This window comes from Staphylococcus sp. TE8 (assembly GCF_000692055.1).
GTDB classification, from domain to species: Bacteria; Bacillota; Bacilli; order Staphylococcales; family Staphylococcaceae; genus Staphylococcus; species Staphylococcus capitis.
The window spans coordinates 679,468-737,138 of sequence record NZ_JMGB01000001.1; the positions used below are offsets into that span (position 1 = coordinate 679,468).

Genomic DNA, 57,671 nt, shown 5'->3' on the forward strand with positions numbered 1-57,671 from the left:
CACTGGTATCATTAAAAATAATATTCCTTCACGTATAGCTTTTGCAGTAAGTTCACAAACTGATTCTAGAACTATTATAGGTTCAGGTGGTGCCGATAAGTTATTAGGTAAAGGCGATATGTTATATATTGGTAATGGTGAATCGACTCAAACACGTATCCAAGGTGCCTTCTTGAGCGATAAGGAGGTTCAAGATGTAGTGGACTACGTTGTAGAACAACAAAAAGCAAATTATGTAAAAGAAATGGAACCTGACGCACCAGTTGATAAATCAGAGATGAAAAGTGAAGATTCCTTATATGATGAAGCCTACTTGTTTGTAATAGAACAACAAAAAGCGAGCACATCTTTATTACAAAGACAATTTAGAATTGGTTATAATCGTGCTTCACGTTTAATGGACGATTTAGAACGTAATCAAGTCATCGGTCCTCAAAAAGGAAGTAAACCAAGACAAATTCTAGTTGATTTAGATAATGATGAGGTGTAAAAATGTCGGAAATGAATGCGATTTATAGAGTTAAACAATACATTTTAAAGTTAATAAAAAATGGAGAATTGGATAATACTGGTAAGCTACCAAGTAATTTATCAATTGCACGTGCACTCAACGTGAAAACGGACGATGTTTATGATGGAATTGGTGAATTAATTACCGAACAAATTGTAACTGATAATTTTGAAGAGGGGACTAGTGTTAAAAAACAGCCTCCCTTCTTTTATCCATTAGATAAGTTAGTAAGTATTAGTAATATGATTGAAGAAGCTGGGTATAAAGCAGGTATAGAATATTTAAATTTTGATGAACAACCAGCAACTATTCTTGATGCTGAATTATTAGAAATAAGTGATAAAGAACCTGTGACTATCATTGAAAGATTAAGAACGGCTGATCAAATACCAGTAGTTTACTGTTTAGATAAAATCGCTAAACAAAATCTAACTTGTACAGACTATCAAAAAAGTAGTGGCTCTATGTTAAGAGCTATTAAAGAATCAACAGGACATGAGGTTAAACATGCAGAAATGGACTTAGAAGCAATTAGTTATGAACCTCATATTTCAGAAGTGTTAAACGCTTCTCCACATGAAGGTTTAATGCTATTAAAGGTAGTTCATTATGATGAGCAAGACCAACCTATTTTATATTCATTAAACTATATTAAAAGTAGTTTGGTTAAATTTAAAATAAATAAAAGCTAAGTAAAAATTTAATGTTTTTACAGGAATGAGAGGTATGCCGTTTGGAAAATAATACATTAGACAACTCCAATATACATATTAACGTTTTACCAACTAAAAAATTTAAAACAACCATGGTGACCTTTAAATTTATGGCGCCATTAGATTATAAAACAATAACGGCGCGTTCAATTTTAAGCAAAGTCTTAGTACGTGCTACACAACAATGGCCTAACGATAAAGCGTTAAATAGACATTTATCATCATTATATGGTGCATATATCAATAGTTTTGTATCTAAATTTAAGGATAAACATGTGATTACAATTTCTTTAGAAATTGCTAATGAGCGTTATTTAAAGGACTCAACTCCATTATTTGAGAAGGGTCTTAAGACGCTTAAAGAACTTATTTGGAATCCTTTAATTATTGACGAACAGTTTAATGAGAACTATGTAGCACAGGAAAAATCTTTGCTCACTAAAAAGCTTGAAGCAATGATTGATAATAAAGCTCAATATTCATTTTTAAAATTAATGAACCATATGTTTGAAAATGAACCCTATAAATATTTAGCTACAGGTCAAGTAGAACAAATACCTCATGTTACTGCTAAAAACTTGTATGATACATATAAATCAATGTTACATAACGATGATTGTGCAATTTACGTAGTTGGAAATGTAGATAAACAAAATGTGATAGATACAATACAAGAAAACTTTAATATTAAACCATTCAAATTTGAAAGTAATAATCGACCTGAGCATATAGATCCAAATAAATCATCTAAATTTATCATTGAGAATGATGAAGTGGACCAAGCTAAACTCAATCTTGGTTATCGTTTCCCAACTTATTTTGGGAAAGAGAACTATTATGCATTCGTAGTTTTAAACATGATGTTTGGTGGCGACCCTTCTTCAGTGTTATTCAATGAAGTTCGAGAAAAGCAAAGTTTGGCCTATTCTATACATTCACAAATCGATGGAAAGAATGGATTTTTATTTGTTCTTAGTGGAGTTTCGGCTTCTAAATATGAGATTGCCAAAGATACTATTTTAGATGAATTTGAAAAATTAAAGAATGGTAATTTTGATGATGATAAATTAGAGTTGGCAAAGAAAATTATTATCTCTCATAGACATGAATCTACTGACAGACCTAAAAGTATTATCGAACTATTACATAATCAGGTGTTATTAGACAAACCTCAATCTGAAGAAGAATTCATCACTGCAATTAATGCTGTCACAAGAGAAGATGTTATAAAATTAGCTAATGAAGCCATGCTAGATACAATCTATGTTTTAACGAAAGGAGGTCAAAGTGAATAATGAAGCTACATAATTATGAATTGATAGATGAGAAAGTCTATGAACATGAACTTGATAATGGGCTTAAGCTGTTTATAATACCTAAACCAGGATTCCAAAAAACATTTGTGACTTATACGACACAATTTGGTTCTTTGGATAATCATTTCAAACCTATTGGAAGCCAACAATTTGTAAAAGTGCCAGATGGTGTAGCACATTTTTTAGAACATAAACTTTTTGAAAAAGAAGAAGAAGATTTATTTACAGCTTTTGCCGAGGAAAATGCACAAGCAAACGCATTTACAAGTTTTGACCGTACAAGTTATTTATTTAGTGCTACAAGCAATATTGAAAGTAATATTAAGCGTTTATTAGATATGGTTGAAACGCCTTATTTTACTGAGGAAACGGTTAATAAGGAAAAGGGTATCATTGCTGAAGAAATTAAAATGTATCAAGAACAACCTGGTTACAAATTAATGTTCAATACTTTGAGAGCGATGTATTCAAACCATCCTATTCGCGTCGATATTGCTGGTAGTGTGGAGAGTATTTACGATATCACTAAGGATGATTTATACCTTTGTTATGAAACTTTTTATCATCCATCAAATATGGTTTTATTTATTGTTGGTGACGTAAACCCTCAAAATATGATTGATTTAGTAGAACAACATGAGGCAAAGCGAAATAAGACCAACCAACCTAAGATTGAGCGTGCAGAAATTGATGAACCCATTGAAGTGAATCAACACAACGTTACAGAGCAGATGAAATTGCAATCTCCAAGGTTAATGTTAGGTTTTAAAAATCAACCACTTAAAGAAAGCTCGGAAAAATATGTACAAAGAGATTTAGAAATGACATTTTTCTATGAGTTGATTTTTGGAGAAGAAACGGATTTTTATCAAAACTTATTAAATAAAGATTTAATTGATGAAACTTTTGGATATCAATTTGTGCTTGAACCTAGCTATAGCTTTTCTATTATTACCAGTGCAACACAGCAACCGGATGAATTAAAAGAATTATTACTTAATGAATTGAAGAAGTACAGAGGACAATTAGTTGATCAAGAAGCTTTCGACTTATTAAAAAAACAATTTATCGGAGAGTTTATTTCAAGTTTAAATTCACCTGAGTACATTGCTAATCAATATGCGAAATTATATTTTGAAGGTGTAAGTGTTTTTGACATGTTAGAAATTGTTGAAAATATAACACTCGAAAGTGTTAATGAAACATCTGAACTATTTCTAAATTTTGAACAACTTGTCGATAGTCGTTTGGAGATGAAACCATAATGAAAGCACTCGTACTTGGTGGTTCAGGTACTATAGGTTCAGCGATTGTCAAGCAACTCTTAAACGAAGGGTATCACGTAATTGTTCACTATCATTCTTCTAAATTAGAAGCCTTGAAACAAAAATTTAATCATAACCAAAATGTAGAATTCATCCAATGTGATCTATCTCAAAATCTAAATTTAGAAGATTATTTTGGACATATTATTGATTTGGATTGTCTTATTTATACTAGCGGCACTGCATTATATGGCATGTTACAAGATATGAGCGATGATGATATCGATAAGAGTTACGTTCTTCACTTAAGACAATTTATACGTTTATCCAGATTTTTTGTAGATATTTTAAGAAGAAGTGAAAACGGCCGAATTGTAGTTATTTCTTCTATTTGGGGAGAAACAGGTGCAAGCATGGAAACTATTTACTCAGCTATGAAAAGTGCTCAAATAGGTTTCGTTAAAGCGCTTAGTCAAGAACTTGCGCTTACGTCAGTAACCGTAAATGCTATAACTCCAGGATTTGTTTCAGGTAATATGAGCAAGGTGTGGTCAGAAGAGGAAAGAGATTCAATACTTCAAGAATTACCTCAGAATAGAATGATTGAACCTGAAGAGGTGGCCCATGTCTGTGCGTATTTGTGTCACCCCATGTCTAGAAGTATTACAGGTACTGTTCAAAAGGTAAATGGAGCATGGTATTTATAAAAATTTAAAGTATTTTGTAAGTAATTTAGGTTTTGATTTTATATGAAAATAAATACAATTCCTAAGGGCGCGTTTCCTAATCGATGTTATAATGTTTTTAAATCATACTTTGAAAAAAGCTTTCAAGTGCGTGATTGAAAACAAGGGGTGGTTAAATCATGGCAGTAGCAGAAAGAAAAGAATGGTATCTTGAATATGAGATTACAATTAATCGTGCAGGATTACTTGGGGACATATCAAGTTTATTAGGTATGTTAGGAATTAGTATTGTTACAATTAATGGTGTTGATCAAGGCAAAAGGGGTTTACTTATCAAAACTGATAAACTAGAAAAAGTTGAACGTTTTGAACAAATAGTTAAAGAAATTAATGAAATTGACATTACCAAATTAAGAATACCAGAACTTAGAGATCGTCTTGCAGTTAGACATGGCAGATACATAGAACAAGATGCGGATGATAAAAAAACGTTTAAATTTGAGAGAGAAGATTTAGGTTTACTTGTAGACTTTTTGGCTGAACTTTTTAAAGAAGAAGGACATAAGTTAATAGGAATACGAGGTATGCCACGTGTAGGTAAGACAGAATCAATCGTGGCCGGAAGCGTATGTGCGCATAAAAGATGGCTGTTTATTAGTTCTACTTTAATTAAGCAGACAGTAAGAAGTTCTTTAATCAAAGGCGAATATGATTCAAATCATGTTTATATTATTGATGGCGCGGTGACGGCTCGTGAATCTAATCCTAAGCACCAAGATTTAGTTAGAGAAGTTATGACACTCCCTTCGATTAAAGTAGTTGAGCATCCAGATTTATTTGTAGAAGCGTGTAATTATAGTATGGAAGACTTTGACTATATCATTGAATTAAGAGAAAATGAAAATCAAGAAATACATTATGATGAAATGAAAAAACAGACGATTCAAAGTAAAAATAATTTAGATTTCGGTGATCCATTTGGTGGAGGATTTGGTTTCTTTGAATAGGTTTGAGGAGGGCTATGTGTGAAAACTGTTGGTGAAGCATTAAAAGGTAGACGTGAAAGATTAGGTATGACTTTAAATGAACTTGAGCAACGAACACAACTTAAGCGTCAAACTCTGATACATATAGAGAATAATGATTTTGATTTATTAGCCAAAAAGGATTACACAGAGGGATTTATTCGTAAATATGCTAATGTAGTCAACATTGAACCTAATCAACTTATTGAGGCTCATCGTGACGAAATACCAAATAATCAGAATCAAATTGATGAATTAATTGCTGCTTTCTCGAACGGTGAAGCTCCCTCGTATCGAAGTAAGTCAAAAGAAACGATGCAATTGATAATGCTAATTGGTTTTATAGTAATAGTTTCTTTAATACTTTGGATTCTTGCAGTGTTAATTATATAAATAAAGTTTAAGAAATGAGGATTTATTATGAATATACCGAATCAGATTACGGTATTTAGAGTTATATTGATACCCGTTTTCATACTATTTGCGTTAGTAGATTTCGGATTTGGAAAGGTATCTTTTTTAGGCGGGTATCACATTAGAATTGAAATTTTAATAAGTGCAATTATTTTTATTCTTGCATCGTTAAGTGACTTTGCAGATGGATATTTAGCACGTAAATGGCAACTTGTTACAAATATGGGTAAATTTTTAGATCCATTAGCTGATAAACTTTTAGTAGCGAGTGCTCTTATTGTAATGGTGCAATTAGGTTTTACGAATTCAGTTGTAGCTATAATAATTATTGCACGTGAATTTGCGGTTACAGGCTTACGTTTATTACAAATTGAACAAGGATTTGTAAGTGCGGCGGGTCAACTAGGTAAAATTAAAACAGCAGTCACAATGGTTGCGATTATTTGGATACTACTAGGTGATCCACTCGTTCATTATATTCATTTTCCACTCGGTGTGACATTACTTTATATAGGAGTGTTCTTCACTATCCTTTCTGGAATTGAGTATTTCTACAAAGGTAGAGATGTATTTAAACAATCTAAATAACATACGAATTTACAAGACTAGGCTTTATAAAAGTAAGATTATAAAGTTTAGTCTTTTTTTGAACGCTTTTTTTAGATTTATTAAATCAGAAAATATATAATGAATTTATTGCGAAAAAAGATGGTCAAAGGGGTGAAAGTTGATGAAAATATCTATAATTGCCGTAGGTTCTGAATTACTTTTAGGTCAAATAGCAAACACGAATGGTCAGTATTTATCCAAACTATTTAATAGTATTGGTAAAAACGTGGTTGAGCATACTGTAATTGGAGATAATCCGGAAAGATTGGAATACATTATCAGACAAGGATTTGAACGTTTTGATACTCTTGTGTTAACAGGTGGGTTAGGACCTACTAAAGACGATTTAACTAAACATACTGTAGCTAAAGTTTTAGGTAAAGAATTAGTTACTGACGAGGCTTCTTTAGAATATATTGAGAGTTATTTCAAAGAGCAAGGACAAGAAATGACACCTAATAATAAACAACAAGCATTGGTTATTGATGGTTGCAAAGTATTACCAAATAAAACTGGTATGGCGCCAGGAATGTTAATTGAAAAGAATGATAAAAAGGTTGTGCTTTTACCAGGGCCTCCTAGTGAAATGAAGCCCATGGCAAAGAATGAGCTATTACCTTACTTACTAGATGACGATAGCGTCATTTTTTCAGAGTTATTAAGATTTGCCGGAATAGGTGAATCTAAAGTTGAGACGATACTCATGGATCTTATAGAAAATCAAACTAATCCAACTATAGCTCCTTTAGCTGGAACACATGAAGTTTATATTAGAATTACTGCCAATTCTGATTCAAAGAATGATTGCAAAAATCTTATTGCCCCCGTCAAGAGAGAAATACTCGACCGTATAGGTGATTATTACTATGGATCTGATGACATTACTCTTGAAGAGGCTGTGATCTCTAAAATAAATGAAACGTTTGCTATATATGATGGAGTAACAAATGGTGCTTTATATACAAGACTTAAAAATGTAGATCAAAATAATGTACTTAATGGATTGTTACCACACAATGGTTTATTTATAGACACTACAGATAGTATCCACGACCAATTATTTAATGCAGCGCAATATGTAAAAGATTTATACCAAACTGATTTGGGTATTGTTTTATTACATGAAAATGAAGATGTCTACTTAGCTATGTACGATGGAGAAGTATTAAACGTTGATACTTTTAAAATGACTCAAAGTAGAAATTTATTAAGAAGCAGAAGTCAAAATTATGCGATGATTAAATTATTAAAATGGTTTGAAAATCGATGATTATTCTTTTACTGTTTTTAAAATAAGTACGTTTGTTCGATTTTATATCACTTATAATTATAATTATACGAACAAATATTCGTAAAATGCTTGTGTTTTGAATGGATAGCTTGTATAGTAAAGATAAGATATTAAAAAAGATTACTTTCGTAATTAGGAGGTCTCGCTTTGGATAACGAACGTCAAAAAGCTTTAGATACAGTTATAAAAAATATGGAGAAATCATTTGGTAAAGGTGCGGTTATGAAATTAGGCGACAATAAAGGTCGTAAAGTATCAAGCACATCAAGTGGTTCTGTAACAGTGGATAATGCCCTAGGTGTAGGTGGTTATCCTAAAGGAAGAATTATAGAAATTTATGGACCTGAGAGTTCAGGTAAAACAACAGTTGCTTTACATGCAATTGCAGAGGTTCAAAAAAACGGTGGAGTAGCTGCATTCATTGATGCTGAACACGCACTTGATCCTGTGTACGCTCAAGCTTTAGGCGTAGATATTGACAACCTATACTTATCTCAACCTGATCATGGGGAACAGGGACTTGAAATTGCTGAAGCATTTGTTCGAAGTGGTGCAGTTGACATCGTCGTGGTTGACTCAGTGGCAGCATTAACTCCTAAAGCTGAAATTGAAGGTGAAATGGGAGATACACATGTCGGTTTACAAGCAAGATTAATGTCTCAAGCTTTAAGAAAATTATCCGGTGCAATTTCTAAATCAAACACAACTGCAATCTTTATTAACCAAATTCGTGAAAAAGTTGGTGTGATGTTTGGTAACCCAGAAACTACACCAGGTGGACGTGCATTAAAATTCTATAGTTCTGTAAGATTAGAAGTAAGAAGAGCTGAACAATTAAAACAAGGACAAGATATCGTAGGTAACAGAACTAAAATTAAAGTTGTTAAAAATAAAGTAGCACCTCCATTCAGAGTAGCTGAAGTAGATATTATGTACGGTCAAGGTATTTCTAAAGAAGGCGAATTAATTGACTTAGGTGTTGAAAATGACATCGTTGATAAATCTGGTGCTTGGTACTCTTATAATGGTGATCGAATGGGTCAAGGTAAAGAAAACGTTAAAACTTATTTAAAAGAAAACCCTCAAATTAAAGAAGAAATTGATCGTAAATTACGAGAAAAATTAGGTATATTCGATGGAGACGTTGAAGAAACAGACGCTGAAGAAGAAGCACCTAAGACTTTATTTGATGAAGAATAATTTTTATTCAAAAGTATATATGTAAGTTTAAAATGGATGGCTTTTTGCTATCCATTTTTTTAGAGTAAACTTTCACAATAACTAAGGATTTTAAACGTAGGATAAGGAATTTCATACCTTGACACTTCTCTGTCGAAAAACGTACAATTAGTGTGTATGATTCTTATATAATTTCATATAATCATATTGATTTTGATATACAGAGCAAACCCTAGATAAAGGAGGTGTTTATGTGAATTTATTAAGCCTCCTACTCATTTTGCTGGGGATAATTCTAGGCGTTGTTGTAGGGTATGTCGTTGCCCGAAATTTATTACACCAAAAACAAGTTCAAGCAAGACAAACTGCCGAAGATATTGTCACTTATGCTAATAAAGAAGCTGACAATATTAAAAAAGAAAAGTTACTTGAGGCAAAAGAAGAGAACCAAATTTTAAGAGAACAAACAGAAAGTGAACTGCGTGAAAGACGTGGGGAACTTCAAAGACAAGAAACCCGACTTCTTCAAAAAGAAGAGAACTTGGATCGAAAATCTGATCTTTTAGATAAAAAAGATGAGATTTTAGAACAAAAAGAATCAAAAATTGAAGAAAGACAACAACAAGTAGATGCAAAAGAGAGTAGTGTTCAAACATTAATAATGAAGCATGAACAAGAATTAGAACGCATCTCCGGTCTCACTCAAGAAGAAGCTGTAAATGAACAACTTCAACGAGTTGAAGAAGAACTGTCACAAGATATTGCAATACTTGTTAAAGAAAAAGAAAAAGAAGCGAAAGAAAAAGTAGATAAAACAGCAAAAGAATTACTTGCTACTACAGTACAGAGATTAGCAGCCGATCATACAACTGAATCAACTGTATCAGTTGTTAATTTACCTAATGATGAAATGAAAGGTCGTATCATAGGTAGAGAAGGTCGAAATATTCGTACATTAGAAACGCTTACTGGTATAGACTTGATTATTGATGATACTCCAGAAGCGGTTATTTTATCAGGCTTTGACCCAATTCGACGAGAAATAGCTAGAACAGCATTAGTTAACTTAGTTTCAGATGGTCGTATTCATCCTGGTCGTATTGAAGATATGGTTGAGAAAGCTAGAAAAGAAGTTGACGATATTATTAGAGATGCAGGTGAACAAGCTACATTTGAAATTAATGTTCATAACATGCATCCTGATCTAGTTAAAATACTTGGTCGATTAAACTATCGTACTAGTTATGGCCAAAATGTGCTTAAACATTCTATTGAAGTGGCGCACCTTTCAGGTATGTTAGCTGCAGAGTTAGGCGAAGACGTTACTCTTGCTAAGCGTGCAGGTTTACTTCATGATGTTGGTAAAGCTATTGACCATGAGGTTGAGGGAAGTCACGTAGAAATAGGTGTTGAATTAGCTAAGAAATATGGTGAGAATGAAACAGTAACTAATGCTATTCACTCACATCATGGTGATGTAGAGCCAACTTCTATTATTTCTATTTTAGTTGCGGCTGCAGATGCTTTATCAGCAGCAAGACCGGGTGCTCGTAAAGAGACACTTGAAAACTATATTAGAAGATTAGAAAGATTAGAAGCTTTATCTGAGAGCTATGATGGAGTTGAAAAAGCATTTGCAATTCAAGCAGGTAGAGAAATTCGTGTAGTTGTCTCACCTGAAGAAATTGATGATTTAAAATCATACAGATTGGCTAGAGATATCAAAGATCAAATCGAAGAAGAATTACAATATCCTGGTCACATCAAAGTGACAGTTGTTCGAGAGACTAGAGCAGTAGAATATGCAAAATAATTTTAGAGCCACTTACCGAGAAATCGGTTAGTGGCTCTTATGCTTGAACGAAGATTCAAGTATGACAAAAAACTTACCGAGAAATCGGTTAGTGGCTCTTATGCTTGAATCAAAGATTCAAGTATGACAAAAAACTTACCGGTAAATCGGTTAGTGGCTCTTATGCTTGAATCAAAGATTCAAGTATGACAATGAAACTTACCGAGAAATCGGTTAGTGGCTCTTATGCTTGAAACGAAGATTCAAGTATGACGAAAGAGTTTGGCATAAAATAAAAATCAACATAATCAATTGATTATGTTGATTCCTAAAAACTTATTTTTTAATAATTAGTTTTTAAATTATTTTAATTGTAGGTCTGCATCATTGATTTCTTTAATGATTTCAGCTGTATCGTAACAATTAGTAGCAATGTTTGAATATTTTTCAGCTAAACGGTAAGCATTAATATAGAGTGTTAAGCTTTCTTTAGCAATATCTTCTGGTTCATCAGATTTTGCTGGATTCGCGTTTACTACTAATTCTGCAAATTTTTCAGGATCAATATTAATAGACATGTATGATTTACAACTCCTAGAATTTTGTTAACTTCATATTAACATATTAAATAAATACAAAAAAGAAAAGTCTTTTAATATTCAGAATAATTAATTTGTACTGGATACTTTAATTATATGACGGTATCTATTAAACTGTTTATGAGAGGATGAACGATTTATGAGAATATTGTTTATTGGAGATATCGTTGGAAAAATCGGTAGAAAAGCAATTTCTACATATTTACCAAAAATAAAACAAAGTTATCGCCCTACAGTTTCCATTGTAAATGCTGAAAATGCAGCACATGGCAAAGGGTTAACAGAGAAGATTTATAAACAATTATTAAGAGAAGGCGTAGATTTCATGACTATGGGTAACCATACTTATGGTCAAAGAGAAATTTATGACTTTATCGATGATGCACATCGCATGGTTCGTCCGGCTAATTTTCCAGAAGAAGCGCCAGGAGTTGGAATGCGTTATATTCAAATTAATGAAATAAAATTAGCTATTATTAACCTACAAGGACGTTCATTTATGCAAGATATTGATGACCCCTTTAAAAAGGCGGATCAATTGATAGAAGAAGCAAGAAAAGTCACTCCTTACATCTTCGTCGACTTTCATGCAGAAACAACTTCTGAGAAAAATGCTATGGGTTGGTATTTAGATGGTAGAGTGAGTGCAGTAGTTGGAACACATACTCACATTCAGACTTCTGATAATCGCGTCTTACCAAACGGGACTGGCTATATAACTGATGTGGGTATGACAGGATATTATGATGGAATTTTAGGTATCAATCGCGAAGAAGTGATTAATAGATTTATTACAAGTTTACCTCAAAGACACGTCGTACCAGATGAAGGGCGCAGTGTTTTATCTGGCGTCATTATTGATTTAGATAAAGAAGGTAAAACAACACAAATTGAAAGAATATTAATAAATGACGACAATCCTTTTCAGGGATAAACCCCTGTCTTAATAGTGTTTAAAGGTTATCGTCCATTAGTATGAATTTAATTTTGTACCACTGTTTACATAGTAAAACGGTGGTTTCTTTTGTTATTATTAAATATGAATTATATCCACAGGAGGCATGTGATATGAAATCACAACTATCATGGAAAGTGGGCGGACAACAAGGTGAAGGTATCGAATCTACTGGAGAAATCTTCGCTACTGCAATGAATAGGAAGGGATACTTTTTATATGGTTACAGACACTTTTCAAGTCGAATTAAAGGTGGTCATACTAACAATAAAATAAGAGTATCAACTACGCCTGTTCATGCCATTAGTGATGATTTAGATATCTTAATTGCATTTGATCAAGAAACGATTGAGTTAAATCATCATGAAATGAGAGAGGATAGTATTATAATTGCGGATTCTAAGGCTAAACCGACAAAACCAGAAGGCTGTAAAGCGCAACTTATAGATTTACCGTTTACAAGCACTGCTAAAGAACTTGGGACAGCACTGATGAAAAACATGGTGGCTATTGGAGCTACTTCAGCGCTTATGAATTTAGACACAACTACTTTTGAAGAATTAATTACGAACATGTTCTCTAAAAAGGGAGAAAAAGTAGTTGATATGAATATCGAAGCGCTTAACGAAGGTTATCGTTTAATGAAAGAACACCTAAGTTCTATTCAGGGAGACTTTGAATTAGAAGCAATTAATGAAGATCCATACTTGTATATGATAGGTAATGATGCAATTGGATTAGGAGCAATATCAGCAGGTTCTAAATTTATGGCTGCTTATCCTATTACTCCAGCATCTGAAATTATGGAGTATATGATTGCGAATCTTCCTAAAGTCGGTGGCACTGTTGTTCAAACGGAAGATGAAATTGCTGCAGCTACAATGGCTATAGGGTCTAACTATGCTGGTGTAAGAGGGTTTACAGCAAGTGCAGGTCCTGGTTTATCATTGATGATGGAATCAATTGGTTTATCAGGAATGACTGAAACACCATTCGTAGTCATCAACACTCAACGTGGCGGACCTTCAACAGGTTTACCTACTAAACAAGAACAATCAGATTTAATGCAAATGATATATGGTACACACGGTGATATTCCAAAAATTGTAGTTGCTCCAACTGATGCTGAAGATGCATTCTATCTTACAGTAGAGGCATTCAATTTAGCAGAGGAATATCAATGTCCTGTCATTATTTTAAGTGATCTACAACTTTCTTTAGGTAAACAAACAGTTAAGTCATTAGATTATAATAAGATTCAAATTAAACGTGGCGAATTACTTCAATCTGATATAGAACGTGAAGAAGATGATAAAGGCTACTTTAGAAGATATGCCTTAACAGGTAATGGAATTTCACCTCGTCCCATTCCGGGTGTAAAAGGTGGCATTCATCACATCACTGGTGTTGAACATAATGAAGAAGGTAAACCTAGTGAAGCGGCTTCTAATAGACAAGCACAAATGGAAAAACGTATGCGTAAAACAGAAAATCTAGTTATAGAAAAACCTATTGAATCTAATGAAAAATATGATGAGGCAGATTTATTATATATAGGTTTTATTTCTACCAAAGGTGCTATTAACGAAGGCGCAGAACGTTTGGAATCTCAAGGTATTAAAGTTAATACTATACAAATTCGTCAGTTACATCCATTCCCTAAAGATACGATTCAACATGCAATCGATAAAGCATCTAAAGTGATTGTAGCTGAACATAATTATCAAGGTCAGTTATCTAATATTTTAAAAATGAACACAAAAGTAGAAGAAAAATTAGTGAACCAAACTAAATATGATGGTACACCTTTCTTACCTCATGAAATTGAAGATAAAGGATTAGAGATAGTCAAGGAAATTAAGGAGTTGGTTTAATTGGCTACATTCAAAGATTTTAGAAATAATGTTAAGCCAAATTGGTGCCCAGGATGTGGAGATTTCTCAGTACAAGCGGCCATACAAAAAGCAGCTGCCAATGTAGGTTTGGAACCTGAAGAAGTTGCAATTATTACAGGCATTGGATGTTCTGGTAGATTATCAGGATACATTAATTCTTATGGTGTTCACGCTATACATGGACGTGCCTTACCTTTAGCACAGGGTGTTAAAATGGCGAACAAAGATTTAACTGTTATTGCTTCAGGTGGCGATGGAGACGGTTATGCAATCGGTATGGGGCATACGATTCATGCATTAAGAAGAAACATGAATATGACATACATTGTCATGGATAATCAGATTTACGGTTTAACTAAAGGTCAGACATCACCTTCTTCAGCAGTAGGTTTTGTAACTAAATCTACACCTAAAGGGAATATTGAGAAAAATGTAGCCCCATTAGAATTAGCACTTTCATCAGGTGCTACATTTGTAGCACAAGGTTTTTCAAGTGATATTAAAGCATTAACTAAAATGATTGAGGATGCGATTAATCATGATGGATTTTCATTTGTTAATGTATTCTCACCTTGTGTAACATATAACAAAGTTAACACTTATGATTGGTTTAAAGAGCATTTAACTAGCATTGATGATATTGACGATTATGATAATTCAGATAAACAGTTAGCTATGCGAACAGTTTTAGAGCACGAATCGCTAGTTAAAGGTATTGTCTATCAAGATACTGAAACGCCTTCATACGAATCTCAAATTAATGAACTTGAAGATGAGGCTCTAGCTAAAAAAGATGTTCATATTTCAGAAGATACGTTTAATGATTTGACAGCTCAATTTATATAAATTTTTGTTATCTGAGTGCCTACATGGGGTGCTCAGTTTTTTTATGATGAAAATCTATATTTTAATTCTTGATTAAAAATATTTAAATTGCGTAAATGACTTTTTAAATTATTTATTTTGGGAATATGCAAAATAAACAATTTTATTGGAGGTAGTCATGGATAGATTTAAATCAATGAAAGAATTAGAAAACGTAACTGTGGAAAATGAAGATTGGGAAATTGAAACAGATGATAAAGATAGTAATGTATCAATCTTAGCGATTCACGGTGGTGGTATTGAACCAGCTACGACTGAGTTAGCACAAGTGATTGCTGATAAAGGGAATTATAATTATTTTTCTTTTAAGGGACTACGTAGTAAAGGCAATAATGAATTGCATGTTACATCTACAAATTACGATGACCCACAAGCTATTAAAATTGTTGAAAAAAGTGAAAGAGCGATAGCATTGCATGGTTGTAAAGGCGAAGATAGTGTAGCTTATATTGGAGGCAATGATCAGCAACTTATTGATATATTAAGTGATACGTTATCAGATGTAGGTATAAAGGTACAAGAAGCACCGAATACGATGGCTGGGAAGCAAGATGAAAATATTATTAATTTAACTAAGAATAATGCTGGCGTTCAAATCGAGTTAACTTCAAGTCTTAGAAAAGAATTATTTGTGAATAACAAAAGTTCACGTAAAAGTCGTGAAGACCGAGATAACTGGGGTGACTTAATGTACGACTTTGCAGATGCAACAATTAAAGCACTACAACAAGTTTAGTCTTTAGCGTATACTTACTTTATGAATGTTAAAATATGAGTATATGATTGTATAAAAAAAGGAGTGATATTGTAGTGCAAGATACTTTAATGAGTATACAAATAATTCCTAGAACTCCAAACAATGAAGATGTGATTCCTTATGTTGATGAGGCAATTAAAATTATTGATGAATCAGGAATGCATTATAGAGTAGGGCCATTGGAAACAACTGTTCAAGGAGAAATGAGTGAGTGTCTTATTCTAATTCAAAAACTTAATGAGAGAATGGTTGAATTAGAATGTCCAAGTATTATTAGCCAAGTTAAATTTTATCACGTCCCGGAAGGAATTGATATTGAGACATTAACTGGCAAATATGATGAAGAATAAACTAATCATCACATAATAAACTAATGTTAAATTTTTTATAATAGGTTAGAGACAAATTAAGCTTAAAAGGTTTGATTTGTCTCTTTTTATATGTCATTTTTGAAAAATAAAACAAAACGTCTTTTTGCACTTTAACTTTAAATTTAATATAATGTAGTAATGATTATGGGCTTATAGAAAGGATTTTTCAAAGTGAATGAAGAACAAAGAAAAGCTGGTACGATAAACATTTTAGCTGAGCGTGATCGTAAAGCTGAAAAAGACTATAGCAAATACTTTGAACAAGTGTATCAACCACCTAGTTTAAAAGAAGCAAAAAAACGTGGGAAACAAGAAGTACAATATAATAGAGATTTTCATATTGATGAAAAGTATAAAAACATGGGTAACGGTCGTACTTTTTTAATTAAAACGTATGGTTGTCAAATGAATGCACATGATACTGAAGTTATGGCGGGGATATTAAAGGCTTTAGGTTATAGTGCGACAACTGATATTAATCAAGCAGATGTAATTTTAATTAATACTTGTGCTATTCGGGAAAATGCGGAAAACAAAGTTTTTAGTGAAATTGGAAATTTAAAACATCTTAAAAAAGAACGTCCTGATTGTCTAATCGGGGTATGTGGATGTATGTCTCAAGAAGAATCAGTAGTAAATAAAATTCTAAAATCTTATCAAAATGTAGATATGATATTTGGTACACATAACATCCATCACTTACCTGAAATTTTAGAAGAAGCGTATTTATCTAAAGCAATGGTAGTAGAAGTTTGGTCTAAAGAGGGAGATGTTATTGAAAATCTTCCTAAGGTAAGAGAAGGTAGTATCAAAGCTTGGGTTAATATCATGTATGGATGTGATAAATTCTGTACATATTGTATCGTACCTTTCACGAGAGGTAAGGAACGTAGCCGTCGCCCTGAAGATATTATTAATGAAGTAAGAGAATTAGCAAGAGAAGGCTATCAAGAAATTACTTTATTAGGTCAAAATGTAAATTCCTATGGTAAAGATATCGAAGATCTAGATTATGGACTTGGTGATTTACTAGAAGATATATCTAAGATTGATATACCAAGAGTAAGATTTACAACAAGTCACCCTTGGGACTTTACGGATCGTATGATTGAAGTTATAGCAAATGGTGGTAATATAGTTCCTCACATTCACCTACCAGTTCAATCAGGGAACAATGCCGTTTTAAAAATTATGGGTCGTAAATATACTCGTGAAAGCTATCTTGATTTAGTAAATAGAATAAAAACTGCAATTCCTAATATAGCGTTAACAACAGATATTATTGTAGGATATCCTAATGAAACTGAAGAACAATTTGAAGAAACGCTATCGTTATATGATGAAGTAGAATTTGAACATGCTTATACTTATCTATACTCTCAAAGAGATGGAACACCAGCTGCTAAAATGAAAGATAATGTGCCTACTGAAGTGAAAAAAGAACGATTACAAAGGTTAAATAAAAAAGTAGGTGAATACTCTCAAAAAGCTATGAGTAAGTATGAAGGTAAAATCGTTACAGTATTGTGTGAAGGAGCAAGTAAAAAGGATGACACAGTATTAGCTGGTTACACTGATAAAAATAAACTAGTCAACTTTAAAGCTCCTAAAGAAATGATTGGAAAACTTGTTGATGTTAAAATCGATGAAGCAAAACAATATTCATTAAATGGAACATTTGTGAAAGATCATCAAAAGGCAATGGTGGTTCATTAAACAATGTATTCAAAAGAGGATATCTTAAAACATGCAGATATACTAGCGCAACGCATTAATGACCTAGATGTTGTAAAAGATTACCAATCGATTGAACAGCAAATCCATAATAATAAAACAATTGAAAGTAAGATGAAAAGTCTAAAAAATCAACAAAAACAATCTGTCAACTTTCAAAATTATGGGAAAGATACTGCCTTCCGACAATCTGAAAATCAAATTCATCATATTGAAGATGAAATAAATAATTTACCAATAGTCGAAGAATTTCGTTCTGCACAATACGATGCGAATGATTTATTACAAATGATGATCAAAACAATGGAAGATAGACTTAATGAACATAACAAACGAGAGCATAAGGAATAAAAGCTAATTGAGGAGTAAATGCTATGAAAATAAGGAATTTGACTATAACTGCATTTTTAATCGCAATCAACGTTGTATTAAGTAGTCTTATTGTAATACCTTTAGGACCTATAAAAGCAGCGCCTGTTCAACATTTTATTAATGTTTTATGCGCTGTGTTTGTAGGACCGTGGTATGGATTAGCTCAAGCGCTTATTTCTTCAATTTTAAGAATTAGTTTTGGAATAGGTAGTCCTTTTGCTTTCCCGGGTAGTATGATTGGAGTTCTCTTGTCTAGTCTATTCTACATGTATAGAAAACATATTTTCATGGCATCAGTTGGAGAAGTTTTAGGAACTGGTGTCATAGGAAGTTTAATGTGTATACCTTTAGCATGGTTTATGGGAATGGAAGACTTCTTTGTAAAACCATTAATGATAGCGTTTATGGTTTCAAGTGTAATTGGTTCTCTAATTAGCTATATAATACTTATTATTTTAAAAAGACGCGGGTTATTAGATAAATTTAAAAAGAAATAATTAATTATCATGTACGCTTTATTATTAAGGGATTAAATAAATGGGGTAACTCTGTTTAATTCGTATAATAGAGCGTGCTTTTTTATTCACTTTTTGATTAAGCGAGTTACATATTTATATGTTAAAATGTATGAGTTAAAACAGTGCGTAAAAAATTTTAAAAATAGAAAAATTTTTATAAATAAGGGTTGTGAAAATAGAAATGGCGAATGTAACACCGATGATGCAACAATATTTAAAAATAAAATCAGAATATGATGATTGTTTATTATTTTTTAGACTCGGCGATTTCTATGAAATGTTCTTTGAAGATGCCAAAGAAGCCTCAAGAGTACTTGAAATCACCTTAACTAAAAGAGACGCTAAAAAAGAAAATCCAATCCCAATGTGTGGCGTACCTTATCATTCAGCAGATAGTTATATTGAAACCTTAATTAATAATGGGTATAAAGTAGCGATTTGTGAACAGATGGAAGACCCTAAACAAACAAAAGGCATGGTTAAAAGAGAAGTTGTAAGAATTGTCACTCCTGGTACAGTCATGGAACAAGGTGGCGTAGATGAAAAACAAAATAACTACATTCTTAGTTTTGTAAAAGATGAAGAAATAGCACTTAGTTATTGTGATGTTTCTACTGGAGAATTTAAGTCTACGCATTTTCAAGACGAAGCGACGTTATTAAATGAAATAACGACGATAAATCCTAATGAAATTGTTGTTAATGAAGCATTATCTGAAGAACTCAAACGCCAAATTAGTATGACTACAGAAACAATTACAGTACGTGAGACTCTATCAAATGAACAATACGAGACTAATAAGCTTACTCATAATCTAATGTATAAATCTGCACAATTATTACTAGATTATATTCATCATACTCAAAAGAGAGACTTATCTCATATAGAAGAAGTTGTACAATATGCGGCTGTTGATTTCATGAAGATGGACTTCTATGCCAAACGTAATCTAGAACTAACAGAGAGTATTAGACTCAAATCTAAAAAGGGTACTTTACTTTGGTTAATGGATGAAACAAAAACACCAATGGGTGCTAGAAGATTAAAACAATGGGTAGATAGACCTTTAATTAGTAAAGACCAAATTAATGATCGATTAAATATAGTTGAAGAATTCATTAATCGTTTTATCGAAAGAGATACCTTACGTAATTATTTAAATCAAGTTTATGATATTGAAAGATTGGTAGGTAGAGTCAGTTATGGCAATGTGAATGCCAGAGATTTAATTCAGCTCAAGCACTCAATATCAGAAATTCCACATATTAAAGAATTACTTAATGAATTAGATGCTCAAACTACTACTCAATTTAGTGAACTTGAGCCGTTAGATGATCTTTTAGAACTATTAGAAGAGAGTTTAGTAGAAGAACCTCCAATTTCAGTTAAAGATGGTGGATTATTCAAGACAGGTTTCAATGAACAACTAGATGAATACTTAGAAGCTTCTAAGAACGGTAAAAATTGGTTAGCAGAATTACAGGCTAAGGAACGTGAGCGTACAGGTATCAAGTCTCTTAAGATAAGTTTTAATAAGGTTTTTGGTTATTTTATTGAAATCACACGTGCTAATTTGCAAGGATTTGAACCTAGCGATTATGGCTACAATCGCAAACAAACATTATCCAATGCAGAGCGTTTTATTACAGATGAATTGAAAGAAAAAGAAGATATCATTTTAGGTGCCGAAGATAAAGCGATTGAATTAGAGTATCAATTATTCGTTAAATTGCGTGAGCACATTAAAACTTACACTGAAAGGTTACAACAACAAGCTAAAATTATTTCTGAATTAGATTGTCTACAGAGTTTTGCTGAAATTGCGCAAAAATATAATTATGTAAGACCTTCTTTCAGTGATGATAAAACCTTACATTTAGAGAATTCGAGACATCCAGTGGTAGAGAGAGTTATGGATCATAACGATTATGTGCCGAACGATTGTAGTTTAAACAATGATACATTTATTTATCTCATAACTGGGCCAAATATGTCTGGTAAGTCAACTTACATGAGACAAATAGCAATTATTAGCATTATGGCACAAATGGGAGCATACGTACCTTGTGATTCTGCTATATTACCTATATTTGATCAAATTTTTACTAGAATAGGTGCAGCTGACGACTTAGTTTCAGGTAAAAGTACATTTATGGTAGAGATGTTGGAAGCACAAAAAGCGTTAACTTATGCTACAGAAAATAGTTTAATTATTTTTGATGAAATTGGTAGAGGGACATCTACTTATGATGGACTTGCTTTAGCACAAGCCATGATTGAGTATGTAGCACAAACTTCTCATGCTAAAACATTATTTTCAACTCATTATCATGAATTAACTTCACTAGATCAAATGTTACCATGTTTAAAAAATGTACATGTAGCTGCTGATGAATATCAAGGAGAACTGATATTCTTGCATAAAGTTAAAGATGGAGCCGTCGATGATAGTTATGGTATACAAGTAGCTAAATTAGCTGATTTGCCAGAAGAAGTAATAAGTCGAGCTCAAGTAATACTAGATGAATTTGAACAAAAACCATCTAATCAAATTATGCCTAATGAATTACCAAATAATCATACAAATGATGAAAATGTAAAAATTGAGCATCACAATAGTGACGACAAATCAATGATCAAAGATTCATTTGAACAAGCTGCATTTGATTTATTTGATAATAGTGAAGAACAAAGTGAATTAGAATTAGAAATTAAAAATTTGAATTTATCCAATATGACGCCTATAGAAGCACTTGTGAAATTAAGTGAGTTACAGAATCAATTAAGATAGAGGTAGGTGTAAGAAATGGGAAAAATAAAAGAATTACAAACCTCATTAGCTAACAAAATTGCAGCCGGCGAAGTTGTAGAGAGACCCAGCTCTGTAGTTAAAGAATTATTGGAGAACGCAATTGATGCAAAATCCACCGAGATAAATATTGAAGTGGAACAATCAGGTATTTCTTCAATTAGAGTTGTTGATAACGGCACAGGTATTGAGCAAGATGATTTAAGTCTTGTCTTTCATAGACACGCAACAAGCAAATTAGATGTTGATGATGACTTATTCCATATTAGAACTTTAGGATTTCGTGGTGAGGCTTTAGCCAGTATTTCATCAGTATCTAAAGTGACATTAAAAACGTGTACAGATAATGAAAATGGCTTTGAAGTATATGCTGAAAATGGTGAGATCGTTAATCGTAAGCCAGCAAAAGCTAAAAAAGGTACAGACATATTAGTTGAATCCTTGTTCTATAATACACCAGCGCGCTTAAAATATATTAAAAGTCTTTATACAGAATTAGGGAAGATAACTGATATTGTTAATCGAATGGCGATGAGTCATCCTGATATTAGAATCTCTTTAGTGTCTGATGGCAAAACACTAATAAGCACGAACGGTTCAGGTCGCACGAATGAAGTGATGGCAGAGATATATGGAATGAGAGTTGCTAAAGATTTAGTACATATTTCAGGAGATACAAGTGATTATCATCTTGAAGGTTTCTTTGCAAAGCCTGAACATTCAAGAAGTAACAAGCATTATATTTCAATTTTTATTAATGGTAGATATATCAAGAATTTTATTCTTAACAAAGCTATTTTAGAAGGATACCATACATTATTAACTATAGGCAGATATCCAATTTGCTATATCAACATTGAAATGGATCCTATTTTAGTAGATGTTAATGTGCATCCAACTAAGTTAGAAGTTCGTTTATCAAAAGAGGACCAGTTATATGATTTAATAGTTGAAAAAATTAGAGAGGCCTTCAAAGATAGAATTCTAATACCTCAAAATGATTTAGACCGAACACCTAAAAAGAATAAAGTCCTTGAATCATTTGAACAACAAAAAATGGATTTCGAAAAACGAAATTCTGAAGTGACAAATGACGACTTAACAACCGCCCATCCTTCATCTAATAAGGACCATTACAATACTAATGAATCAGAAATTAGAGAAGGTATCAATAATTACCAAGATACAAATACTACTTTATCAAACCATGAAAATGAGCAAGGATTTACCTCTCATAATATACAACGTTCCGAAGAGGATAATTACTCTCAAGTTCAAAAAGACATACTTAATGATATGGAGGACGATTACCTTTTAAATACTGAATCAACCTCTAATAATGAAGAAGATATTAAAGGTACAGTGAGTCAAGATCCTAAGCGACGTGTACCATACATGGAAGTTGTGGGCCAAGTTCATGGAACATATATTATTGCTCAAAATGAAAATGGTATGTTTATGATAGATCAACATGCAGCGCAAGAGAGAATAAAGTATGAATATTTTAGAGATAAAATAGGAGAAGTATCTAACGAAGTTCAAAATTTACTTATACCTCTTACATTTCATTTCTCAAAAGATGAACAAATGATTATTGACCAGTATATAGATGAATTAGATAAAGTTGGAATACACCTAGAGCATTTTGGTGGTCATGATTATATTGTAAATAGTTATCCAGTATGGTTTCCAAAAGCTGAAGCACAGGAAATAATTAAAGATATGATTGAGTTAGTATTAGAAAATAAAAAAGTAGATGTGAAAAAGATAAGAGAAGATGCAGCGATTATGATGTCTTGTAAGAAATCTATTAAAGCTAATCATTATTTAAAAAATAATGAAATGTCAGATTTAATTGACCAACTAAGAGAAGCAGAAGATCCATTTACGTGTCCGCATGGTAGACCAATTATAATCAATTTTTCAAATTATGAATTAGAAAAACTATTTAAACGAGTGATGTAGAGGAGCTGTTATCTTGAAAGAAAATATTTTACCAGCTATTAGGAACATGAGAGATCTTGAAAGATTAACGAAGACGAACTATAAAGCTTGTGTATTGTTAGATATGCATATCGGCCATTTAAAAAGTATTATGGGGTTACTAAAGCAATACAATATAGAGTGTTATATTCATATCGATTTGATTAAAGGATTGAGCCATGATGAATTTGCTTGTGAATATATCATTCAACAATATCAACCAAAAGGTATCGTTTCTACAAAAACAAAAGTGATTAGGAAAGCTAAATCATTAAATACCTTAACGATATTTAGAGTGTTTATTATTGATAGCCAAGCACTTACTAGAAGTATAGAGTTAATTAAAAAAGTCGAACCAGATTTTGTCGAAGTATTACCAGGTATAGCTAGTAAAGCGATTAATCAAATTCAAAAAGAGACTACAACATCAGTCATTGCGGGCGGATTAATCAATGATGAAGCAGAAATTCAAGAAGCCATCTCTAGTGGAGCTAAATATGTTACTACAAGCTATCAAAAGCTCTGGTAGTTACAAATTATGAGTTGTTTAAAGAATGATTTTCTTCTTTGAGCAACTCTTTTTTTATAAAAAATTATCAATAAAACTAAAATATTTAATAAGTGTTTTGGTTATCAATAATATTTCATCACTATTTTTATAATTATAAATACTAATTATGACAATTATTTTACAAAGTTATTGACAACGCTTACAACACAATAGTAAAATTGTATCAAGTTTAATAGTTAATAATAGAACAGAGACTGGGAGATTTCTACGAGCTTAATATCGCTATGGTAGGGGTCTCTCTGTTTTTTGGGAGGAATTTATATGAATGCTTATTTAGCAGAATTTTTAGGAACTGCGATTCTAATCCTTTTCGGGGGTGGCGTATGTGCAAACGTCAACTTGAAGAGAAGTGCAGGCAACAACGCTGACTGGATTGTTATCGCAGCGGGTTGGGGACTTGCCGTGTCAATGGGTGCTTACGCTGTTGGTAAATTCTCAGGTGCACATTTAAACCCAGCTGTAACTATAGCTCTTGCCATGGATGGCGGATTCAGTTGGGCTCAAGTACCAGGATATATCATTTGCCAGATGTTAGGTGGTATCGTTGGTGGTGCACTCGTTTGGTTAATGTATCTTCCACATTGGAAAGTCACAGAAGAACCTGACGTTAAATTAGGCGTGTTCTCTACAGCACCTGGTATCAAAAATTATTTCGCCAACTTTTTAAGTGAGATAATCGGTACAATGGCTTTAACTTTAGGTATTTTATTTATTGGTGTGAATAAAATTGCTGACGGATTAAACCCGCTTATTGTTGGCGCTTTAATTGTAGCAATTGGTTTAAGTTTAGGAGGCCCTACTGGTTATGCAATTAACCCAGCTCGTGACTTAGGCCCACGTATTGCCCATGCAATATTGCCAATTGCAGGAAAGGGTAAATCTAATTGGTCATATGCTATAGTGCCTGTGTTAGGTCCTATTGCAGGTGGTATGCTTGGTGCAGTCATTTACGAAGTATTTTATAAACAAACGTTTAATGTAAGTTGTGCCGTTGGAATTTTAGTAGTAGTAATCACTCTAGTATTAGGGTTGATTTTAAATAAATCTTCCAAAAAAGGTGACATTGAATCAATTTACTAATAGTAACAATATATTAGATAATTATAATTATCGGGATTAAAATTTCTCAATTATGTGTATAGATATAATGGTTGATACTTTATAAATAGTTTTAAAATGTTAACTTTATAAAGCTTATTATTAATCACATCAAAAGGAGTCAAAACCTATGGAAAAATATATTTTATCAATCGATCAGGGAACAACAAGTTCACGTGCAATCTTATTTAATAAAGATGGAGAAATTAAAGGTGTTTCTCAACGTGAATTTAAACAACATTTTCCACATTCAGGTTGGGTAGAACATGATGCTAACGAAATTTGGACTTCAGTTCTTTCAGTAATGGCTGAAGTTATGAATGAAAATGATATTCAATCTGAACAAATTGAAGGTATCGGTATTACTAACCAACGTGAAACAACAGTGGTTTGGGATAAAAATACCGGACGACCAATTTATCACGCGATAGTTTGGCAATCACGTCAAACGCAAGATATTTGTACTGAATTAAAAGATCAAGGTTATGAAGAAACATTCAGAGATAAAACAGGTTTACTACTAGACCCTTATTTTGCAGGAACTAAAGTAAAATGGATTTTAGATAATGTTGATGGCGCAAGAGGGAAAGCAGAAAATGGAGACTTATTATTCGGAACTATTGATTCTTGGTTAGTTTGGAAGTTGTCAGGTAAAGCGGCTCATATCACTGACTATACGAATGCTAGTCGTACTTTAATGTTCAATATTCATGATTTAAAATGGGATGATGAACTATTAGACATTTTAGATGTTCCTAAACAAATGCTTCCTGAAGTTAAAGAATCAAGCGAAGTGTATGCTAAAACTATAGATTATCACTTCTTTGGTCAAGAAGTACCTATTGCCGGTATCGCTGGTGACCAACAAGCTGCATTATTTGGTCAAGCTTGTTTCGACCGTGGTGACGTTAAAAACACTTACGGTACAGGTGGCTTTATGTTAATGAACACTGGTGAAGAAGCGGTTAAATCAGAAAGTGGATTATTAACAACTATTGCATATGGTATTGACGGCAAAGTGAACTATGCGCTTGAAGGTTCAATCTTTGTTTCAGGTTCAGCTATCCAATGGTTACGTGATGGTTTGAGAATGATTAATTCTGCACCTCAAACTGAGAACTACGCTTCACGTGTGGACTCAACTGAAGGCGTTTATATGGTTCCAGCATTTGTAGGCTTAGGTACGCCTTATTGGGATTCTGATGCTAGAGGCGCATTCTTCGGATTAACTCGCGGTACTGAAAAGGAACACTTCATCCGTGCAACATTAGAATCACTATGCTATCAAACACGTGATGTTATGGAAGCAATGTCAAAAGATTCATCTATTGAAGTACAAAACTTACGTGTAGATGGTGGTGCAGTTAAAAATAACTTCCTAATGCAATTCCAAGCTGATATCGTTAATACAGCAGTTGAAAGACCTGAAATTCAAGAAACTACTGCTTTAGGTGCTGCATACTTAGCAGGTTTAGCTGTAGGATTCTGGGACGATAAAGAAGATATTAGAGAACGTTGGAAGCTTGAAACTGAATTTGAACCAAAAATGGAAGATGAACAACGCACTAAGTTATACAAAGGCTGGAAAAAAGCTGTTGAAGCAACTCAAGTATTCAAATTAGAAGATTAAGACAAATTTTTTAAAGGAAAAATGAGCAATAAATGGACTTGATTTTCTTAAATGTGATATACTTTATTTAAGTTAATAAGAAAATCGAGAAACGAGAGATCTGTTCGTACAAAACAATTAAATGTTGTTGTGGGATAGGTGTCTCGTTTTTTATTTATTTCTAGGAGGCGTTTAGATAATGGCATTATCTACATTGAAAAGAGATCATATCAAGAAAAATTTAAGAGAAAATGAATATGACGTTGTTATCGTCGGTGGTGGTATTACAGGTGCAGGTATTGCTCTTGACGCTAGTAACCGCGGTATGAAAGTAGCATTAGTTGAAATGCAAGATTTCGCACAAGGTACAAGTTCTAGATCTACTAAACTTGTTCATGGTGGTTTAAGATATTTAAAACAATTACAAGTTGGCGTTGTTGCTGAAACTGGTAAAGAACGTGCAATTGTTTATGAGAATGGTCCACATGTAACTACACCTGAATGGATGCTGTTACCAATGCATAAAGGTGGTACATTCGGTAAATTCTCAACAGCTATCGGTTTAACAATGTATGATAGACTAGCTGGTGTTAAAAAATCTGAACGTAAAAAAATGTTATCTAGACAAGATACACTAGATAAAGAACCATTAGTTAAACAAGAAGGCTTAAAAGGTGGCGGTTATTACGTTGAATACCGTACTGATGACGCTCGTTTAACTATTGAAGTTATGAAAAAAGCAGCTGAAAAAGGTGCAGAAATCATTAACTATACTCGTTCAGAACATTTCACTTATGATTCAAATAAAAAAGTTAATGGTATCGAAGTATTAGATATGATTGACGGAGAAACATACGGTATTAAAGCTAAAAAAGTAATTAATGCTTCTGGTCCATGGGTTGATGAAGTGAGAAGTGGTGACTATGCACGTAATAATAAACAACTACGTTTAACTAAAGGTGTGCACGTTGTTATCGACCAATCTAAATTCCCATTAGGCCAAGCAGTTTATTTCGACACTGAAAAAGATGGTCGTATGATTTTCGCTATACCTCGTGAAGGTAAAGCATATGTTGGTACAACTGATACTTTCTATGATAACGAAAAAGCAACACCATTAACTACACAAGAAGATAGAGATTATCTCATTGATGCGATTAATTACATGTTCCCAAGTGTTAATGTTAAAGATGAAGATATCGAATCAACTTGGGCAGGTGTTCGTCCATTAATCTTAGAAGAAGGTAAAGACCCATCTGAAATTTCTCGTAAAGATGAAGTTTGGGAAGGTGAATCAGGCCTACTTACTATTGCTGGTGGTAAGTTAACAGGTTATCGTCATATGGCACTAGATATTGTTGACTTATTAGCTAAACGTTTAAAACAAGAACATGGACTTAAATTTGAACCATGTGCAACTAAATATCTTAAAATTTCTGGCGGTGACGTAGGTGGTAGTAAAAACTATCAACACTTTGTTGACCAAAAAGTTGACGCAGCCAAAGGATTTGGTATTGAAGAAGATGTTGCACGTAGATTAGCTAGTAAATATGGTTCTAACGTAGATCATTTATTCAACATAGCTCAAACTGCTAAACAACAAGATAATCATTTACCATTAGAAATTTATGTGGAATTAGTTTACGGAATCCAACAAGAAATGGTTTACAAACCAACTGACTTCTTAGTACGTCGTTCAGGTAAATTATACTTCAATATTCAAGATGTTTTAGATTATAAAGATGCTGTTATTGACGTTATGGCTGATATGCTTAACTATTCAGATGCTCAAAAAGAGTCTTACACTAAAGAAGTAGAAGAAGCAATTGATCAAGCACGTACTGGAAATAATCAACCAGCAGTTAAAGAATAAACATGTTGAATTAAAACGTATGAATATCTAATAAACTACTTGTGAATGTTGGCTCTCGCTTTCATTCATAAGTAGTTTTTTAATTTGCAAATTTTGTGCCATCATTTTCTAAAAATACATGATTAATGAGGGTAATGTTAATATGCAAACGATTTGATTTCATCAATGTCTCACGGTATATTATTTATAAAATGGTTTTAATGAACGCATTGAATTAAACCTAAATTTGAAGTTAGAAAGATCGATCGGGGGCATATGATGTGAGTCAAAGTCAATTTAAAATTACTGTTGAAGATGGAACAATGATTGAAGTTAAAGTTGATAAAGCGAAGAAAAATACTATCGGTATTATTCATCTTTTTCATGGTATGGCTGAACATATGGACCGTTATGACGAGTTAGTAAATGCGTTGAATATACAAGGATACGATGTTTTAAGACACAATCATCGTGGTCATGGTAAAGATATTGATGAAGTTGAACGGGGTCACTTTGAGAGTATGTCTCAGATCGCTGATGATGCGTATGAGATAGTTGAAACACTATATGGTACTGAATTTAAAGTTCCTTACGTTGTCCTTGGACATTCTATGGGCTCTATTATTGCAAGATTATTTGTTATGAGATACCCAGAATTTGCAGATGGATTAATATTAACAGGTACTGGCATGTTCCCGAAATGGAAGGGTGTTCCGGCGACTTTCGCTTTGAAACTCATTACGATGATCTTAGGAAAACGCCGTCGAGTAAATTGGGTGAATAAATTAGTTAATAAATCATTTAACAAACGAATAGACAATCCCTTAACTGAAAGTGATTGGATATCTACAAGACGTGATGAGGTAGAGAAATTTGTTAAAGATGAATACTGTGGTTTCAAAGTATCTAATCAGTTAATTTATCAAACTGTAAAATTTATGATGCTAACAATAGAACCTAAATGTCTAGATAAACTTAACAAACAATTGCCAATTTTATTGATTTCAGGAAAAGAAGATCCATTTGGTGATTATGGAAAAGGAATCAAACAATTAGGTAAATTATATAAAAAATCAGGTATTAAGCACATTACTGTACAGCTATATAAAAATAAAAGACATGAAATTTTATTTGAGGACGATTATCAAACAACGTGGCAACATATGTTTGAATGGATAGAGAAACAAATTTTAAAGAAAAATAAAGTGAGTGAATAACGAAATGACGAATCAACATAAGCCATTTATTGTTGTTATTGTTGGACCAACAGCATCAGGTAAAACTGAATTAAGTATTGAAGTTGCAAAAAAATTTAATGGAGAAATCATTAGTGGCGATTCAATGCAAGTATATAAAAATATGGATATTGGAACAGCTAAAGTAACACAAGATGAAATGGATGGTATCACGCATCATATGATAGACATCTTAGAACCAGATGAGTCGTTTTCGGCATTTGAATTTAAAAAACGTGCAGAAGCATGTATTGAAGATATTACAAATAGAGGTAAATTACCTATTATCGCGGGTGGCACGGGCCTTTACATACAATCATTACTTTATAATTATGAATTTGAAGATGAAACTATTTCAGAAGAGCAAATGAAACGTGTTCAAGCACAACTTGAAGAATTAAAACACTATAATAATGGAGAATTGCATCAGTATCTAGCATCATTTGATAGTGACTCTGCAGAAGATATTCATCCAAATAATCGAAAAAGAGTACTTCGAGCGATAGAATACTATTTAAAAACAAAAAAACTTTTAAGTTCTCGCAAGAAAGTGCAACAATTTACTGAAAATTATGATACATTATTATTAGGGATTGAAATGTCGCGCGAAACATTATATTTTAAAATAAATAAACGTGTCGATATTATGTTGGGTCACGGATTATTTAAAGAAGTGCAAGACCTCGTAGAACAAGGTTTTGAATCAAGTCAAAGTATGCAAGCAATTGGATATAAAGAACTCGTACCTGTAGTAAAAGGTCATATACAGATGGATGATGCTGTTGAAAAACTTAAACAGCATTCACGTAAGTATGCGAAACGACAATTAACTTGGTTTAAAAATAAAATGGACGTTCGTTGGTTAGATAAAGAAAAAATGTCACTTCAGATGATGTTAGATGAGATTACAACCCAAATAAATAAAAGGAGTTCTAAACATGATTGCAAACGAAAACATCCAAGATCAAGCACTAGAGAACTTTAAAGCAGACAAAACTGAGGTCACTGTATTCTTTTTAAACGGCTTTCAAATGAAAGGTGTTATTGAAGACTTTGACAAATATGTCGTAAGTTTAAATTCTCAAGGCAAACAACATCTGATTTACAAACATGCGATCAGCACTTTCACAGTTGATAATGAAGCAGAAGAATCAACTGAAGAAAAAAGTGAAGAATAGAAGTTGTAATCAAAGTGCATTAATAACGCCATTTTGTTGAAAGTAAAATCTAATCGTTGGTTTTACTAATCAATGAAATACATTTAATTATTGAAGATAATGTTTTAAAACACTAAGCACTTTAGAACAAATCAAGGGAATGTTTGTAATAAAAAAATGCTTCATGCAATGTGTTATTGAAGTTCGTCTTAATTTCAATAATTACACATTACATGAAGCATTTTTCATTATAGTTACACTTTATATTACTCTTACTTATTAATTATAATAATTTTTCAATTTCACTTGCGATTTGGTCTGGTTTTTTCTGAGGAGAAAAGCGTTTAATAACATTACCCTCACGATCAACTAAGAATTTAGTGAAATTCCATTTGATTTTTTCATTTAACATACCTTTTGCAGCGTCAGTTAAATAACGGAATAAAGGATGTTGATTGTCGCCTTTAACGTCTACTTTCTCATGAATAGGGAAAGTAACGCCATAATTAATTTTACAATTTTGAGCGGCCTCTTCTCCTGAACCAGGTTCTTGTCCGCCAAATTGATTACAAGGGAAACCTAAGACGATAAAGCCTTTATCTTTATAGTTATCATATAACTTTTGTAATCCTTCAAATTGAGGAGTAAAACCACATTCACTAGCAGTGTTTACGATTAGCATTACGTCGCCTTTATACTGTTCTAATTTATAATTTTCACCATTATTTTTTTGTACTACGAAATCATAAATTGTTTCCATATCTATCACCCTTTCGATTTACTTTAAATTTAACATAATTTAATCGTATAGTCTTTGTTTATACTCTATGATAGAATGTTTTGAGTAACTTTTTAAAAGGAGATGTATATCATGGCACAGCAACCACATACGACTAAGAAGAAATTAGAGACTGCTGTTTTAATCGGTGTACATGCTCAAACGGATAATCAATTTAATTTTGATTCAACTATGGAAGAATTAGAAGCTTTATCTCAAACTTGCCGTTTAAATGTTAAGGGACAAATCACTCAAAATAGAGAACAATTTGATCATAAATATTATGTAGGTAAAGGTAAAATAGAGGAAATTAAAGCTTTCATCGAATTTCATGATATAGATGTTGTCGTTACAAATGATGAATTAACGACGGCTCAATCTAAAACATTAAATGATAATTTGGGCATAAAAATCATCGATAGAACCCAATTGATTTTAGAAATATTCGCATTAAGAGCAAGAAGTAGAGAAGGTAAATTACAAGTTGAACTTGCACAACTTGATTATCTTTTACCACGATTGCAAGGTCATGGAAAGAGTCTTTCTCGTTTAGGCGGTGGCATAGGTACAAGAGGTCCAGGTGAAACAAAACTTGAAATGGATCGACGTCATATTAGAACACGCATGAATGAAATCAAGCACCAACTACAATCAGTAGTTGAACATCGTGAAAGATATAGAAATAAACGAGAACAGAATCAAGTTTTCCAAGTTGCCTTAGTTGGTTATACGAATGCTGGAAAATCATCTTGGTTTAACGTTTTAGCGAATGAAGAAACCTACGAAAAGGATTTACTCTTTGCAACATTAGACCCAAAAACACGTCAAATACAAATAAATGAAGGGTTTAATCTTATTATTTCAGATACAGTAGGTTTCATTCAGAAATTACCTACAACACTTGTTGCTGCGTTCAAATCTACGCTTGAAGAAGCTAAAGATGCAGATTTACTATTACACGTTGTTGATGCGAGTCATCCTGAACATCGTACGCAATATGATACAGTTAATCAAATCATTGATGATTTAAATATGGATCAAATACCTCAGGCTGTCATTTTCAATAAAAAAGATTTATGCACAGAAGCTCAAGAGGCTCCAGTTGCTAAATCGCCATATGTATTTGTATCTAGTCGTGATGAAAATGATAAAGATAAAGTTAGAAACTTAATGATTGATGAAATAAAACATCATTTAGACTATTATGAAGAAACAGTTGATAGTACAGATGCAAATCGATTGTACTTCTTAAAGCAACACACACTAGTTGATGAACTTTATTTCAATGAAGACAATGAGACTTATAGTATTAAAGGTTATAAAAAATAAAGAAGGAAGAAAAATCATGGAAGAAATGACCAAATTAATTGAAGAAGTTGAAACGACTTTAGCACCATTCTTCAAAGATATTGAGAAAACTGCGTTAATCAATCAAGAAAAAGTATTAGACGCGTTTCACCATGTCAAAGCTACAGAGAGTGACTTGCAAGGATCTACCGGGTACGGTTATGACGATTTTGGTAGAGATCATTTAGAAGAAATTTACGCTCACACATTTAAAGCTGAAGATGCCCTTGTCAGACCACAAATCATTTCAGGTACCCATGCAATTACGCTAGCTCTGCAGAGTACTTTAAAATATGGTGACGAGTTGTTATATATCACTGGAAGTCCATATGACACTTTACTAGAAGTGATAGGTGTGAATGGAAATGGTATAGAAAGTTTAAAAGAACATGGTGTGCACTATAACGAGGTCAAATTGAATAATGGTAAAATTGATATTCCCTCTGTACTTAGTGCAATAAATGAGAAAACGAAAGTTGTCGCTATTCAACGTTCTAAAGGTTATGATCAACGCCCGTCAATTCCGGTGGATGAAATTGAAGAGACGATTGATACAATTAAAACACAGCATCCGAATGTCATTATATTCGTAGATAATTGCTATGGAGAATTTGTTGAAGATAAAGAACCTATTGAAGTAGGGGCTGACTTAATCGCGGGTTCACTCATTAAGAACCCTGGTGGTGGCCTAGCTAAGATAGGTGGGTATATAGCCGGTCGTAAAGATTTAATTGAGAGATGCGGTTATCGCTTAACTGCGCCAGGTATTGGTAAAGAAGCGGGAGCATCTTTAAATTCTTTACAAGAAATGTATCAAGGATTCTTTTTAGCGCCTCATGTAGTCAGTCAAAGTTTGAAAGGCGCATTGTTTACCAGTCTTCTTCTTGAAAAGTTAAACATGAAAACGACACCTAAATACAATGTGAAACGTACAGACTTAATCCAAACGGTACAATTTGAGACGAAAGAACAAATGATATCTTTCTGTCAAAGTATACAACATGCTTCTCCAATTAATGCACATTTTAGTCCAGAACCTAGTTATATGCCTGGATACGAAGATGATGTCATTATGGCAGCAGGTACCTTTGTACAAGGCTCCTCTATAGAATTATCAGCGGATGGTCCTATTAGACCACCATATGAGGCATACGTACAAGGTGGACTTACTTATGAACATGTTAAATTAGCTGTAATACGAGCAGTTACACAACTGCGAAAACAAAACTTGATATAAAGATTAATGTAACTCTCTAAATAAACTTGATTTAGAGAGTTTTGTATTTGTTTGAACTTTTTGTCAGAAAATTATAAAATTATTTTAGAAAGTATAAGTTGTTGCCTGAAATTAATTAAAAATTTTGAATGAATTTGGTAGTAGAAATATTGATATGACAGGTTTTTGATATTTTATGTTAGAAAACCTTACATACTTTTGTATTATCGATAAAACTATGCTAAATTAATGACAAGTTCAAAAGTAGAGGAGAGGTTCAAGTGCAGTCTAACGATTCAATCAGACGTAACATGGCCGTATTCTCTATGAGTGTAGTGAGTAAATTAACCGAACTAAGTCCAAGACAAATTCGATACTATGAGACACATGAACTCATTACACCTGAAAGAACTGAAGGTAACAAAAGGTTATTTTCAATGAATGATTTGGATAGACTTTTAGAAATTAAATCTTTAATTGAAAAGGGTTTTAACATTAAAGGTATTAAACAAATCATTTTTGATGATCAAGATCACTTATCGACAGACGAACAAGAGACTAGAAAAAGAATGATTGTAGATGCAACACAGAAACCGCGTAGCGAAACATTACCAATAAATCGTGGTGACTTATCAAGATTTATTAAATAAAATTTGGAGGATTAAAACCATGCCAAAACGTAGTTTTACAAAAGATGATATTCGTAAGTTTGCTGAAGAGGAAAACGTAAGATATTTAAGATTACAATTTACTGATATTTTAGGAACAATTAAAAACGTAGAGGTTCCTGTTAGCCAATTAGAAAAAGTTTTAGATAATGAAATGATGTTTGATGGTTCTTCAATCGAAGGATTTGTAAGAATTGAAGAATCTGATATGTATTTACATCCAGATTTAGATACTTGGGTAATTTTCCCATGGACTGCTGGACAAGGTAAAGTTGCACGTTTAATCTGTGATGTATTTAAAACAGATGGTACTCCATTTGAAGGTGACCCTCGTGCTAACTTAAAACGAGTTTTAAAAGAAATGGAAGATATGGGATTCACAGACTTCAACTTGGGGCCTGAACCAGAATTCTTCTTATTCAAATTAGATGAAAAAGGTGAACCAACATTAGAACTTAATGATGATGGTGGTTACTTCGACTTAGCACCTACAGACTTAGGTGAGAATTGCCGTCGTGATATCGTATTAGAATTAGAGGATATGGGCTTTGATATTGAAGCAAGTCACCATGAAGTTGCACCTGGTCAACATGAAATTGACTTTAAATATGCAGATGCTGTAACAGCATGTGATAATATTCAAACATTCAAACTTGTTGTAAAAACTATTGCTCGTAAACATAATTTACATGCGACATTTATGCCTAAACCACTATTTGGTGTTAACGGAAGCGGAATGCACTTTAACGTTTCACTATTCAAAGGTAAAGAAAATGCATTCTACGATCCAAATGGCGAAATGCAATTAACAGAAACAGCTTATCAATTTACAGCAGGTGTTCTTAAAAATGCACGTGGTTTCACTGCAGTATGTAACCCTCTAGTAAACTCTTATAAACGTTTAGTGCCAGGTTACGAAGCACCATGTTATATCGCTTGGAGTGGTAAAAACCGTTCTCCATTAGTACGTGTACCTTCTTCAAGAGGATTGTCAACTCGTATTGAAGTACGTTCAGTTGACCCTGCAGCTAACCCTTACATGGCTTTAGCAGCAATCCTTGAAGCAGGATTAGACGGAATTAAGAATAAACTAGAAGTACCAGAACCAGTAAATCAAAATATCTACGAAATGAATCGTGAAGAACGAGAAGCAGTTGGCATCCAAGACTTACCATCAACATTGTATACTGCGTTAAAATCAATGCGTGAAAATCCTTCAATCAAAAAAGCTTTAGGAAATCACATTTACAATCAATTTATTAACTCTAAATCAATTGAATGGGATTATTACCGTACTCAAGTTTCTGAATGGGAACGCGAGCAGTACATGAAACAATACTAAAGCGCTAAACAAAATAGGGGAACCACATTAGGGGTAAGAGCTGAGGCGAAACTGTCTCGGCTCTTTTTTGTGTTGTTAATAATAATTTTAAAGGTGTGAAATGGTCTAGAAGAGTATGGCAAGATATGGCTATAGTTCAAAAAGAAGTGGAAAGAACGACGAGTAATGTTACTTAGAGGGAGACATCCCAATGAGTATATAAAGGATTTTAAGAAACTAACTAACACTACTACTTATAATGCAAGTAGATTGTTAGTTACTGAATCTGCACGTGTTCAGGCTGAATCACAGATGCTAACTTATCTTAAAGATTTAGGTGAAGATGGCGAGTACAAGTATGTAGCAAAAATTGACAAGAAAACATCTAAAATATGTCACACATTAAATGGCAAAGTATTTAAAGTTAAAGATATGATACCTGGAGTTAATGCTCCACCTATGCACCCTTGGTGCAGAAGTACTACAGTACCGCATGTGGGAAACTGGCGGGATAAATTCTTTACTGAACGTAAAGATAAGTATCGGATACAGGACAATGTAATAGAAAAAGAAAAATTACAAGAAAAAGCGAAAAAAGAAATGCTTGATATGATACGTAGTGGTAAAATAAAAGTAGAAATTAATCCAGAAAAAACAAAATAGACATAATAAAGAACATGAGCTATTTAAGCAAAGTGTTGAAATGGCTAAAATAAATGGAGAAAAATTACCAAGTTATACAATTATTTCTAATGAGGAACTAAATAAATTAGTTAAATTAAGAGCCACTACTGGTGAATTTCTATTACTGAATGGTAAATTTAATCGTAAGGAAATTATTGATTTTAAGTTACCAATTGGAAAATCATATATCGATAACAAATATATTGAGAAAGTACATTATTCAAAAACTGGTACACATGTTATACCGTATATTAAAAAGTAGGTGATAATATTGCATATAAGAGATGCTTATGGGCATAAGGTAATGGTTGTTTTAACAAATCAAAAAAATTTAATTGGTAAAGTTACTGACTATGAAAACCCGTTAGAAACTGATACAGGAAATTACAATATGGAATTAGAGACAGATTTAGGAACATATTCATTTGATGAAACAGAAATTAAAGAAATAAGAATAATATCTTAATCGCATCCTTTCTACATAGAAAGAAAAAGAAATCGAGAATATCTTAAGAATTTACACCGAATAAATATGATTAAATACATTGTGAGGTGATTTAGATGTACACATACCAACTTGATGGACAAGGAACAGTTGATGAAATAATAAAAGATATTGAAAATGATATTAAATTAAAAGAAAAAAATTAGTAGCATCCTTTCTACCCATATAAATAGAAAGTGCTGCTATTTTTTATACACTTTTTTACCTTCTACGGAAGGTTATTTTTTATGTCCAAAACGTGCTAATGACGTTATAAAAGCAAGTATGGAATATTCAGTCGACAGACTATAAATGGAGGTATATCATATGGAGAACAATCAAAGTAATATTACTGAAGAAACGAAGCATAATGAGAATTTAGAAACAACTCATGAACAATCACAGCAAAAGGAGCACACATTCTCCCAAGCAGAAGTATCTCAAATGATTAAAGATCGTTTAGCTAGAGAAAAAATCTGATGAACGTATTAAGGATGTCATCTAGGAGGCTGAAAAACTGGCAAATCTGAATGGGAACGCGAGCAGTACATGAAACAATACTAAAGCGCTAAACAAAACAGGGGAACCACATTAGGGGTAAGAGCTGAGGCGAAACTGTCTCGGCTCTTTTTTGTGTTGTTAATAGTAATTTTAAAGGTGTGAAATGGTCTAGAAGAGTATGGCAACATAAGGCTATAGTTCAAAAAGAAGTGGAAAGAACGACGAGTAATGTTACTTAGAGGGAGACATCCTAATGAGTATGTATCTGAGTTTAAAAAGCAAACAAATTCCACAACTTATAATACAAGTAGATTGTTAGTTACTGAATCAGCACGTGTGCAGGCTGAATCACAGAAGCTAACTTATCTTAAAGAATTAGGTGAAGATGGCGAGTACAAGTATGTAGCAAAAATTGACAAGAAAACATCTAAAATATGTCACACATTAAATGGCAAAGTATTTAAAGTTAAAGACATGATACCAGGTGTGAATGCGCCACCGATGCATCCTTGGTGTAGAAGTACCACAGTGCCACATGTCGGCAGTTGGCGAGACAAGTTCTTTAAAGAGCGTGAAGGTAAGTATCGAGTAGAACAAAAAGAAGAAAATAACGAGCTTAAACAAGCTAAAGTGTTAGGTAAGAAAATTAATATTACTGATCAAGCGATTGATAAAGTAAGATATGTTGATATTCCAACACATACAAAAGAAGAAAATCATTTTATACAAGAACAACATAAAAAATTACTTAGAGATGCTAAAGAAAACAATGATAGTAATGAAGTTGCTTATTTGTTAAAAGATGGTAAAGTTACCAAGTTATATGGTAATCAAGATACAGTTTCATTTTATCCTGGAGAAAAGGGGACAGAGTTATTATTTAAAAGTAAACCTAATTCAATCATTATGTTACATAATCATCCAGGACAATCAGGTTTTTCATTGAATGATATTTCTTTATTTGTAAGGTTAAATTCTATCAAAAGTATAACAATAGTTACAAATTATGGAAAAACTAAATATCTGACAAAAGGTGAAAACTATTCAAAAGAAGCAGCATTAAGTTTGTATAAAGAATTGCTAATAGATGTAGGAAATCAAGTAGATAAAAAAATAGTTGATAAATTTTTAAAGAAAATATATAATTTTGGTATAATTAGTAGAAAGTAGTGAATTTTTATGGCTATATATCAGTTAGATGGAGAATGTAACATAAAAGAATTAATTAAAGATATTGAAAAAAGTCTTGAAGAAGAAAGAGCATACAAAAAAACGAAACAATTAGAAAAAGAACAGTCAAAATCACAAGATAAATAGCATCCTTTCTACACAAATATATAGAAAGTGGTGCTATTTTTATAAACTTTTTTAACCTTTTACGGAAGGTTATTTTTTATGTCCAAAACGTGCTGATGACGTTATAAAAGCAAGTATGGAATACTCAGTCGACAGACTATAAGCGGAGGTATATCTCATGGAAAACAACCAAAGTAATATTACTGAAGAAACAAAAAACAATGAGAATTTAGAAACACTTAATGAACAATCGCAACAAAAGGAGAAAACATTCTCCCAAGAAGAAGTATCTCAAATGATTAAAGATCGTTTAGCAAGAGAAAGAAGAAAATCTGATGAACGTATTAAGGATGCCATTCAAGAGGCTGAAAAACTGGCAAAAATGAATGGGAACGCGAGCAGTACATGAAACAATACTAAAGCGCTAAACAAAACAGGGGAACCACATTAGGGATAAGAGCTGAGGCGAAACTGTCTCGGCTCTTTTTTGTGTTGTTAATAGTAATTTTAAAGGTGTGAAATGGTCTAGAAGAGTATGGCAAGATAGTGCCGTAATTCAAAAAGTAGTGGAAAGAACGGCTAGTAATGTGTCACTTAGGGGAAGACATCAGCACGTGTTCAAGCTGAATCACAGAAGGTAACTTATCTTAAAGATTTAGGTGAAGATGGCGAGTACAAGTATGTAGCAAAAATTGACAAGAAAACATCTAAAATATGTCACTCTTTAAATGGCAAAGTATTTAAAGTTAAAGATATGATACCTGGAGTTAATGCTCCACCAATGCATCCATGGTGTAGAAGTACTAAAGTACCGCATTTGGGAAACTGCCGGGATAAATTCTTTAATGAACGTAAAGGTAAGTATCAGACTGAGAATAAAGAATCAGAAAAAGAAAAAATACAAGAAAAAGCAAAAAAAGAAATGCTTGATATGATACGTAGTGGTAAAATAAAAGTAGAAATTAATCCAGAAAAACAAAATAGACATTGTAAAAATCATAGACTTTTTGAAGAAAGTAAATCGAAAGCCATTAAAAATAATTATATGCTTCCAAGCTACACTACTATACCTAATCGAGAATTGAATAAATTACTTATGGAAAAATCAAATACTGGTATAATGTTATTAGTTAACAATAAATTTAATAAAAAAGAAATTATAGACTTTGGCGTTGTAATTGGAAAAGCTTTTGTAAATGGTCGTTATATTAATACTAAATTAGGGAAAGTACATTATTCTAAGACAGGTACACATGTAGTTCCTTATATTAAGAAGGAGATGAAAAAATGAGAATAGCTAGGTCTTACGGACATAAAGTAAACGTAGTTTTAAATGATGATAATAAACTTTTTGGAGATGTAATAAATTTTGAAAATCCATATGAAAGTGATTCAGGAAATTTTGTAATGGATTTAGAAACTGAATTAGGTATTTACTCTATTGATGACTCTGAAATTAAAGAAATAAGAATAATATCTTAATGGCATCCTTTCTACCCATATAAATAGAAAGTGGTGCTATTTTTATAAACTTTTTTAACCTTTTACGGAAGGTTATTTTTTATGTCCAAAACGTGCTGATGACGTTATAAAAGCAAGTATGGAATGAAAAGTCGACAGACTATAAACGGAGGTATATCTCATGGAAAACAACCAAAGTAATATTACTGAAGAAACAAAGAGCAATACGAATTTAGAAAATAATGATGAACAAGTACAACAAAATGAGAAAACATTTTCCCAAGAAGAAGTATCTCAAATGATTAAAGACCGTCTAGCTAGAGAAAGAAGAAAATCTGATGAGCGTATTAGAAATGTAATTAAAGAAGCTAAGAAACTGGCAAAAATGAAACCAGTTCAATGCTCAATGAGTCCGGTGTTCAAATTTTAATAAATTAACCATAATAAAAAGATCTCGTCGCATTCTCACAATAATCAATCATTAACCTTTTATTTCCAAAGTAAATTAAGAATAGACGAAATCTCTTCAAATTTAAATAGCAGTATATTAAATTAACTTCAACAACTGTTCTACATTTTCTTCAGTAGTTGCCCAACTAGTCGCAAATCTTACAACACGGTGATTATCATCATATTTTTCCCACACTGCGAATTTAACTTTCTTCTCTAATTCTTTTATTTTATCGTTACTGAGTACAAAGAATTGTTGGTTCGTGGGTGAATCAAAATAGACTTGATATCCTTTTTCTAAAAATCCGTTTTTAACTTTCTTAGCCATATCGATCGCATGTTTACTAATTTTAAAATATAAATCATCTGTAAATAACTCTAAGAATTGGATACCAGTTAATCGACCTTTAGCTAGTAAAGCGCCATGGTGTTTAATAATGGTTGTAAAGTTTTTTGGCTCATTGTTCTTAGTGAATACAATTGCCTCACCACATAGTGCACCTATTTTAGTACCACCAATATAAAAGATGTCACAGTATTTAGCTACATCTTCAATAGTGACGTCGGTATTTTCACTCATCAACCCGTAACCGAGTCTAGCGCCATCCATGAATAATGGTATCTCATGTTGACGACAAACTTTGGCTAAACTATTTAATTCCTCTTGTGAATATAGTGTGCCATATTCTGTGGGATGAGAAATATAAACCATCCCCGGAAATACCATATGTTCTTTTTTGAAGTCACTATAAAAAGTTTCTAAGTAAGCTTCAACACCTTTAGCGGATATTTTTCCTTCTTCTGATGGGATGGCTAAAACTTTATGGCCACTAAATTCAATCGCGCCACCTTCATGAACCGCCACATGTCCCGTATCTGCTGATATAACACCTTCGTAACTTTTCAACATAGAATTGATAACTACTTGGTTTGTTTGAGTTCCGCCAACTAAAAATCTTACAGTTGCCTCAGGACACTTGATAGTTTTTCTAATTTTATCAGCTGCTTGTGCTGAGAAGTCATCAAAGCCGTATCCAGCAGCTTGAACCATGTTTGTATCAATAAGTCGTTTGAGTACTTTCTCATGTGCACCTTCTAAGTAATCATTTTCAAATGAAATCATTAACTTTCCCTCCTAAGTTAAATCCAATCTTCAATATTATTCAATACATCTTGATGATTCACTTTTATTAGAAAAATAAATTCTCATTTTTAGGGGTAGTAAACAAGAAATGATTAACTAATAAAAATATCAAAAGATAGATAATTCTGAATATTCAATCGAATGTTGTTATTATACATCATGATAACTAAAATTAAAATATATTCCGAACAACCTATTTAAATAATTGGCAATTAAACAAATTGTTTCTGTAATAATTGAATTTTTATATGAAAAGTTCTATCATTTAATCAACATAAAGAAAGGGGAATGTACCTTATGCAACAAATTAAATTCAAAACATTTACAGAAGATTCTATTGAAAGATTGGAAAAAAGCGTTAATGATTTTCTTAAGTCAGATGAAGGTAGTGCATATAGCTTATTAAATATCACTATTAAACAAATTGAGGAGCGAAAGTTTCCAAATATAGAAGAAGATTATAACGCAATAGTAACTTTAGTTACTAAAGAATAATATAAGAGAAATATCCACTTGATATGATTCAGGTGGAAATACATATAGGAGTTAACATTCATGAATTTAGGATATTTTGGTACTATTTTAGCGATTTTATTAGTCCTAGGATTTATCATTAATTTGATACTTGCTTTTATTATCATTTTCTTGGAAAAGGACCGACGAAGTGCAAGTTCCACATGGGCATGGCTATTTGTCCTTTTCTTATTACCAATAGTAGGATTCATTCTTTACTTATTCCTAGGTCGAACTGTTTCTAAGAAAAAGCTAGAGAAAAATAACGGAAAAGAGTTGGATGCTTTCCAAGATTTAGTTAAAGCACAAGCAAATAGCTTTGAAAAATTAAATTTTAATTCTCCAAACGACCAAGTTACAAAACATCATGATTTAATCCGAATGTTATTGATGAAACAAGATGCTTTTTTAACAGAGAATAATAAAATTGAATTATTTACGGACGGTCATCAACTATTTGATAAAGTTATAGAGGATATCTATAACGCTAAAGATTATATTCATCTGGAGTATTATACATTTGAACTTGATGGCCTTGGAAATCGTATTATCGATGCGTTAGAAACTAAAATCAAAGAAGGCTTAGAAGTCAAATTATTATATGATGATGTAGGTTCGAAAAAAGTGAATATGGCTAAATTTAAAAAATTTAAGTCTCTAGGTGGAGAGGTTGAAGCCTTTTTTGCTTCTAAATTACCTATCATCAACTTTAGAATGAATAACCGAAATCACAGAAAAATTATTATCATAGATGGTCAAGTTGGCTATGTCGGTGGTTTTAATATAGGTGACGACTATTTAGGTCTAGGTAAATTAGGTTATTGGAGAGATACACACCTTCGTGTTCAAGGTGATAGTATTGACGCATTGCAACTAAGATTTATTCTGGATTGGAACTCACAAGCACATCGACCACAGTTCGAATATGACCAAAAATATTTCCCTAAAAAGATTGGGGAAAAAGGAGATAAAGCATTACAAATTGCATCGAGTGGACCAGCGTTCGATCTTCACCAAATTGAATATGGTTATACAAAAATGATAATGAGTGCAAGAAAATCAATTTATCTTCAAAGCCCTTACTTTATACCAGATCAATCTTATATTAACGCGCTGAAAATGGCTGCAAATAGTGGGGTAGACGTCAATTTGATGATTCCATGTAAACCTGATCATCCATTTGTATATTGGGCTACATTTTCAAATGCAGCTGATTTGTTAGATAGTGGTGTAAAAATTTATACTTATCAGAATGGATTTATACATTCTAAAATATTGATGATCGATGATGAAGTTTCATCTGTAGGTAGTGCGAACATGGACTTTAGAAGTTTCGAGTTAAACTTTGAAATTAATGCCTTTGTGTACGATAAAGAAATTGCACAACAATTACGTCATGCTTTCGAAGAAGACGTGAAGAAATCAAAACTTCTTACCAAAGAAAAATATGAGCAACGTCCACTTTCAATTAAGTTTAAAGAAGATTTAGCTAAGTTAATTTCACCAATTTTATAAACTAATAATTAAGTAGAATCCTCGTTCGAAAGAGCGAGGTTTTTTAGTCGCTAATAACTTTATTATGTAAACTAAAAATAAATGACAAATGTCACGTACTAATAATGACAAAATGAACTAAATTATGTACCTAGTAATTGATAAATTGTATATATCCTAAAGAAAAGGCGTGATTATTATGATAAAGATTAACAATTTATCTAAGTCCTTCAAGAAGACTAGTGTACTCAATGATATTAATTTAGAAATTAAGGAACATTCTTGTACAGCTTTGATTGGTAAAAATGGTGCAGGAAAGTCAACGCTTATAGATATATTAATTGGTAATATGCAAGGTGATAAGGGGGAGATTATCGATAAGTCTAGAATGATCAATCATCATAAAATGGCAATCTTATTTCAAAAAACTAATTTTCCTAAATTTTTCAAAGTAAAAGAATTATTTAAACTTCATCAGTCTTTTTACGCAAATTCGATATCATCATCACGTTTTTTAGATATTACTCAATTTAGTGAAACCCAAATGAATCAGATGGCATATCAGTTATCTGGAGGACAGAAACGTATTCTTGATTTTGCATTAACACTCGTTGGTCAACCTGAATTTTTAATACTAGACGAGCCTACAACTGCTATGGATATTGAAACAAGAGAACATTTCTGGAGAATGATTGAGGATCTCAAATCAAAGAATGTCACGATTCTTTATACTTCTCATTACATTGAGGAGGTTGAGCGAATGGCTGATCATGTCGTCTTACTAGATGAAGGTCGAATTCAATTAAGTGATTCTCCTGAACAGATTAAAAATCAACAGACTTATTCCACAGTAGTTTTACCACCAATTTGTAAAGATATGGTTGAAGAGTTAGAGAATGAGTTTGAAATTGCAAAGTATAAAAATAATTATGAAGTGAGAACGAATCACGTTGATACAGTTATACAAAAGTTAATTGATCATCACATTGATTTAAACCAAATTGAAATTCATAAAACTTCATTATTAGATATTATGTTTTCGAATAATAGTGATCAAGAAGGAGTGACTTTATAATGGTAGCCACATTTTTTAAAACTGAATTTAAAGTGATGTTTAGAAAGAAGCTATATTTATTCATGTCTATATTTCTACCATTAGCATTCTATCTTTTATTTACTTCGTTGTTGGATTTACCTGAAGAAGCTAAAGAACCGTTTTATAAGGAGTATATGTACAGTATGACTGTATTTAGTTTATTAAATTTTTGTATGTTGTCATTTCCTCTAGACATGATTGAGGAGAGAAACAATGGTTGGTATAAACATTTGATGTCTACTCCTTTAAAGCCATCACAATATTATTTAGTAAAAGTCTTAAAAACCATGTGCCAATTTTTAGGAACGATTATAGTTATTTTCACAGTGGCACACTTTTATAAAGATGTAAGTATGAATTTATCAGATTGGTTACTATCTGGAGTTACTTTATGGGTGGGAGCAAGTTTATTCTTAACTTTAGGACTGATTATTGCACAATTTAGTGATAGTCAAAAGGCGAGTAGTGTAGCAAATTTACTTAATATGACTATGGCTATAGTAGGTGGTTTATGGTTTCCGATTAATACTTTTCCAGATTGGTTACAGACCATTTCTAAAAAAATGCCTACCTATCACTTAAAGCAAATGTCGTTAGATTTAGGTAAAGATAAAGGTATCAATTATGAGTCACTTGGCTTTTTACTTGTGTATAGTATAATTTTCCTAAGTATTGCTTTACTGATTAATAAAAAGAAAGATGTGTCTTAAATGAGATCAAAGCGTGGTTTTGGAGTAAGGATGGGTGAAATTTCTTCACTTATATATTTAATATTTCCGATATTTGGATTATTTTATAGTGAACATCAATATAATATTTTGGTGTATAGTATTATTTTATCTATCTTTACTATCTCGTATCTAATCCTTGTCCTCTTTCACACTAAGATAAATAAAAATCACTTATATATCTTTTTGCTTATCCATTATCTCTGCATCATGTATTTTGTTTATGCTTATGAACCATTATTGAGTATGTTCTTTTTTTATAGTGCATTTGCTTTACCCTTCATTTTCGATGTGGGAGTGAAATCAAAAGAATTTATAAGTTTTATTACTACAATGATTATATGTGCCTTTTTAACCTATATTACGCATCATGATTATGTGTATACGATGATAATTTACTACATCGTCATCTTGATGATTGCGTTTGGTAATTTTCAAGTGCGTAAAGATCGTAGGGTGCGTAAAGAACTCGAAGAGAAGAATAAATATATTAACGTACTTATAGCAGAACAAGAACGAAATCGTATTGGTCAAGATCTTCATGATACTTTGGGTCATGTGTTTGCAAGTTTAACGTTAAAATCTGAACTTGCCACTAAACTCCTTGATACCGACAAAGAGGCAGCTAGAAATGAAATGCGAGCAATTAATGAGTTATCTAGAGAGACACTTAATAAAGTACGCACTATTATAGATGACTTGAAAGTCCAATCATTTGAAGAGGAAGTTTTATCAGTAGAATCTATTCTTCATGATGCAAATTTGAATTTTATTTTCAAAAATAAAAGTGCTGCGAGGTCATTAAACCCGGCCAAGCAATCCATACTATCGATGATATTAAGAGAAGCGATTAATAATGTAATTAAACATGCACATGCCACAGAAGTTGTAGGGAAAATTAAAGAAAAGCAACACGAAATCACATTGATTGTGAGTGATAACGGGGTAGGTATCGATGGCGAAGTCGCGAGTTCGCTGAAAAGTATTAGAGAACGTACCGCATATTTAAATGGAGAAGTTGAAGTTCAATCAAATGAAGGCACTACAATAATAGTCAGAATTCCTAGGAGTGAATTAATGTGATATCACTAATAATAGCTGAAGATCAATTAATGTTAAGACAAGCCATGGTACAACTTATTGAAATGCATGAGGATATGAAAGTTTTAAATGATGTCGAGAATGGTGAAGAAGCACTTCAATTAATTGAAAATAAAGAACCCGATGTAGCCATCTTAGATATAGAGATTCCTGGTATGACTGGGTTAGAAATTTTAGCTCAAATTCGAGCTAAAGGGATAAATACTCGTGTAATTATAGTGACAACATTTAAGCGACCTGGTTATTTTGAGAAAGCTGTAGCTAACGATGTAGATGCCTATGTGTTGAAAGAACGTTCTGTAGAAGATTTAGTCAATACTATTTATAAAGTTATGAATGGTGAAAAAGAATATAGTACCTCATTGATGACTACTTTATTTAGTGAGTCAAATCCATTAACGCATAAGGAACAAGTTGTATTAAAAGAAATAGGCAACGGTTTAAGTAGTAAAGAAATTGCTGAAAAATTGTACTTGTCTAATGGTACTGTTAGGAATTATACAAGTACGATTATTGATAAAATGTGCTCTGAAAATCGCTTTGATGCATGGAAAAAAGCGATTGCTAAAGGATGGATATAAACTTTGATAGAATATATTACTTTTTAATTATTAATTTCGGGCGGTCAGTTTTATCTACATAATTAGATAATAGTGATAAAATTTCTACAACTTTGTGTGTGGGTGTTTCAATACTCAAGGTGTGTTGAAATATTCTTCCTTTAGCTGTTTTTACTTTATACGTCACAGAGTTTGTGTCGATGATACAATCTAAAATTTCCATCGTTTCGTACCTCCAATCATAAGTGTTGTAAATATGTTAGTCTTAATAAATTGTTAATAAATTTAGACTTTATCTACTTACAACTTTTATGTCGGAGATACATTTATAAAAATTATTCTTCTATAAAATAAAGCTGAATAGTTTAGTTGTAAAAATAGATATTATATTATTTCTGTAACTATACCACTTTAGATAATTATTACTCCTAATTTGTAAAATATTTTAAATTTGGTTTTAGCTAAATATATTTTTGCAAAAGCCTTATTAATATAAAAAACCATACGCTTTGCGTATGGTTCGTAAAAATTCTATTATCATTAATTGAATTTTTTAATTTATAACGACTTCTCTTCCTTAGGATAGTCTAACTTAAGAGAAGCCATTTGAATTTTCCCCTTGAAGTTTAAATTTTCCTTAGACCATTTTACCTTCACTTTTTCCTTTTATTTAGTGTTGATTGAATAATGTATACAATGAAACCAACTAAAATGCCTAATAATAAGGCTACTACAACACTTACTATAATAGGTAATTTAAATACTATTTGTAATACTACGCCTATGATTATTGCTACAATAATTGCGATTAAAGATATTTTATTTTCATTAGATGAATCCATCTATTTCACTCCTAACATTACATATTATAGCATGAGCTTACATTTTGAAAAAATAACTATTAGAAGAAGCTTGTGCTTCATCAGTTTAAATTTCATGTTGACTACAAAGTGAATTTTATTTAACATAAATCAGAATATAACGTGAAGTAAGGTGACATCTATGAAATCAAAAAAAGGATTATCGCTAATTGTTGTTGCATTAATCGCAATAATAGTAATACTATTTCAATTTATTAACCATGATGGGCCATTCGGTGCTCATCAATCAACGGAAGAAAATCAAAGCGCAGATTTGAAAGGGAAGGACAAAGTCTACGTTGAGCGTGTAGTGGATGGAGATACTTTTCTTGCTAAGAAAGATGGTGAGCGCATTAAAGTTAGAATGATTGGTATGGACACGCCTGAAACGGTTAAACCTAATACTCCTGTTCAACCCTATGGTAAAGAAGCGTCAAATTATAGTAAGAAAGAGTTAACACATAAATATGTTTATTTAGAGTATGATAAAGAAAAAAATGATAGATATGGTCGAACTTTAGCTTACGTTTGGCTAAGTAAAAATAGGATGTTTAATAGAGAGCTAGTTGAGAAGGGGTTAGCTAGAGAGAAATACTATTCTCCAAATGGTAAGTACAGACAAATTCTTAAAAAAGCACAAGAAGAGGCGAAACAAAATAAAGTGAACTTATGGAGTTAATATATTTAAAGGCCAAGAGGATTTATTAGCAATCTTCTTGGCCTTTTTAATCTATGAAATGTTATTTAAAACTCTCAGATATATCTTGGACTTGTTCATCATTGAGAGGGTGCTTAGAAAGTTGTATAGCATCTTCTATGACCTTTTCAAGAGAAGATTGAGTAGATACTGTATCCACATATTTATCACTTTCATCTGAACCTTCAATAATATTTACGCTACCATCACTGAAATAAACAACGCCGATACTTTGTATCTTAAATCGATAATCTGATTCAATTTGATCTTTAAGTGCTTTAGCATTGTTTGCAGCTTGTTGGTATGGATCTTGATCATAAAACTCGTATATCACACGATTATCTTGTAAGATTTCTGTAAATGTATAGACACCTGTACGTGTCGTATTGAATTGGCTATGATATCTACTACTTACATAATGACCTACTATTTGATCAGTATCATAGGGTTGATTCTTTTCTTCAAAATGTTTATCTGGAACGTCGAAATGGTAGAAAGTTTTTTGATTCCAATTTTTTACGTCGACATTGATGAGTCCTACATCAGTGACAATAATAAAATCAAATGATCTTGCATATTCAAATAATGGGTGTTTCACAGCTAAATTATTTGTAGAAACAATTGAATATGTTTTTAATCGACCGTTGTTTTTAAAGCGATCCAAAATCTTTTGTAACTCACGCTTAGCATTTTTAAAAGCATGGTGTCCTACATCGTTATTAGAACTTAACATTTGATTCTTTAAAGCTAAATTTTCTTCGCTTAAAGTTGAATTTTTAGCAATTAATTGATTTCTAGCGTATTCTTCAGTCTCAACTCTATCTTTCATATATCTTTGATTTAAGACAATAGCTATAATCAAAATAATAATAATTACAGATAAAATGACCGTTACAGACATAAATATTCACCCAAATCTTAAGATTTTAAATTCTAATTTCAAAACAAATTATATACGTCTTAAAATTTGAGTTCAATCATTATGAGTACAAATAATGATTAAACTTTCTTGCGCTATATTTAATGTTTACAAAATTTTAAGAAATCGAAATCTTTACTCAATATCTAAAAGAACGTAATATAACTCTTTTTGTTTTTATGTATATATGAAAAGGCTATACTTTATAAATATATTAATTTTAATTTACTAAATGTTCACAATTCTGCGTTTGATAATTGTATATTTCGAATGTATAATTAAATTTATGAAAGCGCTTGCTTAAGGAGGTGTACGAATGAAACTTGAATCACAAAAACCAGTCGACCAAATAGTTAAGATATTAATGGATACATCTACTCATATTTTTAAATTTCATGGTGAAGTTGCGATGCAGTTGTTTTTGAATGATGAGTTTAAGTTACCTAATAAAGTAGATATTTGCGTTGAACGCAAAAAATTAATTGAAATCGTCAAAGTTATACCTAAGGATTTCACTATAGAATATTATGGTAAGGCAAATGGGGTTTCGAAGAATAAAAAACTTTCATTATCTGAAGTTGCCCATGTAGAAGTATTCAAAGATGGAAATATGGTTCTCAATATTTTCGTTTATGATGTAGTAAATGATCAGTGGATATTCAGATTAGATAATAAAATCCGTTTACCAAAAAATAATATTTATTTTCACTCATTAAACTGGAATGTAGATTATATAAAACCTGAAATAGTTTTAATGTATGATTTAATGGATAATCAAAATTATCATCAATTTTCAAATTATAAGGCTGTGATTGATTCACTAAGTTATTATCAATTTTATATTTTAAAATTAGTAGTAGGGAAAAAACGTATTGAAGAAGCGGTAATAAATAATAGAAAAATATCATAAAAAGATTTCTACGACATACACTTGATATAGACTAAAGTAGTATATGTATTGTAGAAATCTTTTTATCTTTTATGAACATAAATTTTTTAAACAAATACCATGGTAACAAAATTCATAAGTTGATAGGACAGCTTTTTCTGCATCTTCAACTCGTATACCGAACATCATTGATATTTCAGAAGCCCCTTGGTTAATCATTTTTAAGTTAATATTAGATTCTGAAAGTGCATGAGTGATTTTACTCGCTGTACCAACTACTTGATTCATTCCTTCTCCAACAATCATTAAAATTGCTAGGTCGTGGTCAACGCTAAGTTCATCTACTTCACACCGTTTTCTGATTTCATTTAAAACTTGACTTTCTTTACCTTTGATTTGATTCGTACGCATTATAATACTGATATTATCAATACCAGATGGCATATGATCAAATGAGATATTAAACTCCTCTAATACGGCTAGAATCTTTCGTGTAAATCCTACCTGTCTATTCATCAAATATTTCTTAATATTGATAACTGTAAAGCCTTTGTCGCAACTTATACCACTAATTACATTGTCCGAATTTACTTCTCTATCATGCCGAATATAGGTACCTTTATCATTTGGGCGATTCGTATTTTTTATTACAACAGGTATCCGATCCTTATATAAAGGTTGTAGCGCTTCATCATGAAAAACTCCAAACCCTGCATATGAAAGTTCTCGCATTTCTCTATAAGTAATCTCTTCAATTAACTCCGGCTTATCTATAATTGTTGGATTTGCTTTGAAAATACCTGACACATCAGTGAAGTTTTCATAAAGAGATGCTCTTACACCTCTAGCAATTATAGCACCCGTAATATCTGAACCGCCTCGGGGGAAGGTTACAATATAATTTTGTTTAGAAATTCCAAAGAAACCAGGGATAATAAGCTTTTCTTTATAATTACGTAATTTATAAATCTTTTCATATGAAGAATCTATAATTTGAGCTTGTTGAGGCAGATCCGTCACAGTGAGTCCAGCTTCTTTAGGAGAAACATACCGTGTAGGGATACCTTGGCTATTATTATAGCTTGCAATCAATTGCGCATTGAAATCTTCTCCACATGATAATAAAGCGTCGTATAAACGTGAAGGTTTATCATAAAGTTGGTTAATGTAAAGTTCTAACGTTTCATCAATGGTAGTTAATATTTCATCATCCATATCTAACTCTTTTACAATGTCAGCATAGCGCTGAATAATTTCTTTTTTCTTATTTTGATACTCTAAACCATTGAGTACTTTTTCATATAAACGAATGAGTAAATCAGTTGTTTTGGTATCATCATTACTCCTTTTACCTGGGGCAGAAACAATAATTATCTTGCGCTCAGGGTCTCCATTTACAATATCTAATACCTTTTTAATTTGTTTAGCATTGGAGACAGAACTACCTCCGAATTTAGCAACTTTCATGAGTTATCAACCTTTCTAAAAAATCAGAAAATTCTATTCAGTTTTCTGATTAAGCATGGTACTATAGATTTATATTTTCAATATTAAGAACTTTACAAAAATTAAGAATAATTTTATACTAAACCATTATTTAGTATTTTTCAACTGTACAATTGTTTTTCTCAAAAGCACAATAGGAGGTATGATACATGAAAGAATTGAATATTGCATTACTTGGTCTAGGAACTGTTGGATCAGGTGTTGTCAAAATTATTGAGGAGAATAGGCAACAAATTAAAGATACCATCAATAAAGATATTGTCATTAAGCATATTTTAGTACGTGATAAATCAAAAAAGCGTCCATTAAATATTAGCCAATATCATTTAACTGAAGATATTGATGAGATATTAGGGGATGAATCAATTGATATTGTTGTTGAGGTAATGGGAGGTATAGAACCTACAGTCGATTGGTTAAGAACTGCACTTAAAAATAAAAAACATGTGATAACTGCTAACAAAGATTTATTAGCAGTTCATTTAAAATTATTGGAAGATTTAGCAGAGAGTAATGGCGTAGCCTTAAAATTTGAAGCAAGTGTTGCGGGCGGTATTCCAATTGTCAATGCGATTAATAATGGTTTAAACGCTAATAATATTTCAAAATTTATGGGTATTTTGAACGGAACTTCTAATTTTATTCTTACAAAAATGACCCGAGAACAGACAAGTTTCGAGGATGCTCTAGATGAAGCTCAAAGATTAGGATTTGCCGAAGCGGATCCTACAGATGATGTGGAAGGTGTCGATGCTGCGCGTAAAGTTGTCATTACATCTTATCTATCATTTAACCAAGTAATTAAACTTAATGATGTGAAGTTAACTGGTATTAGTGGAACAACATTATCAGATATAAATGCTGCTGATCAATTAGGCTTTAAAATAAAACTAATTGGTAAAGGTACTTATGAAAATGGTCATGTTCACGCTTCAGTTGAGCCAACGCTCATTCATAAGTCACATCAACTTGCAGCTGTTGAGAATGAATATAACGCTATTTATGTTATAGGTGATGCTGTAGGAGACACAATGTTTTATGGTAAAGGCGCTGGTAGCTTAGCCACGGGAAGCGCTGTTGTAAGTGATTTACTCAATGTAGCTTTATTCTTTGAATCGAACCTTCACACGTTGCCACCTCATTTTGAATTAAAAACTGATGAAACGAGAGAGATGATGGATGGGGAAGAACCTGTTGTAATCCAAGAAAAGTTAAATTACTACATTGTTTTACAAAATAATCATTTAACATTTGATAAGATTGAAAATGATATCAAAGCACTGTTGCCATTCCATAAGTCACTTCAAATTGCTGAAAGAGATGAGAATACAGTAGCAGTGATAATTATAGGATTGGATCAATCTCCAGAGGATGTTCTTAATAAATCAGGATACGAAGTCGAAAAGATTTATCCTGTAGAAGGAGTTTAATAAATATGAAAAGATGGCAAGGATTAGTACAAGAATTTAAAGAGTATTTACCAGTTAATGAAGAGACACCACAAATTACTCTAAACGAGGGTAGTACGCCACTTATTTATTGTGAAAAGTTATCTGAAAAACTTGATATAGAATTGTATGTGAAATATGAAGGTGCCAACCCTACAGGATCATTTAAAGATCGTGGCATGGTTATGGCGGTCACTAAAGCTAAAGAACAGGGTAAAAAGATAGTGATATGTGCATCTACAGGAAATACATCAGCTTCAGCAGCGGCTTATGCAGCGCGAGCAGGTTTAAAAGCAATAGTAGTTATACCTGAAGGTAAGATTGCACTCGGAAAATTATCACAAGCTGTAATGTATGGTGCAGAAATTGTCTCAATTGAAGGCAACTTTGATGAAGCACTAGAGATTGTTAAAGAAATTGCTAAAGAGAACAGCGATATTGAATTAGTGAACTCAGTGAATCCTTTTAGAATTGAAGGACAGAAAACTGGGGGATTCGAAATCGTTGAACAATTAGAACAAGCTCCAGACGTATTGGCAATTCCTGTTGGTAATGCCGGAAATATTACTGCTTATTGGAAAGGTTTTAAAGAATATAATGAGAAAAAAGGTAGTCAATTACCTCAATTGTTTGGTTTCCAAGCAGCAGGTGCAGCGCCAATTGTTCAAAATAAAGTCATAAAAAATCCAGAAACAGTTGCTACAGCCATCCGTATCGGTAACCCAGCAAGTTGGCAGAAAGCAGTTAAAGCATTAGAGGAATCTAACGGATTAATAGATAGCGTAACAGATGATGAAATACTTGAAGCTTATCAATTAATGACTACAAATGAAGGTGTGTTTAGTGAACCAGCAAGTAACGCATCAATCGCAGGTTTAATTAAACTTCATAGAGCAGGTAAACTTCCAAAAGGTAAAAAAGTAGTGGCAGTTTTAACTGGTAATGGCTTAAAAGATCCAGATACAGCAATCTCCTTATTGGACAACCCAATTCAACCTTTACCTAATGACAAGGACAGTATCATAAAATACATTAAAGGGGCAATTTGATATGGAAGAAGTTTTAAAACTTAAGATTCCAGCTTCAACTGCTAATTTAGGCGTAGGTTTTGATTCTATAGGAATGGCATTAGATAAATATTTATACATGTCTATTAAAGAAATAAAAGGATATGCTTGGGAATTCTTGTATTATAGTCCTGAATTAGAAACGTTACCCAAAGATGAAAGTAATTATATATATAAAGTTGCACAAGAGGTTGCAGAAAAATATAAAGTAACATTACCATGTTTACAAATTGAAATGAGAAGTGATATCCCACTAGCTAGAGGATTAGGTTCCTCTGCTTCAGCGCTAGTGGGCGCTTTATATATTGCAAACTATTTTGGTAATATTCAATTATCACAATATGAGTTATTGCAATTAGCTACTGAAATTGAAGGTCACCCTGATAATGTTGCTCCAACTATATATGGGGGATTAATTTCTGGCTATTATAACCCAGAGACAAAAGTTACAGATGTCGCACGTATAGATGTTCCTAAGGTTGATATTATTCTAACGATTCCACCGTATGAATTACGTACAGAGGACTCTAGAAATGTTTTGCCTGAAACCTTTTCACATAAAAAAGCAGTACAAAATAGTGCGATTAGTAATACTATGATATGTGCCTTAATTCAACATAAATACGGCTTAGCTGGTAAAATGATGGAACAAGATGGGTTTCATGAACCGTTTAGACAACATCTTATTCCAGAGTTTGAGGAAGTACGCCAATTATCGCGAGAACACCAAGCATACGCAACTGTCATCAGTGGTGCAGGTCCTACAATTTTAACTTTGTGTCCTAGAGAACGTAGTGGCGAATTAGTAAGAGCATTAAGAGATCGAATCACTCATTGTACCTCTGAGCTTGCTACAATTAATGAGAAGGGCGTTATAGAAGAAGTTGTGTACCTAAAGTCCTAAACTATTGTAAAATATAGATAAGAATGATTTTTTGATTAAGTCACGGAAGGAGTTCTTTTGCTATATGAGTAAATTTAAAATGATAGTTTTGGATATGGATGATACTTTAATGAACAGTGACAATGAAGTGTCAGCCGAAACTAAATCCTATTTGATAGATATTCAAGATAAAGGATATAGCGTAGTTCTAGCATCTGGTAGACCTACGGAAGGGATGATACCCGTAGCTAGAGAATTACAGTTAAATCACAACGAGAGTTTTATAATTAGCTACAACGGTGGCAAAACAATTAAAATGTCTAATGAAGAAGTTGAAGTAAGTAAACCAGTTTCTAAAGACAATTTTGATTTAATTGTAGATTATTGTAGAGAAAGAGGATTTCTAGTTTTAACGTATGATAACGGTTATATCATACATGATAGTGATCACGAATATATGAATATTGAATCTGAATTGACGGGTTTACCAATGAAAAGAGTTGAAGATATTAAATCATATATTAATCATGATGTACCTAAAGTTATGGGTGTAGATTATGTAGGTAATATTACTGAAGCACGTGTAGATCTTAATGGTTTCTTCAATGAGGACATAGATGTAACGACTAGTAAACCATATTTCTTAGAATTTATGGCTAAAGATGTCTCTAAAGGAAATGCAATCAAAGCATTATGTAAGAAAGAAAATATTAATTTAGAAGAAGTAGTAGTGTTTGGAGATAGTTTAAACGATCAATCTATGTTTGACGTAGCTGGTTATTCAGTTGCGATGGGTAATGCTAGTGAAGAACTTAAAGAAAGCGCTGATGTAGTTACCTTAGATAACAATTCAGAGGGGATTCCTCATATGTTGAAGAAATTAATCTAACTTAAAATAAAATTACTAAAAATACAGTTTTTAACATATTTAAATGGACTGGGAAGAAGAGTTATTCATACCAGTCCATTTTTGCGTTATTCCATTTTGACAATAGCTTGAGTGTTTATTTTATTTAGCAGTATGTGTCCAATCATGTTTCCCTTTATATCTTTTTATGTGTGCATAGACTTGGTCAGCAGCATAATCAAGATTAGTATATACAGTAATAGTAAAAGCTGATTGATTGTCTTCGAAGGGTTCTTCTAAAAATACATCTTTGAGATGTGTAAATAAATCATTCATTTGATCATGTTTTAAGCTAGGGTATTCCCTTAGCGTGTGCTTTAATAAGTTGCCATTTTTTTCTTCAAGGGCTTGAACCACAATGACAAAACGTTCATCTTGTTTTATAACATCATCGAATAAGTTAGTTTGTCCAACCATGTTATCCACCTCTAAACCTTTTTATTACTTATATT

57 protein-coding genes and 6 pseudogenes (1 of these 63 running past the window's edge) are annotated in these 57,671 nt (G+C 32.3%); 55 read left to right on the forward strand and 8 right to left on the reverse strand.

Annotated elements, in window-relative coordinates; all coding sequences use genetic code 11:
• The 11 genes and pseudogenes from CM54_RS13130 to rny all read left to right on the forward strand — a co-directional run.
• A pseudogene (locus CM54_RS13130) lies at window positions 1-490 on the forward strand (DNA translocase FtsK); its annotated part reaches 974 nt to the left of the window's first position; the annotation flags it as partial.
• A 2-nt stretch (window positions 491-492) separates the two neighbouring features.
• The gene (locus CM54_RS03275) at window positions 493-1,203 is read left to right on the forward strand and encodes a GntR family transcriptional regulator (RefSeq protein ID WP_037548864.1); all 711 of its coding nucleotides are present in this window, start codon (window positions 493-495) and stop codon (window positions 1,201-1,203) included.
• 41 nt (window positions 1,204-1,244) lie between these two features.
• A complete protein-coding gene (gene yfmF, locus CM54_RS03280) occupies window positions 1,245-2,519 on the forward strand; it encodes an EF-P 5-aminopentanol modification-associated protein YfmF (protein ID WP_037548867.1) in 1,275 nt (424 codons plus the stop codon).
• A complete protein-coding gene (gene yfmH, locus CM54_RS03285; RefSeq protein WP_002436356.1) occupies window positions 2,519-3,805 on the forward strand; it encodes an EF-P 5-aminopentanol modification-associated protein YfmH in 1,287 nt (428 codons plus the stop codon). The genes yfmF and yfmH overlap by 1 nt, the downstream gene beginning before the upstream one ends.
• Window positions 3,805-4,512, forward strand: a complete 708-nt coding sequence (gene ymfI / locus CM54_RS03290; RefSeq protein WP_037548870.1) for an elongation factor P 5-aminopentanone reductase — start codon at window positions 3,805-3,807, stop codon at window positions 4,510-4,512. Before yfmH ends, ymfI begins: the two co-directional genes overlap by 1 nt.
• A gap of 158 nt (window positions 4,513-4,670) precedes the next feature.
• The gene (locus tag CM54_RS03295; protein ID WP_002436330.1) at window positions 4,671-5,498 is read left to right on the forward strand and encodes a YmfK family protein; all 828 of its coding nucleotides are present in this window, start codon (window positions 4,671-4,673) and stop codon (window positions 5,496-5,498) included.
• Between the two features lie 18 nt (window positions 5,499-5,516).
• Window positions 5,517-5,909 (forward strand): helix-turn-helix domain-containing protein, encoded by a 393-nt coding sequence (locus CM54_RS03300; protein ID WP_002436354.1) that lies wholly within the window; start codon window positions 5,517-5,519, stop codon window positions 5,907-5,909.
• A 27-nt stretch (window positions 5,910-5,936) separates the two neighbouring features.
• Window positions 5,937-6,518 carry a CDP-diacylglycerol--glycerol-3-phosphate 3-phosphatidyltransferase gene (gene pgsA / locus CM54_RS03305; RefSeq protein ID WP_002469863.1) on the forward strand — a complete coding sequence of 194 codons (582 nt, stop codon included), beginning with the start codon at window positions 5,937-5,939 and terminating at the stop codon, window positions 6,516-6,518.
• A gap of 142 nt (window positions 6,519-6,660) precedes the next feature.
• Entirely contained in the window at window positions 6,661-7,809 is a 1,149-nt protein-coding gene (locus CM54_RS03310) for a CinA family nicotinamide mononucleotide deamidase-related protein (protein WP_037548873.1), read from the forward strand.
• 168 nt (window positions 7,810-7,977) lie between these two features.
• Window positions 7,978-9,030 (forward strand): recombinase RecA, encoded by a 1,053-nt coding sequence (recA, locus tag CM54_RS03315; protein ID WP_002437037.1) that lies wholly within the window; start codon window positions 7,978-7,980, stop codon window positions 9,028-9,030.
• 232 nt (window positions 9,031-9,262) lie between these two features.
• Entirely contained in the window at window positions 9,263-10,822 is a 1,560-nt protein-coding gene (rny, locus tag CM54_RS03320) for a ribonuclease Y (RefSeq protein ID WP_002469868.1), read from the forward strand.
• A 341-nt stretch (window positions 10,823-11,163) separates the two neighbouring features.
• Here rny and CM54_RS03325 read toward each other — a convergent pair whose 3' ends face one another.
• Complete coding sequence (locus CM54_RS03325; RefSeq protein WP_002437019.1) at window positions 11,164-11,379, reverse strand: hypothetical protein; 216 nt, start codon at window positions 11,377-11,379, stop codon at window positions 11,164-11,166.
• A 160-nt stretch (window positions 11,380-11,539) separates the two neighbouring features.
• Between CM54_RS03325 and CM54_RS03330 the strand changes: the two genes are divergently transcribed.
• The 17 genes from CM54_RS03330 to hfq all read left to right on the forward strand — a co-directional run bounded on the left by CM54_RS03330 (window position 11,540) and on the right by hfq (window position 31,222).
• Window positions 11,540-12,334, forward strand: a complete 795-nt coding sequence (locus tag CM54_RS03330; protein WP_023350373.1) for a TIGR00282 family metallophosphoesterase — start codon at window positions 11,540-11,542, stop codon at window positions 12,332-12,334.
• Between the two features lie 134 nt (window positions 12,335-12,468).
• Complete coding sequence (locus tag CM54_RS03335) at window positions 12,469-14,229, forward strand: 2-oxoacid:acceptor oxidoreductase subunit alpha (RefSeq protein ID WP_037548877.1); 1,761 nt, start codon at window positions 12,469-12,471, stop codon at window positions 14,227-14,229.
• The gene (locus CM54_RS03340) at window positions 14,230-15,096 is read left to right on the forward strand and encodes a 2-oxoacid:ferredoxin oxidoreductase subunit beta (protein WP_023350371.1); all 867 of its coding nucleotides are present in this window, start codon (window positions 14,230-14,232) and stop codon (window positions 15,094-15,096) included.
• 157 nt (window positions 15,097-15,253) lie between these two features.
• Window positions 15,254-15,871 (forward strand): poly-gamma-glutamate hydrolase family protein, encoded by a 618-nt coding sequence (locus tag CM54_RS03345; protein ID WP_037548879.1) that lies wholly within the window; start codon window positions 15,254-15,256, stop codon window positions 15,869-15,871.
• Window positions 15,872-15,945: 74 nt separating this feature from the next.
• Window positions 15,946-16,242 carry a thiamine-binding protein gene (locus CM54_RS03350; protein WP_002437018.1) on the forward strand — a complete coding sequence of 99 codons (297 nt, stop codon included), beginning with the start codon at window positions 15,946-15,948 and terminating at the stop codon, window positions 16,240-16,242.
• A gap of 192 nt (window positions 16,243-16,434) precedes the next feature.
• Entirely contained in the window at window positions 16,435-17,979 is a 1,545-nt protein-coding gene (gene miaB / locus CM54_RS03355) for a tRNA (N6-isopentenyl adenosine(37)-C2)-methylthiotransferase MiaB (RefSeq protein WP_037548882.1), read from the forward strand.
• A 3-nt stretch (window positions 17,980-17,982) separates the two neighbouring features.
• A complete protein-coding gene (locus CM54_RS03360) occupies window positions 17,983-18,348 on the forward strand; it encodes a RicAFT regulatory complex protein RicA family protein (protein WP_023350366.1) in 366 nt (121 codons plus the stop codon).
• Between the two features lie 23 nt (window positions 18,349-18,371).
• Complete coding sequence (gene thiW, locus CM54_RS03365) at window positions 18,372-18,866, forward strand: energy coupling factor transporter S component ThiW (RefSeq protein WP_037548885.1); 495 nt, start codon at window positions 18,372-18,374, stop codon at window positions 18,864-18,866.
• A 202-nt stretch (window positions 18,867-19,068) separates the two neighbouring features.
• Complete coding sequence (gene mutS / locus CM54_RS03370; protein WP_002470018.1) at window positions 19,069-21,678, forward strand: DNA mismatch repair protein MutS; 2,610 nt, start codon at window positions 19,069-19,071, stop codon at window positions 21,676-21,678.
• A gap of 15 nt (window positions 21,679-21,693) precedes the next feature.
• Window positions 21,694-23,661, forward strand: a complete 1,968-nt coding sequence (gene mutL, locus CM54_RS03375; RefSeq protein ID WP_037548887.1) for a DNA mismatch repair endonuclease MutL — start codon at window positions 21,694-21,696, stop codon at window positions 23,659-23,661.
• A gap of 13 nt (window positions 23,662-23,674) precedes the next feature.
• Window positions 23,675-24,208, forward strand: coding sequence for a glycerol-3-phosphate responsive antiterminator (locus CM54_RS03380; protein ID WP_002433652.1), 534 nt, complete (start codon window positions 23,675-23,677; stop codon window positions 24,206-24,208).
• Between the two features lie 303 nt (window positions 24,209-24,511).
• Window positions 24,512-25,330 carry an MIP/aquaporin family protein gene (locus tag CM54_RS03385; RefSeq protein WP_002433839.1) on the forward strand — a complete coding sequence of 273 codons (819 nt, stop codon included), beginning with the start codon at window positions 24,512-24,514 and terminating at the stop codon, window positions 25,328-25,330.
• Between the two features lie 148 nt (window positions 25,331-25,478).
• On the forward strand, window positions 25,479-26,978 hold the full coding sequence (gene glpK, locus CM54_RS03390; RefSeq protein WP_037548889.1) for a glycerol kinase GlpK: 1,500 nt from the start codon (window positions 25,479-25,481) through the stop codon (window positions 26,976-26,978).
• 178 nt (window positions 26,979-27,156) lie between these two features.
• The gene (locus CM54_RS03395; protein WP_002470050.1) at window positions 27,157-28,830 is read left to right on the forward strand and encodes a glycerol-3-phosphate dehydrogenase/oxidase; all 1,674 of its coding nucleotides are present in this window, start codon (window positions 27,157-27,159) and stop codon (window positions 28,828-28,830) included.
• Between the two features lie 260 nt (window positions 28,831-29,090).
• Window positions 29,091-30,026: an alpha/beta hydrolase gene (locus CM54_RS03400; protein ID WP_037548892.1), complete on the forward strand. Its 936-nt coding sequence runs from the start codon at window positions 29,091-29,093 to the stop codon at window positions 30,024-30,026.
• A gap of 4 nt (window positions 30,027-30,030) precedes the next feature.
• On the forward strand, window positions 30,031-31,029 hold the full coding sequence (gene miaA / locus CM54_RS03405) for a tRNA (adenosine(37)-N6)-dimethylallyltransferase MiaA (RefSeq protein ID WP_037548893.1): 999 nt from the start codon (window positions 30,031-30,033) through the stop codon (window positions 31,027-31,029).
• On the forward strand, window positions 30,983-31,222 hold the full coding sequence (gene hfq, locus CM54_RS03410; RefSeq protein ID WP_002433967.1) for an RNA chaperone Hfq: 240 nt from the start codon (window positions 30,983-30,985) through the stop codon (window positions 31,220-31,222). Before miaA ends, hfq begins: the two co-directional genes overlap by 47 nt.
• A 262-nt stretch (window positions 31,223-31,484) precedes the next feature.
• Here hfq and CM54_RS03415 read toward each other — a convergent pair whose 3' ends face one another.
• Window positions 31,485-31,961, reverse strand: a complete 477-nt coding sequence (locus CM54_RS03415) for a glutathione peroxidase (RefSeq protein ID WP_023350360.1) — start codon at window positions 31,959-31,961, stop codon at window positions 31,485-31,487.
• 111 nt (window positions 31,962-32,072) lie between these two features.
• Here CM54_RS03415 and hflX point away from each other — a divergent pair, with 111 nt between their 5' ends.
• The 15 genes and pseudogenes from hflX (at window position 32,073) to CM54_RS03475 (ending at window position 41,387) form a co-directional block, all read left to right on the forward strand.
• Window positions 32,073-33,308, forward strand: coding sequence for a GTPase HflX (hflX, locus tag CM54_RS03420; RefSeq protein WP_023350359.1), 1,236 nt, complete (start codon window positions 32,073-32,075; stop codon window positions 33,306-33,308).
• A 16-nt stretch (window positions 33,309-33,324) separates the two neighbouring features.
• The gene (locus tag CM54_RS03425; protein WP_037549799.1) at window positions 33,325-34,563 is read left to right on the forward strand and encodes a methionine gamma-lyase family protein; all 1,239 of its coding nucleotides are present in this window, start codon (window positions 33,325-33,327) and stop codon (window positions 34,561-34,563) included.
• Between the two features lie 260 nt (window positions 34,564-34,823).
• Window positions 34,824-35,192 (forward strand): MerR family transcriptional regulator, encoded by a 369-nt coding sequence (locus CM54_RS03430; protein WP_002433929.1) that lies wholly within the window; start codon window positions 34,824-34,826, stop codon window positions 35,190-35,192.
• A 19-nt stretch (window positions 35,193-35,211) separates the two neighbouring features.
• Window positions 35,212-36,552, forward strand: coding sequence for a type I glutamate--ammonia ligase (gene glnA, locus CM54_RS03435; RefSeq protein ID WP_002433573.1), 1,341 nt, complete (start codon window positions 35,212-35,214; stop codon window positions 36,550-36,552).
• Window positions 36,553-36,623: 71 nt separating this feature from the next.
• Window positions 36,624-37,477: pseudogene (locus CM54_RS12870) on the forward strand (minor capsid protein); the annotation flags it as partial.
• Window positions 37,478-37,486: 9 nt separating this feature from the next.
• Window positions 37,487-37,681: a hypothetical protein gene (locus CM54_RS03450; RefSeq protein ID WP_037548894.1), complete on the forward strand. Its 195-nt coding sequence runs from the start codon at window positions 37,487-37,489 to the stop codon at window positions 37,679-37,681.
• Window positions 37,682-38,026: 345 nt separating this feature from the next.
• Window positions 38,027-38,179 (forward strand): hypothetical protein, encoded by a 153-nt coding sequence (locus tag CM54_RS12725; protein WP_023350355.1) that lies wholly within the window; start codon window positions 38,027-38,029, stop codon window positions 38,177-38,179.
• A gap of 155 nt (window positions 38,180-38,334) precedes the next feature.
• A pseudogene (locus CM54_RS12305) lies at window positions 38,335-39,370 on the forward strand (minor capsid protein); the annotation flags it as partial.
• Window positions 39,371-39,379: 9 nt separating this feature from the next.
• A complete protein-coding gene (locus CM54_RS12520) occupies window positions 39,380-39,517 on the forward strand; it encodes a hypothetical protein (RefSeq protein ID WP_153227378.1) in 138 nt (45 codons plus the stop codon).
• A gap of 73 nt (window positions 39,518-39,590) precedes the next feature.
• Window positions 39,591-39,684: pseudogene (locus CM54_RS12875) on the forward strand (hypothetical protein); the annotation flags it as partial.
• A complete protein-coding gene (locus CM54_RS03460; protein WP_037548896.1) occupies window positions 39,675-39,905 on the forward strand; it encodes a capsid assembly scaffolding protein Gp46 family protein in 231 nt (76 codons plus the stop codon). The pseudogene CM54_RS12875 and the gene CM54_RS03460, both read left to right, overlap by 10 nt.
• 82 nt (window positions 39,906-39,987) lie before the next feature.
• A pseudogene (locus tag CM54_RS12310) lies at window positions 39,988-40,787 on the forward strand (minor capsid protein); the annotation flags it as partial.
• Complete coding sequence (locus CM54_RS03470) at window positions 40,784-40,978, forward strand: hypothetical protein (protein ID WP_037548898.1); 195 nt, start codon at window positions 40,784-40,786, stop codon at window positions 40,976-40,978. The pseudogene CM54_RS12310 and the gene CM54_RS03470, both read left to right, overlap by 4 nt.
• A gap of 76 nt (window positions 40,979-41,054) precedes the next feature.
• A pseudogene (locus CM54_RS12880) lies at window positions 41,055-41,148 on the forward strand (hypothetical protein); the annotation flags it as partial.
• On the forward strand, window positions 41,139-41,387 hold the full coding sequence (locus CM54_RS03475) for a hypothetical protein (protein ID WP_051600344.1): 249 nt from the start codon (window positions 41,139-41,141) through the stop codon (window positions 41,385-41,387). The pseudogene CM54_RS12880 and the gene CM54_RS03475, both read left to right, overlap by 10 nt.
• A gap of 117 nt (window positions 41,388-41,504) precedes the next feature.
• Here the strand turns inward: CM54_RS03475 and CM54_RS03480 are convergent, their stop codons facing one another.
• The gene (locus CM54_RS03480; RefSeq protein WP_037548901.1) at window positions 41,505-42,530 is read right to left on the reverse strand and encodes a threonine aldolase family protein; all 1,026 of its coding nucleotides are present in this window, start codon (window positions 42,528-42,530) and stop codon (window positions 41,505-41,507) included.
• Window positions 42,531-42,848: 318 nt separating this feature from the next.
• Here CM54_RS03480 and CM54_RS03485 point away from each other — a divergent pair, with 318 nt between their 5' ends.
• From CM54_RS03485 to CM54_RS03510, 6 genes are all read left to right on the forward strand, one after another.
• Window positions 42,849-43,046 (forward strand): hypothetical protein, encoded by a 198-nt coding sequence (locus CM54_RS03485; RefSeq protein WP_002433822.1) that lies wholly within the window; start codon window positions 42,849-42,851, stop codon window positions 43,044-43,046.
• Between the two features lie 60 nt (window positions 43,047-43,106).
• Window positions 43,107-44,579 (forward strand): cardiolipin synthase, encoded by a 1,473-nt coding sequence (cls, locus tag CM54_RS03490; protein WP_037548904.1) that lies wholly within the window; start codon window positions 43,107-43,109, stop codon window positions 44,577-44,579.
• Between the two features lie 178 nt (window positions 44,580-44,757).
• Window positions 44,758-45,633, forward strand: a complete 876-nt coding sequence (locus CM54_RS03495; protein ID WP_037548907.1) for an ABC transporter ATP-binding protein — start codon at window positions 44,758-44,760, stop codon at window positions 45,631-45,633.
• On the forward strand, window positions 45,633-46,364 hold the full coding sequence (locus tag CM54_RS03500) for an ABC transporter permease (protein WP_037548910.1): 732 nt from the start codon (window positions 45,633-45,635) through the stop codon (window positions 46,362-46,364). Before CM54_RS03495 ends, CM54_RS03500 begins: the two co-directional genes overlap by 1 nt.
• Window positions 46,365-47,465 carry a sensor histidine kinase gene (locus tag CM54_RS03505; protein ID WP_002470020.1) on the forward strand — a complete coding sequence of 367 codons (1,101 nt, stop codon included), beginning with the start codon at window positions 46,365-46,367 and terminating at the stop codon, window positions 47,463-47,465.
• Complete coding sequence (locus CM54_RS03510; protein WP_002433771.1) at window positions 47,462-48,064, forward strand: response regulator transcription factor; 603 nt, start codon at window positions 47,462-47,464, stop codon at window positions 48,062-48,064. The genes CM54_RS03505 and CM54_RS03510 overlap by 4 nt, the downstream gene beginning before the upstream one ends.
• 16 nt (window positions 48,065-48,080) lie before the next feature.
• Here the strand turns inward: CM54_RS03510 and CM54_RS03515 are convergent, their stop codons facing one another.
• Both CM54_RS03515 and CM54_RS03520 read right to left on the reverse strand, forming a co-directional pair.
• Window positions 48,081-48,266: a hypothetical protein gene (locus CM54_RS03515; RefSeq protein WP_002433828.1), complete on the reverse strand. Its 186-nt coding sequence runs from the start codon at window positions 48,264-48,266 to the stop codon at window positions 48,081-48,083.
• 430 nt (window positions 48,267-48,696) lie between these two features.
• The gene (locus CM54_RS03520) at window positions 48,697-48,885 is read right to left on the reverse strand and encodes a hypothetical protein (protein ID WP_002433689.1); all 189 of its coding nucleotides are present in this window, start codon (window positions 48,883-48,885) and stop codon (window positions 48,697-48,699) included.
• 160 nt (window positions 48,886-49,045) lie between these two features.
• Here CM54_RS03520 and nucI point away from each other — a divergent pair, with 160 nt between their 5' ends.
• Entirely contained in the window at window positions 49,046-49,582 is a 537-nt protein-coding gene (nucI, locus tag CM54_RS03525) for a thermonuclease NucI (protein ID WP_002433760.1), read from the forward strand.
• Between the two features lie 61 nt (window positions 49,583-49,643).
• Here the strand turns inward: nucI and CM54_RS03530 are convergent, their stop codons facing one another.
• Window positions 49,644-50,501, reverse strand: coding sequence for an NERD domain-containing protein (locus CM54_RS03530; protein WP_023350341.1), 858 nt, complete (start codon window positions 50,499-50,501; stop codon window positions 49,644-49,646).
• A 334-nt stretch (window positions 50,502-50,835) separates the two neighbouring features.
• Between CM54_RS03530 and CM54_RS03535 the strand changes: the two genes are divergently transcribed.
• Window positions 50,836-51,429, forward strand: coding sequence for a hypothetical protein (locus tag CM54_RS03535; protein WP_037548917.1), 594 nt, complete (start codon window positions 50,836-50,838; stop codon window positions 51,427-51,429).
• 69 nt (window positions 51,430-51,498) lie between these two features.
• On the opposite strand, the gene CM54_RS03540 is transcribed toward CM54_RS03535, so the two are convergent.
• Window positions 51,499-52,875, reverse strand: a complete 1,377-nt coding sequence (locus CM54_RS03540) for an aspartate kinase (protein WP_037548920.1) — start codon at window positions 52,873-52,875, stop codon at window positions 51,499-51,501.
• 188 nt (window positions 52,876-53,063) lie between these two features.
• On the opposite strand from CM54_RS03540, the gene CM54_RS03545 reads away from it, so the two are divergent.
• The 4 genes from CM54_RS03545 to CM54_RS03560 all read left to right on the forward strand — a co-directional run bounded on the left by CM54_RS03545 (window position 53,064) and on the right by CM54_RS03560 (window position 57,201).
• Window positions 53,064-54,344: a homoserine dehydrogenase gene (locus CM54_RS03545; RefSeq protein ID WP_037548922.1), complete on the forward strand. Its 1,281-nt coding sequence runs from the start codon at window positions 53,064-53,066 to the stop codon at window positions 54,342-54,344.
• Window positions 54,345-54,349: 5 nt separating this feature from the next.
• On the forward strand, window positions 54,350-55,411 hold the full coding sequence (thrC, locus tag CM54_RS03550) for a threonine synthase (protein WP_037548925.1): 1,062 nt from the start codon (window positions 54,350-54,352) through the stop codon (window positions 55,409-55,411).
• Between the two features lies 1 nt (window position 55,412).
• A complete protein-coding gene (thrB, locus tag CM54_RS03555) occupies window positions 55,413-56,333 on the forward strand; it encodes a homoserine kinase (RefSeq protein WP_002433614.1) in 921 nt (306 codons plus the stop codon).
• Between the two features lie 64 nt (window positions 56,334-56,397).
• The gene (locus CM54_RS03560; protein ID WP_037548928.1) at window positions 56,398-57,201 is read left to right on the forward strand and encodes a Cof-type HAD-IIB family hydrolase; all 804 of its coding nucleotides are present in this window, start codon (window positions 56,398-56,400) and stop codon (window positions 57,199-57,201) included.
• Between the two features lie 120 nt (window positions 57,202-57,321).
• Here CM54_RS03560 and CM54_RS03565 read toward each other — a convergent pair whose 3' ends face one another.
• Window positions 57,322-57,636, reverse strand: a complete 315-nt coding sequence (locus CM54_RS03565) for a hypothetical protein (RefSeq protein WP_002433981.1) — start codon at window positions 57,634-57,636, stop codon at window positions 57,322-57,324.
• Between the last annotated feature and the right edge of the window lie 35 nt (window positions 57,637-57,671).

Bases quoted from the DNA above. Each gene is read 5' to 3' on its own strand.
- CM54_RS03385 (WP_002433839.1), top strand. From the start codon at position 24,512: ATGAATGCTTATTTAGCAGAATTTTTAGGAACTGCGATTCTAATCCTT.
- CM54_RS03475 (WP_051600344.1), top strand. From the start codon at position 41,139: ATGGAAAACAACCAAAGTAATATTACTGAAGAAACAAAGAGCAATACG.
- CM54_RS03310 (WP_037548873.1), top strand. From the start codon at position 6,661: ATGAAAATATCTATAATTGCCGTAGGTTCTGAATTACTTTTAGGTCAA.
- CM54_RS03470 (WP_037548898.1), top strand. From the start codon at position 40,784: ATGAGAATAGCTAGGTCTTACGGACATAAAGTAAACGTAGTTTTAAAT.
- hflX (WP_023350359.1), top strand. From the start codon at position 32,073: ATGGCACAGCAACCACATACGACTAAGAAGAAATTAGAGACTGCTGTT.
- CM54_RS03360 (WP_023350366.1), top strand. From the start codon at position 17,983: ATGTATTCAAAAGAGGATATCTTAAAACATGCAGATATACTAGCGCAA.
- CM54_RS03535 (WP_037548917.1), top strand. From the start codon at position 50,836: ATGAAACTTGAATCACAAAAACCAGTCGACCAAATAGTTAAGATATTA.
- CM54_RS03485 (WP_002433822.1), top strand. From the start codon at position 42,849: ATGCAACAAATTAAATTCAAAACATTTACAGAAGATTCTATTGAAAGA.
- glpK (WP_037548889.1), top strand. From the start codon at position 25,479: ATGGAAAAATATATTTTATCAATCGATCAGGGAACAACAAGTTCACGT.
- CM54_RS03325 (WP_002437019.1), bottom strand. From the start codon at position 11,379: ATGTCTATTAATATTGATCCTGAAAAATTTGCAGAATTAGTAGTAAAC.
- miaA (WP_037548893.1), top strand. From the start codon at position 30,031: ATGACGAATCAACATAAGCCATTTATTGTTGTTATTGTTGGACCAACA.
- hfq (WP_002433967.1), top strand. From the start codon at position 30,983: ATGATTGCAAACGAAAACATCCAAGATCAAGCACTAGAGAACTTTAAA.
- CM54_RS03460 (WP_037548896.1), top strand. From the start codon at position 39,675: ATGGAAAACAACCAAAGTAATATTACTGAAGAAACAAAAAACAATGAG.
- CM54_RS12725 (WP_023350355.1), top strand. From the start codon at position 38,027: ATGGAGAACAATCAAAGTAATATTACTGAAGAAACGAAGCATAATGAG.
- CM54_RS03540 (WP_037548920.1), bottom strand. From the start codon at position 52,875: ATGAAAGTTGCTAAATTCGGAGGTAGTTCTGTCTCCAATGCTAAACAA.
- thrC (WP_037548925.1), top strand. From the start codon at position 54,350: ATGAAAAGATGGCAAGGATTAGTACAAGAATTTAAAGAGTATTTACCA.
- CM54_RS03500 (WP_037548910.1), top strand. From the start codon at position 45,633: ATGGTAGCCACATTTTTTAAAACTGAATTTAAAGTGATGTTTAGAAAG.
- glnA (WP_002433573.1), top strand. From the start codon at position 35,212: ATGCCAAAACGTAGTTTTACAAAAGATGATATTCGTAAGTTTGCTGAA.
- CM54_RS12520 (WP_153227378.1), top strand. From the start codon at position 39,380: ATGGCTATATATCAGTTAGATGGAGAATGTAACATAAAAGAATTAATT.
- mutL (WP_037548887.1), top strand. From the start codon at position 21,694: ATGGGAAAAATAAAAGAATTACAAACCTCATTAGCTAACAAAATTGCA.
- thrB (WP_002433614.1), top strand. From the start codon at position 55,413: ATGGAAGAAGTTTTAAAACTTAAGATTCCAGCTTCAACTGCTAATTTA.
- CM54_RS03530 (WP_023350341.1), bottom strand. From the start codon at position 50,501: ATGTCTGTAACGGTCATTTTATCTGTAATTATTATTATTTTGATTATA.
- CM54_RS03560 (WP_037548928.1), top strand. From the start codon at position 56,398: ATGAGTAAATTTAAAATGATAGTTTTGGATATGGATGATACTTTAATG.
- CM54_RS03495 (WP_037548907.1), top strand. From the start codon at position 44,758: ATGATAAAGATTAACAATTTATCTAAGTCCTTCAAGAAGACTAGTGTA.
- pgsA (WP_002469863.1), top strand. From the start codon at position 5,937: ATGAATATACCGAATCAGATTACGGTATTTAGAGTTATATTGATACCC.
- CM54_RS03505 (WP_002470020.1), top strand. From the start codon at position 46,365: ATGAGATCAAAGCGTGGTTTTGGAGTAAGGATGGGTGAAATTTCTTCA.
- thiW (WP_037548885.1), top strand. From the start codon at position 18,372: ATGAAAATAAGGAATTTGACTATAACTGCATTTTTAATCGCAATCAAC.
- CM54_RS03565 (WP_002433981.1), bottom strand. From the start codon at position 57,636: ATGGTTGGACAAACTAACTTATTCGATGATGTTATAAAACAAGATGAA.
- nucI (WP_002433760.1), top strand. From the start codon at position 49,046: ATGAAATCAAAAAAAGGATTATCGCTAATTGTTGTTGCATTAATCGCA.
- CM54_RS03330 (WP_023350373.1), top strand. From the start codon at position 11,540: ATGAGAATATTGTTTATTGGAGATATCGTTGGAAAAATCGGTAGAAAA.
- CM54_RS03545 (WP_037548922.1), top strand. From the start codon at position 53,064: ATGAAAGAATTGAATATTGCATTACTTGGTCTAGGAACTGTTGGATCA.
- CM54_RS03425 (WP_037549799.1), top strand. From the start codon at position 33,325: ATGGAAGAAATGACCAAATTAATTGAAGAAGTTGAAACGACTTTAGCA.
- cls (WP_037548904.1), top strand. From the start codon at position 43,107: ATGAATTTAGGATATTTTGGTACTATTTTAGCGATTTTATTAGTCCTA.
- ymfI (WP_037548870.1), top strand. From the start codon at position 3,805: ATGAAAGCACTCGTACTTGGTGGTTCAGGTACTATAGGTTCAGCGATT.
- CM54_RS03335 (WP_037548877.1), top strand. From the start codon at position 12,469: ATGAAATCACAACTATCATGGAAAGTGGGCGGACAACAAGGTGAAGGT.
- CM54_RS03345 (WP_037548879.1), top strand. From the start codon at position 15,254: ATGGATAGATTTAAATCAATGAAAGAATTAGAAAACGTAACTGTGGAA.
- CM54_RS03415 (WP_023350360.1), bottom strand. From the start codon at position 31,961: ATGGAAACAATTTATGATTTCGTAGTACAAAAAAATAATGGTGAAAAT.
- CM54_RS03480 (WP_037548901.1), bottom strand. From the start codon at position 42,530: ATGATTTCATTTGAAAATGATTACTTAGAAGGTGCACATGAGAAAGTA.
- CM54_RS03295 (WP_002436330.1), top strand. From the start codon at position 4,671: ATGGCAGTAGCAGAAAGAAAAGAATGGTATCTTGAATATGAGATTACA.
- yfmH (WP_002436356.1), top strand. From the start codon at position 2,519: ATGAAGCTACATAATTATGAATTGATAGATGAGAAAGTCTATGAACAT.
- CM54_RS03395 (WP_002470050.1), top strand. From the start codon at position 27,157: ATGGCATTATCTACATTGAAAAGAGATCATATCAAGAAAAATTTAAGA.
- CM54_RS03515 (WP_002433828.1), bottom strand. From the start codon at position 48,266: ATGGAAATTTTAGATTGTATCATCGACACAAACTCTGTGACGTATAAA.
- CM54_RS03275 (WP_037548864.1), top strand. From the start codon at position 493: ATGTCGGAAATGAATGCGATTTATAGAGTTAAACAATACATTTTAAAG.
- mutS (WP_002470018.1), top strand. From the start codon at position 19,069: ATGGCGAATGTAACACCGATGATGCAACAATATTTAAAAATAAAATCA.
- CM54_RS03520 (WP_002433689.1), bottom strand. From the start codon at position 48,885: ATGGATTCATCTAATGAAAATAAAATATCTTTAATCGCAATTATTGTA.